The 57,671-nt window shown below is 53.9% G+C and carries 53 protein-coding genes and 1 pseudogene (1 of these 54 running past the window's edge); 15 read left to right on the forward strand and 39 right to left on the reverse strand.

Annotation, left to right across the window (positions count from 1 at the left end):
- The first annotated feature begins 48 nt into the window (after positions 1-48).
- The 5 genes and pseudogenes from JXO50_06780 (at position 49) to JXO50_06800 (ending at position 7,211) form a co-directional block, all read left to right on the forward strand.
- Positions 49-1,032, forward strand: a pseudogene (locus tag JXO50_06780) (LTA synthase family protein).
- 252 nt (positions 1,033-1,284) lie between these two features.
- Positions 1,285-2,604, forward strand: coding sequence for an HDOD domain-containing protein (locus JXO50_06785; GenBank protein ID MBN2332793.1), 1,320 nt, complete (start codon positions 1,285-1,287; stop codon positions 2,602-2,604).
- Between the two features lie 140 nt (positions 2,605-2,744).
- The gene (locus JXO50_06790; GenBank protein ID MBN2332794.1) at positions 2,745-4,478 is read left to right on the forward strand and encodes a SpoIIE family protein phosphatase; all 1,734 of its coding nucleotides are present in this window, start codon (positions 2,745-2,747) and stop codon (positions 4,476-4,478) included.
- 271 nt (positions 4,479-4,749) lie between these two features.
- Positions 4,750-6,306 (forward strand): ABC transporter substrate-binding protein, encoded by a 1,557-nt coding sequence (locus tag JXO50_06795; GenBank protein ID MBN2332795.1) that lies wholly within the window; start codon positions 4,750-4,752, stop codon positions 6,304-6,306.
- Positions 6,291-7,211, forward strand: a complete 921-nt coding sequence (locus JXO50_06800; protein ID MBN2332796.1) for an ABC transporter permease — start codon at positions 6,291-6,293, stop codon at positions 7,209-7,211. The genes JXO50_06795 and JXO50_06800 overlap by 16 nt, the downstream gene beginning before the upstream one ends.
- Positions 7,212-7,349: 138 nt before the next feature.
- Here JXO50_06800 and JXO50_06805 read toward each other — a convergent pair whose 3' ends face one another.
- Both JXO50_06805 and JXO50_06810 read right to left on the reverse strand, forming a co-directional pair.
- Positions 7,350-8,048, reverse strand: a complete 699-nt coding sequence (locus JXO50_06805) for an aldo/keto reductase (GenBank protein MBN2332797.1) — start codon at positions 8,046-8,048, stop codon at positions 7,350-7,352.
- A complete protein-coding gene (locus tag JXO50_06810) occupies positions 7,966-8,310 on the reverse strand; it encodes a hypothetical protein (GenBank protein MBN2332798.1) in 345 nt (114 codons plus the stop codon). The genes JXO50_06805 and JXO50_06810 overlap by 83 nt, the downstream gene beginning before the upstream one ends.
- Positions 8,311-8,528: 218 nt before the next feature.
- Here JXO50_06810 and JXO50_06815 point away from each other — a divergent pair, with 218 nt between their 5' ends.
- From JXO50_06815 to JXO50_06835, 5 genes are all read left to right on the forward strand, one after another.
- A complete protein-coding gene (locus tag JXO50_06815; GenBank protein MBN2332799.1) occupies positions 8,529-9,557 on the forward strand; it encodes a lipid A deacylase LpxR family protein in 1,029 nt (342 codons plus the stop codon).
- A gap of 46 nt (positions 9,558-9,603) precedes the next feature.
- On the forward strand, positions 9,604-11,661 hold the full coding sequence (locus JXO50_06820) for a response regulator (GenBank protein MBN2332800.1): 2,058 nt from the start codon (positions 9,604-9,606) through the stop codon (positions 11,659-11,661).
- Between the two features lie 53 nt (positions 11,662-11,714).
- Positions 11,715-12,350 (forward strand): arginine N-succinyltransferase, encoded by a 636-nt coding sequence (locus tag JXO50_06825; protein MBN2332801.1) that lies wholly within the window; start codon positions 11,715-11,717, stop codon positions 12,348-12,350.
- A 41-nt stretch (positions 12,351-12,391) separates the two neighbouring features.
- Positions 12,392-12,553 carry a YqaE/Pmp3 family membrane protein gene (locus tag JXO50_06830; GenBank protein MBN2332802.1) on the forward strand — a complete coding sequence of 54 codons (162 nt, stop codon included), beginning with the start codon at positions 12,392-12,394 and terminating at the stop codon, positions 12,551-12,553.
- A 181-nt stretch (positions 12,554-12,734) separates the two neighbouring features.
- Positions 12,735-13,112 carry an HNH nuclease family protein gene (locus JXO50_06835; protein MBN2332803.1) on the forward strand — a complete coding sequence of 126 codons (378 nt, stop codon included), beginning with the start codon at positions 12,735-12,737 and terminating at the stop codon, positions 13,110-13,112.
- Positions 13,113-13,189: 77 nt separating this feature from the next.
- Here JXO50_06835 and amrA read toward each other — a convergent pair whose 3' ends face one another.
- Positions 13,190-13,762, reverse strand: coding sequence for an AmmeMemoRadiSam system protein A (gene amrA / locus JXO50_06840; GenBank protein ID MBN2332804.1), 573 nt, complete (start codon positions 13,760-13,762; stop codon positions 13,190-13,192).
- Positions 13,763-13,795: 33 nt separating this feature from the next.
- Positions 13,796-14,632, reverse strand: coding sequence for an AmmeMemoRadiSam system protein B (amrB, locus tag JXO50_06845; GenBank protein MBN2332805.1), 837 nt, complete (start codon positions 14,630-14,632; stop codon positions 13,796-13,798).
- Between the two features lie 143 nt (positions 14,633-14,775).
- On the opposite strand from amrB, the gene JXO50_06850 reads away from it, so the two are divergent.
- The gene (locus tag JXO50_06850; GenBank protein MBN2332806.1) at positions 14,776-15,075 is read left to right on the forward strand and encodes a hypothetical protein; all 300 of its coding nucleotides are present in this window, start codon (positions 14,776-14,778) and stop codon (positions 15,073-15,075) included.
- Between the two features lie 77 nt (positions 15,076-15,152).
- Here JXO50_06850 and JXO50_06855 read toward each other — a convergent pair whose 3' ends face one another.
- From JXO50_06855 to JXO50_06940, 18 genes are all read right to left on the reverse strand, one after another.
- Entirely contained in the window at positions 15,153-15,320 is a 168-nt protein-coding gene (locus JXO50_06855) for a 4Fe-4S binding protein (GenBank protein ID MBN2332807.1), read from the reverse strand.
- Between the two features lie 112 nt (positions 15,321-15,432).
- Complete coding sequence (gene frr, locus JXO50_06860) at positions 15,433-16,002, reverse strand: ribosome recycling factor (GenBank protein MBN2332808.1); 570 nt, start codon at positions 16,000-16,002, stop codon at positions 15,433-15,435.
- 2 nt (positions 16,003-16,004) lie between these two features.
- Positions 16,005-16,730, reverse strand: coding sequence for a UMP kinase (locus JXO50_06865; protein ID MBN2332809.1), 726 nt, complete (start codon positions 16,728-16,730; stop codon positions 16,005-16,007).
- Between the two features lie 61 nt (positions 16,731-16,791).
- Positions 16,792-17,442, reverse strand: coding sequence for a translation elongation factor Ts (tsf, locus tag JXO50_06870; protein MBN2332810.1), 651 nt, complete (start codon positions 17,440-17,442; stop codon positions 16,792-16,794).
- Between the two features lie 83 nt (positions 17,443-17,525).
- Entirely contained in the window at positions 17,526-18,359 is an 834-nt protein-coding gene (rpsB, locus tag JXO50_06875) for a 30S ribosomal protein S2 (protein MBN2332811.1), read from the reverse strand.
- A 120-nt stretch (positions 18,360-18,479) separates the two neighbouring features.
- Entirely contained in the window at positions 18,480-19,424 is a 945-nt protein-coding gene (locus JXO50_06880) for a bifunctional riboflavin kinase/FAD synthetase (GenBank protein MBN2332812.1), read from the reverse strand.
- Between the two features lie 272 nt (positions 19,425-19,696).
- The gene (locus JXO50_06885) at positions 19,697-20,629 is read right to left on the reverse strand and encodes a hypothetical protein (protein ID MBN2332813.1); all 933 of its coding nucleotides are present in this window, start codon (positions 20,627-20,629) and stop codon (positions 19,697-19,699) included.
- Entirely contained in the window at positions 20,610-20,849 is a 240-nt protein-coding gene (locus tag JXO50_06890; protein MBN2332814.1) for a hypothetical protein, read from the reverse strand. The genes JXO50_06885 and JXO50_06890 overlap by 20 nt, the downstream gene beginning before the upstream one ends.
- A 267-nt stretch (positions 20,850-21,116) precedes the next feature.
- The gene (locus JXO50_06895) at positions 21,117-23,198 is read right to left on the reverse strand and encodes a molybdopterin-dependent oxidoreductase (GenBank protein MBN2332815.1); all 2,082 of its coding nucleotides are present in this window, start codon (positions 23,196-23,198) and stop codon (positions 21,117-21,119) included.
- Between the two features lie 118 nt (positions 23,199-23,316).
- Positions 23,317-24,171, reverse strand: a complete 855-nt coding sequence (gene hflC / locus JXO50_06900; GenBank protein ID MBN2332816.1) for a protease modulator HflC — start codon at positions 24,169-24,171, stop codon at positions 23,317-23,319.
- Between the two features lie 59 nt (positions 24,172-24,230).
- Positions 24,231-25,292: an FtsH protease activity modulator HflK gene (gene hflK / locus JXO50_06905; protein ID MBN2332817.1), complete on the reverse strand. Its 1,062-nt coding sequence runs from the start codon at positions 25,290-25,292 to the stop codon at positions 24,231-24,233.
- Between the two features lie 292 nt (positions 25,293-25,584).
- Positions 25,585-26,199 carry an SGNH/GDSL hydrolase family protein gene (locus JXO50_06910; GenBank protein MBN2332818.1) on the reverse strand — a complete coding sequence of 205 codons (615 nt, stop codon included), beginning with the start codon at positions 26,197-26,199 and terminating at the stop codon, positions 25,585-25,587.
- A gap of 34 nt (positions 26,200-26,233) precedes the next feature.
- Entirely contained in the window at positions 26,234-27,085 is an 852-nt protein-coding gene (locus JXO50_06915; protein MBN2332819.1) for a zinc dependent phospholipase C family protein, read from the reverse strand.
- Between the two features lie 33 nt (positions 27,086-27,118).
- Positions 27,119-27,805, reverse strand: coding sequence for an outer membrane lipoprotein carrier protein LolA (locus JXO50_06920; GenBank protein ID MBN2332820.1), 687 nt, complete (start codon positions 27,803-27,805; stop codon positions 27,119-27,121).
- A gap of 92 nt (positions 27,806-27,897) precedes the next feature.
- The gene (gene cls / locus JXO50_06925; protein MBN2332821.1) at positions 27,898-29,322 is read right to left on the reverse strand and encodes a cardiolipin synthase; all 1,425 of its coding nucleotides are present in this window, start codon (positions 29,320-29,322) and stop codon (positions 27,898-27,900) included.
- Between the two features lie 83 nt (positions 29,323-29,405).
- Entirely contained in the window at positions 29,406-30,152 is a 747-nt protein-coding gene (locus JXO50_06930) for a hypothetical protein (protein ID MBN2332822.1), read from the reverse strand.
- 53 nt (positions 30,153-30,205) lie between these two features.
- Positions 30,206-32,104, reverse strand: coding sequence for an ATP-dependent zinc metalloprotease FtsH (gene ftsH / locus JXO50_06935; GenBank protein MBN2332823.1), 1,899 nt, complete (start codon positions 32,102-32,104; stop codon positions 30,206-30,208).
- A 61-nt stretch (positions 32,105-32,165) separates the two neighbouring features.
- Complete coding sequence (locus JXO50_06940) at positions 32,166-34,838, reverse strand: HAD-IC family P-type ATPase (protein ID MBN2332824.1); 2,673 nt, start codon at positions 34,836-34,838, stop codon at positions 32,166-32,168.
- Between the two features lie 358 nt (positions 34,839-35,196).
- Here JXO50_06940 and JXO50_06945 point away from each other — a divergent pair, with 358 nt between their 5' ends.
- Positions 35,197-36,369 (forward strand): OmpA family protein, encoded by a 1,173-nt coding sequence (locus tag JXO50_06945; GenBank protein ID MBN2332825.1) that lies wholly within the window; start codon positions 35,197-35,199, stop codon positions 36,367-36,369.
- A gap of 109 nt (positions 36,370-36,478) precedes the next feature.
- Here the strand turns inward: JXO50_06945 and selB are convergent, their stop codons facing one another.
- The 3 genes from selB to JXO50_06960 are packed head-to-tail and all read right to left on the reverse strand — an operon-like array spanning position 36,479 to position 40,047.
- A complete protein-coding gene (gene selB, locus JXO50_06950; protein MBN2332826.1) occupies positions 36,479-38,389 on the reverse strand; it encodes a selenocysteine-specific translation elongation factor in 1,911 nt (636 codons plus the stop codon).
- 33 nt (positions 38,390-38,422) lie between these two features.
- Positions 38,423-39,166 (reverse strand): ABC transporter permease, encoded by a 744-nt coding sequence (locus JXO50_06955; protein ID MBN2332827.1) that lies wholly within the window; start codon positions 39,164-39,166, stop codon positions 38,423-38,425.
- Between the two features lie 26 nt (positions 39,167-39,192).
- Positions 39,193-40,047, reverse strand: a complete 855-nt coding sequence (locus JXO50_06960; GenBank protein ID MBN2332828.1) for an ABC transporter ATP-binding protein — start codon at positions 40,045-40,047, stop codon at positions 39,193-39,195.
- 254 nt (positions 40,048-40,301) lie between these two features.
- Here JXO50_06960 and JXO50_06965 point away from each other — a divergent pair, with 254 nt between their 5' ends.
- The 3 genes from JXO50_06965 to JXO50_06975 are packed head-to-tail and all read left to right on the forward strand — an operon-like array spanning position 40,302 to position 43,614.
- Complete coding sequence (locus JXO50_06965; protein ID MBN2332829.1) at positions 40,302-41,801, forward strand: TrkH family potassium uptake protein; 1,500 nt, start codon at positions 40,302-40,304, stop codon at positions 41,799-41,801.
- Between the two features lie 12 nt (positions 41,802-41,813).
- On the forward strand, positions 41,814-42,506 hold the full coding sequence (locus tag JXO50_06970; GenBank protein MBN2332830.1) for a TrkA family potassium uptake protein: 693 nt from the start codon (positions 41,814-41,816) through the stop codon (positions 42,504-42,506).
- Positions 42,499-43,614, forward strand: a complete 1,116-nt coding sequence (locus tag JXO50_06975) for an NADH:flavin oxidoreductase (GenBank protein MBN2332831.1) — start codon at positions 42,499-42,501, stop codon at positions 43,612-43,614. Before JXO50_06970 ends, JXO50_06975 begins: the two co-directional genes overlap by 8 nt.
- 5 nt (positions 43,615-43,619) lie before the next feature.
- On the opposite strand, the gene JXO50_06980 is transcribed toward JXO50_06975, so the two are convergent.
- The 14 genes from JXO50_06980 to rplM form a co-directional block, all read right to left on the reverse strand.
- On the reverse strand, positions 43,620-45,104 hold the full coding sequence (locus tag JXO50_06980) for a 1-acyl-sn-glycerol-3-phosphate acyltransferase (protein MBN2332832.1): 1,485 nt from the start codon (positions 45,102-45,104) through the stop codon (positions 43,620-43,622).
- Between the two features lie 291 nt (positions 45,105-45,395).
- Positions 45,396-46,418: an aspartate-semialdehyde dehydrogenase gene (locus JXO50_06985; GenBank protein ID MBN2332833.1), complete on the reverse strand. Its 1,023-nt coding sequence runs from the start codon at positions 46,416-46,418 to the stop codon at positions 45,396-45,398.
- Positions 46,419-46,528: 110 nt separating this feature from the next.
- On the reverse strand, positions 46,529-47,026 hold the full coding sequence (locus tag JXO50_06990) for a 3-isopropylmalate dehydratase small subunit (protein MBN2332834.1): 498 nt from the start codon (positions 47,024-47,026) through the stop codon (positions 46,529-46,531).
- Between the two features lie 13 nt (positions 47,027-47,039).
- On the reverse strand, positions 47,040-48,317 hold the full coding sequence (leuC, locus tag JXO50_06995; GenBank protein ID MBN2332835.1) for a 3-isopropylmalate dehydratase large subunit: 1,278 nt from the start codon (positions 48,315-48,317) through the stop codon (positions 47,040-47,042).
- Positions 48,318-48,332: 15 nt separating this feature from the next.
- The gene (locus JXO50_07000) at positions 48,333-49,862 is read right to left on the reverse strand and encodes a 2-isopropylmalate synthase (protein MBN2332836.1); all 1,530 of its coding nucleotides are present in this window, start codon (positions 49,860-49,862) and stop codon (positions 48,333-48,335) included.
- Between the two features lie 109 nt (positions 49,863-49,971).
- Positions 49,972-50,712, reverse strand: coding sequence for a CDP-diacylglycerol--serine O-phosphatidyltransferase (pssA, locus tag JXO50_07005; protein ID MBN2332837.1), 741 nt, complete (start codon positions 50,710-50,712; stop codon positions 49,972-49,974).
- Between the two features lie 65 nt (positions 50,713-50,777).
- Positions 50,778-51,440, reverse strand: a complete 663-nt coding sequence (locus JXO50_07010; protein MBN2332838.1) for a phosphatidylserine decarboxylase family protein — start codon at positions 51,438-51,440, stop codon at positions 50,778-50,780.
- A 118-nt stretch (positions 51,441-51,558) separates the two neighbouring features.
- On the reverse strand, positions 51,559-52,575 hold the full coding sequence (gene ilvC, locus JXO50_07015) for a ketol-acid reductoisomerase (protein ID MBN2332839.1): 1,017 nt from the start codon (positions 52,573-52,575) through the stop codon (positions 51,559-51,561).
- A 47-nt stretch (positions 52,576-52,622) separates the two neighbouring features.
- A complete protein-coding gene (gene ilvN, locus JXO50_07020) occupies positions 52,623-53,132 on the reverse strand; it encodes an acetolactate synthase small subunit (protein ID MBN2332840.1) in 510 nt (169 codons plus the stop codon).
- Between the two features lie 41 nt (positions 53,133-53,173).
- The gene (ilvB, locus tag JXO50_07025) at positions 53,174-54,868 is read right to left on the reverse strand and encodes a biosynthetic-type acetolactate synthase large subunit (GenBank protein MBN2332841.1); all 1,695 of its coding nucleotides are present in this window, start codon (positions 54,866-54,868) and stop codon (positions 53,174-53,176) included.
- Positions 54,869-54,908: 40 nt separating this feature from the next.
- Positions 54,909-55,136, reverse strand: a complete 228-nt coding sequence (locus JXO50_07030; GenBank protein ID MBN2332842.1) for a DUF465 domain-containing protein — start codon at positions 55,134-55,136, stop codon at positions 54,909-54,911.
- Between the two features lie 321 nt (positions 55,137-55,457).
- Positions 55,458-56,498, reverse strand: coding sequence for an N-acetyl-gamma-glutamyl-phosphate reductase (locus JXO50_07035; protein MBN2332843.1), 1,041 nt, complete (start codon positions 56,496-56,498; stop codon positions 55,458-55,460).
- Between the two features lie 277 nt (positions 56,499-56,775).
- On the reverse strand, positions 56,776-57,168 hold the full coding sequence (gene rpsI, locus JXO50_07040) for a 30S ribosomal protein S9 (GenBank protein MBN2332844.1): 393 nt from the start codon (positions 57,166-57,168) through the stop codon (positions 56,776-56,778).
- A gap of 77 nt (positions 57,169-57,245) precedes the next feature.
- Positions 57,246-57,671, reverse strand: the 3' portion of a protein-coding gene (rplM, locus tag JXO50_07045; GenBank protein ID MBN2332845.1) for a 50S ribosomal protein L13. 3 nt of this gene lie beyond the right edge of the window; 426 of the gene's 429 nt are visible here — the last part of the coding sequence; the start codon falls outside the window, past its right edge; it ends in the stop codon at positions 57,246-57,248.

Here is a 57,671-nt window from a genome sequence, read left to right on the forward strand (position 1 = left end):
AATTGCCATCTTTTTCATTTAACCAGTCGGAGCCAATCCGTAGTGTAATTGCTCTCTGATTTGAGTCATTGTTTAAGAAGCGCGCCGGAAAAAGCAGAAATCACCCCATTTCTCGACCAATGGCTGACGCAAGGCCAGCTCTTTACCAACTTCTACGCTACCGGTACCAGAACCACCCGGGGGCTGGAGGCCATTACCCTTTCAGTGCCACCGACACCAGGCCGTTCACTGGTTAAACGGCCGGAGAAAACCCGCTTGATATCTTTGGGTGAGGTTTTGGCCAACAACCGCTACGATGTGGCATTTCTCTATGGCGGTCGTGGTTTCTTTGACAATATGAACGCCTTTTTCACCCACCGACCATGGCTACCGCTGTCTTGATCAGACAGATTTCGGCAAGGAGGAAATCACCTTCAAAAACGCCTGGGGAGTCGCCGGCGAGGACCTTTACCGCAAGGCCATCAAGGAAGCCGATAGGGACCACCAGCAATCATCGGCCCTACACCTATCCCGACGACAGGGTTGACGTTCCTTCCGGCACGGACCGCGAGGGAGCGGTAAAATACACGGATTACGCCCTGAAGCAGTGCATCTTCCTGGCCAGGGAGCGGCCGTGGTTCGCCCATACTATTTTTATCGTCGTCGCCGACCACTGCGCCAAAAGCGCCGGCAAAGCCGATCTGACGGTGACCAAATACCACATCCCCTGTTCATCTATTCCTCCGCCTGGTGATCCCGGGGGAAAACAACAAGCTGTCAAGCCAGATTGATATCGCCCCCACACTTCTCGGCCTGCTCAACCTCTCCTGCCAGAGCTGTTTTTTCGGCCAGGACTTCCAGCCGCGGGCCCTGCTTGCCAACTATCTCAAGCTCAGCCTGCTCAAGGATGACTCATTGATCGTCCTGGCCCTACAACGAGAACATGGCCATCAATCCCGACAACCGGCTGGTACTCGATTGCCAGTCCTACTATCAGGGCGCCAACCATTTCATCACCGCCAAAACCATCAAGTAGACCATTTGAACCGGTAATGGCCCTGGACGACGCCTACGGTCCCGACCAACCACAAAAAAACTGCCCGCATTGTGATATTTTTTTACACTTCCTCGCCCGTCAGACACATCGTACCGCATGCATGCACCCACCCCTTCCCAAATAAAGGTTTTTTCTCTCAGAACCCTTAAGTTTTCCCTTCCCTGTGCCGATTATCAAGGTACCCCTATGACCTGGGCACCACCAGGTCCAAACACATTGCTAACCGCCTGACCGTAGAGGAACGCCGGATGACCGTTTTCATCATCGACCACCATGCTGAATCGGCAGACTACATAGCCCAGATTGTCAGCTCCCTAGGGCTTACTCCCAAACCGATCAAATCAATCGCCGAACTGGTCACCACACTGCAGCAGGGACTCCCGCGGCTGATAATCACCGAAGCGCTGCTGCCCGGCTATGACGATTTTCTCATCCTGCAGCATGTGAAAGAGCAGGAGAACCTCAAGGACATTCCGGTTATCGTCACCACCAGCCGATCAAAACGGGAAGATATCATCAAAGCCCGCCAATTGGGGGCCAAAGGGTTTCTCATCAAACCTTTTGATAAAAAAGCACTTATTCAACAGATCAAACTGGCGCTTAACATCCGGGACTTGACCGGCAGCAGCACACAGCCGACCCAGGTCCGCCGCCCGCCGGCCACCGGCCGCCATCAATCCCACAAAATATCCCTCTCGACCATCAACAACGAACGACTGAAAAGCCAGATTTTACAGAAAATTGAGTCAATTCCCTCACTGCCGGCCATTGTCTATAAAGTCATGCAGCTGATCCAGGATGAAAAATCATGCGCTGCGGACTTCCAGGATCTGATTGCCAAAGACCAGGCGATGACCGCCAGGATGCTAAGGATGGTCAACTCCTCTTTTTTCAGCCTGTCACGGAAAATCAATTCCATCTCTGACGCCGTGGTTTATTTAGGCCATAACACCATCAGGAGCCTGGTTCTTGGAGCTTCAACCTCAAATATTTTCAAGAAAAGTCTCACCATCTACGGCTACCCGAAAGAGGGGCTCTGGCTGCACTCCAACATTGTTGCAGCCATCGCCCGCCACCTGGCCAAAGAGGCCCGGCTTACTCCGGCAGAAATTGAAAACTGCTATATTTCCGGGCTGCTGCATGACATCGGCAAGTTAATTCTTGGCCCCTTTGTGGAACAGTTCGCCGACCGTTTCACCCCAATTCTCGCTGCCGGCAAACCTATTTCTGGTGCAGAAAAAGATATTCTCGGCTTTGACCACGGTGAGATCGGCGGCATTCTGCTCACCAACTGGAAGCTGCCAAAAAACCTGGTTGAAACGGTCTCCAGCCATCATAGTCCTGACAATGCCACCGTCAACCCGAGGGAGGCCATTGTTGTCTCCCTGGCTGACAATCTGTGCAACCGCCAGGGATTTGCCCTGGCGCAGCCGCTTGAACGGCTGACGGAGGAAGAACGGCACCGAGGATATAAAGCCCTCAACCTGCCACCGGACTGGGAGGAACAACACCAGGAGCAGATTACTGATCTGGCCGGCCAAGTGGAGGAGATGATCAGTAAACTCTAATTTTTTCAGTAAGTCAGCGCGTCTGGCTCCAGACATCGACCGTCCCCTGACCACCGGCAGCACATGAAGCGCCGCAAACAGTCATGCTTACAGCACCGGCGGCCAGCTGTTCAAATAATCATCACTAAGGAATACCTATAATGAACTCCCTTTCCCAGCAAGCAATCATGGAGATCCATGCCTCCCTGGATTCAGCCGAACTCTACTTCACCTTGAATCGGCACCTTGGAGAGCTTTTCGGCATCCACCGCTATTCAATCTTCCTTTTCAACAACGACAGTCAGCAATACAACCTGGATTTTTCCACGGTGATCGACAGCAGCTACTGGGATGAGATCTTTTTTGACCAGAATGATGTCTTTTTTGAGTTCTTTGCCGGCGATGAGCCGTCACCTATTCCCTCCCAGCTCACCTGGTTCGGCAATGAATATGACCTCTACTGGATCAACATCCTCTACCATGGCGATGAAATCGCCCTGGCTTTCATCGCCCATGAACCACTTGACGATTTTACCACCATTGCAGCACCGTTACAGCTCTATTTCGACCATCTCTGCCTCTCCCTGATCAAAGCCAAGCTGTATGAAGAGATGCGTGATATCAAGGAGGAAAACGCCGCCAAACTTGACGCCATCAACGAAATGGGAGAACTGCTGGGCAACCTTGAGCTGGAACGAATCATGGTCAAACTGATGGAGTTGTCATTGAAGATCCTCACGGCGGAAGTAGGTTCTATCATGCTTTACAACGATGAGCATGAACTGGAGACTACGATCGAGTGGGGCCTCAAAGATGAATTTATCAAATCAATCACCCTGAGCGAGGAAAAACTGCTTGTCGACCAAGTTGCCGCCAACAGGGAGGTTTGTCACATAGAGGACCTCCCCCATGACCCCAACGTTTCCGTCGGCAACAGTCTCTATTCGGTTAATTCCATTATCTCTTTCCCTCTGTTTACCCAAAACAAAACATACGGCGTCATCAACATCATCAACCAAGAAGGAAGTACCCATTTCGACAGCCGGGAGATAGAAACCCTGAAAACCGTTGCCCAGCTGGCTTCCATTGCCATTGAAAATGCCGTCTATCATCAGCAGGCACTGGAACAGGAAAAACTGATGGAGCAGCTAAGGATTGCCGGCGAAATCCAGCGGAGTCTGTTGCCCCAGAAGAATCCGGCTATCAAGGGACTTGACATCAGCGGCATCAGCATCCCGGCAGTCAATGTGGGGGGAGATTTTTTCGACTACATCGAAACACCGGAGCATAAGCTATGCGTGGTTATCGGCGATGTTGCCGGCAAAGGCATTCCGGCAGCCCTGCTGATGGCCATGACCAAAAGCATGATCAGATCAAATATCCAGGAACCCTGCAGCAACCGGACAAACCTACCCCAGGGAATGCGCTCGGTAAACAATTTCCTGGCCCGGGAAAACCTGGAGGGCAAATTTGTCACCGCTTTAGTGTATATTCTTGATCTGGTGGCAATGAAAGTCCACCTGCTCAGTGCCGGTCATACACCGCTACATATTTTCCGGCCCCGGGAAAACGAAGTAAAGACTTGGAATGATGGCGGCCTGCCGTTCGGCGTCCTGGAAAACGAAAGCTATCGACACCTGGCAGTTGACATCAAACCCGGTGACATCCTGCTTATCTACACCGATGGAATCACTGAAGCCCATAATCGGAACAGTGAGCTCTTCGGCACCCGACGGCTGGAACAGTTGATCATGAAAAATGCTGATCAGAACGCTGAAACAATCCGTGATGTGGTCGTCAAGGAAGTGGCCCGGTTTGCCCATGGCGAACCCCAGTTTGACGACCTGACCCTGGTGGTGGCTAAAATAAGCGAAGACATCGGCCGACCAGAATAAACAAACACCTCTGAACCGGCAGCATCTGCGTGTAGTCCGCAAACAGAGGTAAGAAAACCGGCAGGAATGGGGAAGCAGTCGCCTCCGAAAACCAGCCGGCCCGAGAACCGCTCAATCAAAGGGAGTTGCTCGCTGCCATCAGCCTCAAGGATGTTTACAAACATCCGGACCCCCTCTTTACCCCTATCCATACCCCCTTGCGCCACCGTGCAGAAGCTGGTACAGTTGGGTACTTTTGGTTTCAACTTTCCCCCTGGCTGCGTGGCTCATCATGGTCCGGATTTTCCCTCGTCACTTTTGCCGCACGCTACCCGTCATCCTGCTGGCGGTTATCTTCTCATTGGGGGCCTGTACACGCGACCAGCTCACCACTGCCCCCGGCAACAGCATAACGGTCGGTCTTGAAGGGTCACCGACAACGCTGGATCCCTGCTATACCAGTGACGCCTATGGCTCCAGGATTCTGCCGCTGATCTACAACAGCCTGGTAACCACCGATCACCACGGAATCATTATTGGCGACCTGGCCGAAACATGGCAGATTATTGACAGCTGCACCTATCTCTTCCGGCTCAAGCCGACTATCCGGTTCAGCGATGGCAGTCCCTGCCGGGCAGCAGATGTCAAGGCAACCATCGATTTTCTCAGAAACCCTGATCATGGGTGCCCGGCATTCGGCAGCCTTTCCCTGATCGAAAACATTGACATCCCCGACCAGCGGACGATCATCTTTCATCTCAGTCGGCCTTTTGCCAGTTTTCTCTATGCCCTTACCGCCTATATCATTCCAGCACCTTACTGCACCATCGACAACAACAATGATCGTATCATTCCCGGCAGCGGTCCTTTCCAACTGAGTGAATTTTCCCGTGGTCGGCGCATTACCCTGACTCGCAATCAAAACAGTCAAGTGGCGCCAACGATCGACACCATCCATTTCCAGATTATTGCTGATGATACCACCAGAATTCTGGCGCTCAAAAAGGGAACGCTTGATCTGGTGCAAAATGCCATCCCTCCCTACGCATTGAAATTTCTCCAGCGCGATCCCCAGCTGCAGATTATCAGTCAGCACGGCTCCAGTTATAAATACCTGGGCTATAATCTTGAGGACCCACTGACCGGCAATCTCACGGTTCGTCAAGCTATTTCCCTGGCCATTGACCGCCAGCAGATCATCCGCCATATTCTAAAAAACCATGCCCGCCCGGCCACCGGCCTGCTGCCGCCGGAACACTGGGCAAAAGCATCGTCGCTGCCGTCAGATCGCTACGACCCGGAAGCAGCTGCGGCGCTGCTTGACAACGCCGGCTTTCCACCCCTTGGAAAACAAGGTATCCGTTTCAGCCTGACGTATAAAACATCCACTAACCAGGAAAGTTACGAGATCGCCCAGATCATCAAAAAACAGCTGGCTGCAATCGGTATTGCGGTAACCATCCTGCGCTTCGAGTGGGGCACCTTTTTTGCGGATATCAGGAAAGGAAATTTTCAGCTCTACTCGCTGAAATGGATCGGCATTGAAGACCCGGATATTTTTTACTACATCTTTCATTCCTCCAGCACCCCGCCCAAGGGCGCCAACCGTGGCAGGTTCGTCAACAAAGAGGCAGACCGACTGCTGGAGCAGAGCCGGCTGTCCCTTGACCCGGAAGAACGCCGCCGGATTTTTGTCCGCCTGCAGGAGATTCTTGCACAGCAAGTTGTCTACACCAATCTCTGGCACCGGGATGACGTGGTGATCATGAAGCGGAATCTGGCGGGGTTTGAAATCTATCCGGGGGGCGTGTACACTTCCCTCAGGCAGGTCACATGGCTCGATACCTGATCAAACGGCTGCTGACCATGATTCCTACCATCATCGGGGTGGTTACCATGGTCTTTTTTCTGGTCCACCTGATTCCCGGCGACCCGGTGACGGTCATGCTGGGGGAACATGCCCGGGCGGTGGAAAAGGCCGCCCTGCGCCAGCAGCTGGGCCTTGACCTGCCGCTTTGGCAGCAATACTGGAGTTTTCTCAAGGGGATTGCCACCGGCAACCTGGGGGTATCTTTTTTCTATCGCCAGCCGGTGGCTGCCATCATCGCTGCACGGCTGCCGGCAACCATCCTGCTGGCCGGCGCGGCAATGGGCGTGGCCCTGCTTATCGCCCTACCCCTGGGAGTACTGGCCGCCAGCCGCCAGTACAGCGGCATTGACAACCTGGGAATGTTTTTTTCGCTGTTGGGGATCTCAATGCCCAACTTCTGGCTCGGACCGCTGCTGATCATTCTCTTTTCCCTGAAGCTCAACTGGCTGCCGGTTTCAGGCATGGATGGCCTTGCCAGTCTCATTCTGCCGGCCATCACCCTGGGCACGGCCCTGGCAGCCATCCTTTCGCGGATGACCCGCTCCAGCCTGCTGGAGGAGATGGCCAAAGAGTATCTGACGGCCGCCCGGGCCCGAGGTCTGCCAGCCGCCCGGGTAATTCTCAAACATGCCTTGAAAAACGCCCTCCTGCCGGTGGTCACCATTGTCGGCCTGCAGTTCGGTTCCCTGCTTTCGGGGGCCATCGTCACCGAAAAGGTTTTTTCCTGGCCGGGGATCGGCAGCCTGCTGATTCAGGCAGTTTTCAGCCGGGATTACCCTATGGTCCAAGGATGCATCCTGGTGATCTCCTTTTGCTACATCATCGCCAACGTGGCCACCGAACTGTTTTACGCCCTTGTTGACCCAAGAATCCGGTATGACTAAGGTTCACTTTGAATCATGGTCTTATTCATTACAAGGATATAAGCCAGGACAACCTGAAACTCCCATACATGCCCCGCAACCCCCGAACAGGCGACCTGAGTCCGAAAGGTCAGCGTGGATCGGTGGCCAGCAAGCTACTTACACCATACGGATGGCAAACTCGGGGCAGAAACCAACGCAGTAGCCACAGCGCAGGCAGAGATCAGCATTGATCCTGGGTTTTTCCTCTCCAGGGTCCTTGGTGATCGCTCCGTTGGGACAATTTTCCATACAGGTACCGCAATCCTTGCAGAGCCAGTCGATGATTTGGAACTCCTTGACCTCAGTCAAGAGCGGCGGCAGTGAAGCAAGGTCAACTGGTTGAGTCTTGAAATAGGCCAGGTTATACTCCACTTCCGCTTCGCTGACCATCCCCAGCGCAAGAGACAACCGACCAATTTCCCTGGCAAAGCCGACTGCCTGATGAAAGTCACTCACTAGACTGCCACCCCCAAGAACTTTCATCAGATAAACGCCCTTTTCCTGTTTGAGACACTGGCCGATGGCTCCTTTCATTTCAGTCACCGATCCATGGAGGATGCCGATCCCCGCCTGGTTGATAATCGGAAACACCACGTCCACCTCATCCACCTCGGCCGCTCTGCTAGCGGCGGCCACCGAATGGGTGCTGATCCCCACCGCCTTGATGATTCCTTTGGCTTTACAATCCAGCAGACACTGCCAGGCCCCCCGACGCTGCTCAAAGACCGTTTCATCAGCCCGGGCGGCGTGGAGGTGGAAGATATCGATATAGTCCACTTCCAGAGCCTGCAGAGCCTCTAGAACAGCCTGTTCCATTTCCCCATAGCCTGGCAGCCGTGGATTTACTGGCCAGCACCGGCCGGCGGGGAACCTGCTTCAAAGCCAGTCGGATCGGTTCATAGGTTTTGTACATCTGGGCGGTATCGATGAAATCAATCCCGCCGCGCAGGGCCCGGACAATGATATTCCGGCAAACATCAACCGGCAGATTCTTCTGCAGCGGCCCCATGGGCAGAGCGCCAAAACATACTTCACTGACTTCCAATCCGGTCCTGCCGAGGAGCATTCTCCGCATCATGTTCTCCTTTTTCGCTGCTGCTGCCTACACACCCATCTCTTGGCACTTTACCAACAGCTTTTTTCTCCCCTTAGTGCAATAAAAACCGGCCGCTGTCAAATCTTTGCTTATTTTTTCTATCAGTACTCCCGTAAATCATGATACATTCTTATGGCAGTTCAACGAACTGGGAAGCCACCTGCCCGCCAAACAACAAGACGATGAACCACGCAACAAGAATGACACAACGATTAGTTCTCTCCCTGCTTTTTTTCGCCTTGCTGATTCCCGCCGACTCCCGAGCGGCGGAGCTGAATCCCTGGATCCACAGCTGCTATTTTGAAAACGACCTGTTCACCGGCACCGACAGCAACTACACCAACGGCGTGAAATATGCCATCATCTCCCCCGACCTGTCACCGACCGTCCAGGACAAAGGCAGGATTCCCAAAAAAGTGCTTGATCTGATTCACACCCTGCCCTTCATCCGCAATGCGCCGCCCGAAACAGCGCACAAGGTGGAGTTTTCCTTCGGCCAGAACATCTACACCCCTGCGGATATCGCCCGCAGCGACCTGATCGACGATGACCGTCCCTATGCCGGCTGGACCTACCTGGGCACCGCCTACCACCGGAAAAGCGTCCTGCAGCAAGGCATCGCCACCATGGACACGGTGGAAATCCAGCTGGGTCTGGTGGGTCCGGAATCATACGCCGAAAACTCCCAGAAGCTTGTCCATGAACTCCGTGACCTCCAGACTCCCAACGGCTGGGATCATCAGCTGCACAATGAACCAGGCATTGTCCTTGCGTTCGAAAGGAAGTGGCTCTTTCACCCCCATAAGGATGGGCTGGGCTGGGCGACCATCGGCCATACGGGCGGCACCCTGGGTAATGTGGCAACCTACCTCAATGGCGGCCTGGAGGTGCGGCTGGGCTGGAATATTCCCGAAAACTTCGGTGTTTCGCTCATCAGGCCGGCTGGCAGCACCCGAATGGGGGTAACCTGCAGACCAAGCTTTTATCTCCTCGGGGCCCTTGACAGCCGGCTGGTTTTCAGGGATATTTTCTTAGACGGCAATACGTTTACTGACAGTCACAGCGTTGACAAGGAACCCCTGGTCGCTGATCTTGCTGCCGGAGTCGCCTGCAGCTATGGCAGGTTCATGCTTACCTTTACCCAGGTACTGCGTACCAAAGAGTTCAAAAAGCAGACCGACAGCCATAGCTTTGGTGCCATCTCCCTCTCCTGTTTTTTCAACTTTTGAACGGCCGGGGAATTGCCGACGCAATAACCACGGAAGGATCATGACCATGTTCCATCTTCCCCCAACAGGATGGACAACCTATCGATTTTTCCGCCCACATCACCTTTTTGGCATCGTTCTGGCAGCCATGTTGCTGGCCTTGCCGCCGGCGGATTGGGCAAAAGCAGAACAAGCTGCTGACCAGGCCGGAATGCAGCGGCATATCATTCTGCAACTGCCATGGCGTCACCAGTTCCAGTTTGCCAGCTACTATGCCGCCGTTGAACAGGGCTATTATCAGAAGGCCGGATTCGACGTAACCATCCAGAACGACAATCCGGGCAGCAGTCCAGTTGCCGAGGTTCCTGCCGGTTTCCTCTACAATCCTGAGCCCGAACTGGACTACGCAATACTCTATCGGCTGGCGGTTATTGCCATCACCCTGCTGTTTGCCACCGCCATCGGCCTGCTGATCTTCTTCACCTATCGCATGCGCCAGGTCCTCAAGGAAAAAACGGCATCACTGGTGGCTGCCGAAGACGACCTGCTTGCCAGCGACGCCCTCTATCGAACCCTGTTCAACAACGTTCCGGTCGGCATCGGCCTGATCGGCCTCGATGGCAGCATTTTTGCGGTCAACAATAAGGTGCTGGAGATTACCGGCTATACCAGGCGGGAAGCCCTCCGGGAAAATGTCAGTTCCCTCTATTTCAACCCTGCTGATCGGCAAAAAACTCTCCAACAGATACGCGAGAACGGCTTTGTCCAGGGGATGGAGTTCAAACTGAAGCGAAAGGACGGCACCCCTTTTGACGGTCGTTTCACCAGCGTCCTGGTGTCGGTCGGCGGCGAACAGAAGATGCTCTCGATGGTCGAAGATCTCAGCCAGCAAAAGCAGCTGGAGGAGGAGCAGCTCAAGGTAGCGGAAAAGCTTGAGCGGCTGGAAAAGATGGAGGCCATCGGGTTGATGGCCGGCGGCGTCGCCCATGATCTGAACAATATTCTTTCCGGCATCGTCAGCTATCCGGAACTGCTGCTAATGAAGCTCCCCAAGGACAGTGACCTGAGAAAACCGATCCAGACCATCCAGCAGGCTGGCAGCCGGGCGGCGGCCGTGGTGGCTGATCTCCTGACTGTTGCCCGTGGCGCTGCCAGCATCAGGGAAACGGCAAATCTGAACAGGATCATCGAGGAATATTTCACCTCGCCAGAGGGGATGGAAGTCAAGGAGCTGCATCGAGAAGTTTCCTGCATCACCAATCTGCTCCCAGAACTGGCCAATATTTTCTGTTCACCGGTGCATATCAGGAAATGCCTGATGAACCTGATCCTTAACGCCGCGGAAGCCATTGAAGACGAGGGAACCATTGTCATTACAACCCGCAACCAGTATCTGGCCGGGCCGCTTTTCAAGGGACACAAGATCAACCAAGGACAGTATGCCGTTCTCAGCGTCAGTGATACCGGTTCGGGCATTGAAAAAAAAGATATTGAACACATTTTTGAGCCATTTTATACAAAAAAAGTCATGGGTAGGAGCGGCACCGGTCTGGGACTTACCGTGGTCTGGAATACGGTTCAGGATCATGGCGGCATCATCACGGTGGACAGCAGCAGAAAAAGGACTGTCTTCGAACTCTATTTCCCGGCAACCACCGAGGAGCCGGCGGCCGGCAAACCCCATGTTGAGATGGAATCCCTGAAAGGCAGCGGTGAAACCGTCCTGGTTGTCGATGATGAACCTCAGCAGCGGGAGATTGCCAGCCAAATTCTCCTACTCCTTGGCTACCGGGTTGCAACGGTGGCTTCAGGGGAACAGGCTGTTCACTATCTGCGCTCCAAAACAGCAGATCTGCTTCTTCTCGATATGCTCATGGCCCCGGGAATCAATGGACGGGAAACCTATGAACAGATCATCAGCATCCATCCCGAGCAAAAGGCGTTGATCGCCAGCGGCTTTTCCCACAGCGACGACATTAATCAGACGCTTTGCATGGGTGCCGGCGGTTTTGTCAAGAAACCATACACCGTTGAGCAGCTGGGCAAAGCAATCCAGAAGGTGCTGGGCACAAAACACACCGTCAACACAACATCTCGGCCACTTTTGGGGAGGATGCGAACGTGAGAGACAGCAGCTCGAACCAACAACAGCCAGCCACGACACCCAATGTAGGCTGGCTGAAAATACTGGCCATCGTGGTGCTCGCCACCAGCATCGCAACGATCGTCGCCGTGATTGCGGTCACCGGCATCTTTTCACGGGAATTCAGGCCAGTGACCTTGAGCGCCGGTGAACAGCAAATCCTGGAAAACAAACTGGCCAGGCTTGACCCCGGCAATCACCCGGAGGCTGACCACCAGCAGAAGGCTCCGCCAGTCGGCCAAACGTTACAGCCAGAACCCTACAGCGAGAAAGATGCCAGGCGGGAGATTGTTTTGAGTGAAAAGGAACTCAACGCCCTGCTGGCCAGGAATACTGACTTGGCCAGGAAACTTGCCATCGACCTTGCCGATGACCTGGTCAGCGCCAAACTGCTGCTGCCCGTCGAAGAGGACTTTCCCCTCTTGGGGGGCAAGACCATCAAGGCAACTGCCGGTCTGGAACTGGCAACAAAAAACGGGCAGTTGACCATCGCCCTGAAGGGGATCAGCATCTGGGGCGTACCGGTTCCCAACGCCTGGCTGGGCAATCTGAAGAATGTGAACCTGATAAAAGAGTTCGGCAATGATGAAGGGTTCTGGAAGACACTGGCCGCTGGCATCGAAACAATCATCATAAAAGAGGACAAACTGCTGGTCAAGCTCAAGGAGTGAGGGGCATCGGCTACGCTTAGCTGAACAAACGGGGCTTATCCATGGAAATCATCAAAATTATCTGCGCAATTATGCTGCCGCCGTTGGGAGTTTTCCTTCAGGTGGGGATCGGCAAGCACTTCTGGCTCAACCTGCTGCTGACGCTGCTGGGCTATATCCCCGGCATCGTTCATGCGGTCTGGGTGATTGCCAAAAACAAATAAATGATGGCTTCGTAACAACTCCATCTTGTTCGTTAAGCTGCAACCTTCGTCATTGTGGCGTACTGTATAGTACAACCCATTCCTCAGCCTTTGCTTGCCTCGAATCTGGTGCCGTTACTGTGCCATCCGGTTTCTAAAACATTTTGCCGGTTATTACGAGTTCATCAATAAAGAGGAGGGCATGACCTTGTCAAAGGAAAAAGACTATACCGAGACCATGGCTGAGCTTCGGCGCCACCAGGAACTGCGGGCGCAAAGCTACCGTGAGCGGGCTCTTAAACTGTTTCCATGGGTCTGCGCCCGCTGCGGCCGTGAATTCGCCGGCAAAAAACTGCAGCAACTCACCGTCCACCACAAAGACCACAACCATGACAACAATCCCGCTGACGGCAGCAACTGGGAGCTTTTGTGCGTCTACTGCCACGACCACGAACACACAAAACAGGTCAATGCATCATTCTACGGCAGCCCGCCACCGACCGACGCAGAAAAACCAGCCACCACCTATTCGCCCTTTGCCGATCTTGACCAGCTGCTGAAGAAGAAGCAGTCACATTGAGCAACTACCTTTAAGGCGGTTCTGGGCCAGGGTCATTTGTTGCCCGGAAATTACGCAATGAATTCATGAACCGGGCACTAGAAAATATCGGCGGAAAACAAGTATATCCTGGTTTCTGACTGCCGCCAGCAGGAAGCCGACAGCCCGGCTTTCATGCAGGTGTGCGCAAGGAACTCCTCCCGGCTCCAGCCGTACTCGGTGGCCACCTGGGGCAGCAAAAGTCCGGCATGGCCCTGGCATTCAAGATACAAGCCATGCACCCCCACCTCAATCTCCTCAAAATCATTCACCAGCTGCAGAGGTGTCAGGACGGATATCTCCAGTTTCAGGGAGGTCAGTTCCTCGGCAGTGACCGCTGGGAAGCGAGGATCATGGAAGGCTGCGGCAATGGCCATCTCCCGAACCGTTTCCTCCAGCGGCCGGGTTGCTCGGATATGGCCGATGCAGCCGCGCAAGCTGCCATCTTTATAGAGGGTTACAAAAGCCCCGCGCAATTCCCGCAGATGTTCACCAGCTGCCGGATCATGATGGTGCGCCGGGACAGGTGCATTCAGATGGCCGGCAATCTCCGTTAACACCACCTGGCGGAGAAACTGCTTCTCCGCCGCCGTCAACCCCAAGTCCACCCCAACCTTTTTTTTCATGAGCATTCCCCTGTCTGGATATAAACCATGGACGGCATATCACTCCTCTTGACGGAACAAGGCAGCCGCCATGTAGCCCACCACATGACCGCGATCACCGGAGACATCGCCGGAATTTTGATACTGAAGCACCCGGGCTGCAGTTGCTCCCAGGCGGGCGGCAAGCATCATGACCGCAATCATCGGGCCGGCACCGCAGGCTTCGGCAGAACCGCTTTTCACCGTCTGCCACAACGCCCGGGGATCATTGTCATTGACGGCCGCAATAATATGGCCATCCAGGACCGTTGCTTCATCATAGGTGTGGTAGTGGGATAGATCTGAACTGGCCACCAGGAGCACCCGGCGGCCGGCCAGCACTTTGGCAAAGGTTTCGGCAATCATCATCGCGGTTTCCCAATCCTGGGACCCCATGATCGCCGGAATCAGAGTAAATGCAGGCAGCATAACCTGCAGGAAGGGCAGTTGCACCTCCAAAGCATGTTCCTGCCGGTGAGCCTGGGGCATAAAATGACAGCTGCGGTTCTCCGCCTGCAGCTGCGCCACCACGTCATCAGCCACCGGCACCACCCCCAGCGGCGTCAGGTAGTCACCGTCACCATAGAGTGAAATCCCCTGGAAATACACATGATGACTGGGGGCAATCACCACCACATGATCATACACCGCCCCAGCCAGCTGCCGGTAAGCCGCAGCGGCAACGCCGCCGGAATAGATGTAGCCGGCGTGGGGACTGATAAGGCCGACCACCTGCCCGGGAACCTGCTCTCCAGGTGCATCTCTGAGATAGCGGGAGATGTCAGCCCGCAGGACCCGTTGATCATCGGAATAGAAAGCGCCAGCCACTGCCGGTCTTCTCACGCTCCGTTGCTGCATTCCCTCCCCCCTCCAGGGCCGATATCTGGCCGGCCCTTTGCACTTGATTATAATCGCCAGATCACGTATGAAACCTCACAGTGATTCTCCCTCGTAATAATCTATCATGCTTTGACGGCATGTCAAGCAAGCTGACAACAACGATGGACAAAAATAGCATCCTTACCCACCTGGAAAATTTACTGGCCCAGTTCAACATCAGGGTCGTTTATGAAAACCTTGTCGCCCAGGCAATCAAAAGAAAACGCGGCCTGTGTCGCCACGAAAACGAATACCTGTTCATTATCAATAAAAAGGAGAACCTTGACTTCAAGATCGGTGCGCTTTGTGAGATTATCTCAAAATTCGATCTCGAATCAATCTACCTGCCGCCCCAGGTACGGGCGCTTATTGAGCGGCAGCAGAAACCTTCCAGCCGCCGGCAGACTTCAGGAAAGCAATGACAGCAGCGTGAGGTTGATAAAAAAAAGGGGATTACCCAACGGGTAATCCCCTTTTTTCATACTCATGAGGCCGGCACTTACTTTTCGATAATCGCGTCAGTCGGGCACACTTCTACGCAGGAACCACATTCAACACATTTGTCCTGATCAATTTCATACTTGTCATCAGCTTCGAAGATGGCATCTTCAGGACATTCTTCTGCACAGGTACCACAGGAAACACATTCATCGGTAATCACATACATGGTCAAACCTCCTTCAGTTATGGTTCACTTCGGGACACTGTCTTGCGTCACCTCTCAGTAAACACATTACATTATGGCCGGCAGCCAACCACGGCCGCCAACCTAACAACCATTAAATTTCCATCACTTCCTGCTCTTTAGCAACAATGATCTCATCAATTCTTTTGACAAAGCTGTCGGTCAACTTCTGCACTTCATCCTGACCTTTACTGTTTTCATCTTCGGTGATATCCTTATCTTTTTCCAGCGATTTAAGCATATCAATGCAGTCACGCCGGCAGGCCCGGATACCGACCTTGGAGGTTTCCCCCATCTTTTTCACCACCTTGACCAACTCTTTCCGCCGCTCTTCGGTTGGTCGGGGCATCACCAGGCGAATCTGCTTGCCGTCATTCGTAGGATTGACCCCAAGATCGGACTTATTGATCGCCTTTTCAATATCACCAATCATGTTACTGTCCCATGGCTGAATGACAATCATCCTGCTTTCGGGAACAGAAAGCGATGCCATCTGGTTCAGCGGTGTCAAGGTGCCATAATAATCGATCTTAATCCCATCAAGCAGGGCAAGGGATGCCCGGCCGGTACGCACCCGCCCCAAATCACGCTTCAGAGCCTCAACAACCTTCTGCATACTTTCCTGGCCGTCTTCAAGAACCGCAGCAATATCTTCCTGTGCCATAGTTACCTCTTTCCGACATAGGTGCCGATTGGTTCACCGCTCACCGCTTTTTTGATATTTCCCCGTTTTGTCAGGTTGAAAACCAGAATCGGCAGTTTGTTGTCCATGCAAAGAGAGATTGCGGTGGCATCCATCACTTTCAGCCCTTTTTGCAAGACATCAAGATAGGTAAGTTGATCATATTTCAACGCCCCGGGGTGCTTCAAAGGATCACGGTCATAGACGCCGTCAACCTTGGTGGCCTTGATGATAATATCGGCCTGAATCTCCATGGCCCGCAGGGAGGCGGCGGTATCGGTGGTAAAGTAGGGATTGCCGGTACCGGCCACAAAGATAATCGTCCGCCCTTTTTCCAGATGACGTACAGCCCGGCGCTTGATGTAGGGTTCGGCAACCTCCTGCATGGCAATGGCGCTCATCACCCGGGTAAAAACACCCAGCTGTTCCAACGCATCCTGCAGAGCCAGACCATTGATTACCGTGGCCAGCATCCCCATATAGTCCGCAGTCGCCCGGTCCATACCCGCCTCGGCAGCATGAACACCACGAAAAATATTGCCACCGCCAATAACGATGGCCACCTCCACCCCCAATTCACGGAGGTCCCGGATCTCTTCGGCAAAAGAGCGGATCGTCTTGCTGTCGATACCATACTCTTTATCCCCCATCAGGGCTTCACCGCTTAATTTCAGCAAAACCCGACGGTAAGGGAGTACCTGCGCCACCATCTGCGTCCGTTTCTTGGCAGTTCCCACCCGGCAGCTACACCTTTACCGGGAAAACAACCAGCTACTTAAGTTGATCGGCAACTTCCTGTGCCAAGTCGGAACTTCTCTTTTCCAGGCCTTCACCCATAACAAAACGGGTAAATCGCCTGATACTGATATTTTCCCCGGTCTTGGCAATCATATCTTTCACCAGGGCCTCGACGGTCAGATCAGTATCTTTGACGAAAGGCTGCTCCATCAGGCAGTTTTCCTGGTAAAATTTTTCCAGTTTACCGGTAACAATCTTATCAACAATGTTTTCCGGTTTGCCACTGTCCAATGCTTGAGTCTTGAAAATCTGCTTTTCCCGTTCCACGATCTCCGCCGGAATATCTTCCCGCAGGACGCCTGCCGGATTGGCTGCCGCAATCTGCATGCAGATATCTTTGACAAAAGCCTGGAACTCATCGGTACGGGCAACAAAGTCAGTTTCACAATTGACTTCCACCAGGACGCCGATTTTCCCGCCGGCATGGATATAGGATCCAACCAGACCTTCGGAGGTGATACGGCCGCTCTTTTTAGAAGCTGCCGCCAGGCCCTTTTCACGCAGAAAATCAAGAGCTTCTTCCAGATTGCCCTCTTTTTCCTTGAGAGCTCTTTTACAATCCATAATCCCGGCCCCGGTTTTTTCCCGGAGCTCTTTTACCATTGCAGCAGTAATCTCTGCCATGCGCTCATCCTCCACTATGGTCATCTGCGGTCCCGCGGACAGGTTCAATCCAGCCGTCAAAAACCCAGATAGATGTTCAATAATTATTCTGCGGACGGGGCTGCAGACTCTTCAACAGCCTCGGCTGCCTTCTCTTCCCCTACCCGCTCGACAATGGGACCCTCACCTGATTCCTCGACAAGAAAATCAGCTTCATCGACCCCTTCAGCCGCAACCTGGGCTCTTTCGGCCCGCAGCATTTTCCCCTCCAGACAGGCGTCAGCAATTTTGCCGCAAAACAGCTTGATGGCCCGGATGGCATCATCGTTGCCCGGGATGGGAAAATCGATGGGATCAGGATCACAGTTGGTATCAATGACGGCAACCACCGGGATGCCCAGCTTGTTGGCCTCGGCCACCGCAATCGATTCCCGTTTGCAATCGATGATAAAGACGCAAGCCGGCTGCCGGGTCATATTCTTGACCCCGCCAAGGTTCTTCTCCAGCTTTTCCCGCTGCCGTTCCAGGGAAACCACTTCCTTCTTGGGCAGCAGTTCATAGGTACCATCGCCCTTCATGGTTTCCAGCTTCTTGAGCCGGGCGATGCTCTGCTTGATGGTCTGAAAATTGGTCATCATACCACCCAACCAACGCTGGCTGACCCAGTACATGCCGCAACGCCGAGCTTCCTCCTCAATGCTTTCCTGCGCCTGGCGCTTCGTCCCGACAAAAAGGACATCGCCACCATTAGCCACTGTTTCAACCACTTCCTTGTACGCCCTGCGAAATAGGGGAAGCGATTTCTGCAGGTCGATAATATAGATGCCGTTGCGGTCTCCAAAGATGTATTTCTTCATCTTCGGATTCCATCGTTTTGTCTGGTGACCGAAATGAACCCCAGCCTCCAGCAACTGTCTGATTGTTGTTACTGTTGCCATGTTTTTCTCCCGTTTCTTGTTTTTCCGCCGCTTCCCGTCCACCCCCACCAACCCTTGCTGGCACAATGGTGTAGACGATATAAACTATCCGGAAGCGTGAGTTTTATGAACGTGGCCTAGTTACCATAAACACCGGTCTTTTGCAAGGCCAAAAATCTTCCTGGCATCACTGATATCACGGGCAATCTGGGCCTGCAAAGCAGGGATGTCGTGAAACGCAATGACCGCTCTGAGCCGGTCAAGAAAAGTGATTTTGATTGTTTCTCCATAGAGATAACGCGCAAAATCAAGGATATGAACTTCGACGGTCAACCCGGTATCACCAAACGTAGGATTATAGCCGATACTGACGACACCCTGCCATTGGCGATCATGGTAGTCAACCAGAACCGCATATACACCTTCCCGGGGATAAAGCTCTGCTTCAGAACGGATGTTGGCCGTCGGGAAACCCAACTCAGCACCCCGGCTTTTCCCCGGCCGCACCTCGCCCATCACCGAATAGTAACGACCGAGCAGACGGGCAGCTGGCAGAACCTCACCGGCCATGATATGTTCACGAACCCGGGTACTGCTCACCACTTGGCCGTCGACCAACAGCGGCGGGGCAATAAGCGTGGAAAATCCCAGTTCGTCACCCAGTTTGTGCAGGAGTTTGACATCTCCTTCACGATCACGACCAAAGGTATAATTATCGCCAACAATAACGGTCCTGGCCCCCAACTGTTCGACGATGACCCGGCGGCCAAACTCGGCCGCCGACAAATCGGCAAATTCCCGGGTAAAGGGGGCACAGACTACTGCTTCAAGACCACATTCGGCCATCAGCCTGATTTTTTTCTCCAGCGGGGTAATCAAAAAAAGCCGCCGCTCGGGAAAAATCAGCTTTAAAGGGTGGGGATTGAAAGTCAGCGCGACCGGAACAACGCCATCACGGGCAGCCACTTCACCAGCCAGGGCAAAAAGGGAGCGGTGCCCCAGATGAACACCGTCAAAATTACCAATGGTCAGTACCGTACTGCGCGGCGGAAACCGCTGATCCCAAAGATTAAGGTAGGTCTTCACAGTTTCATCCAGAAAAAAAGAGGGATGTCCTGACTCTTTCGCCTGCCGGCCAAAAGCGCCACAACAATCCCGAAGCTACCAAGATATCCTATTTCAGCCGCATAGGACTGTACGGTTAGGTTAGCGACAGCCCCGGCACAAGAGCGATCACTATACACATTTCAGCCACGAAGAAAAAGAAAAATTTCCAAGAGATCGTACACTCTCAGCGACGCAAAATCCGTGGAGCCCCCCCATGCACTCATCCGGCCATCTCAGCACAACGGATAACCTCAACAGTCGACGGCTACCCGTTGACGGGCCTCTTGAACAATGGAAACATAGTCCTGCTGATCAAAACCCAGCCTGGTGAGGGTTTCATCAAGGGGGATGCTGTGCTCGTCAAACCCTTTCTCCCGGTAGACCACATCCGTCAGGATCTCATACTGCTCCCGGCGATGCGTTTGCAGCAGGTGCAGTAACTCCGCGTCAGTTCTCGATTCAACCTCAACACCGGCATTACGAAGGCAGGCTTTATAATAATCCCGGCGATCGACAAACTCGTCCAGGAAAACCGGTGCCATGGCCCTGAGAGGAATGCGGTCATGCTCCCGGGTACCGACTCCCTGGCGCAGGTTAATGAGTTTATGCAACAGATAGCAGCGCTCGGACTCGGTCAACAGATCATCAAGCGTTTTTTTGGTTCCCAGGGTCGCATTAACGAGTTCAAGATAGCAGTCAACCGTGGGGAGATTTTTGGCCGGGTCATCGGTTGCCGCCGCATCCGGATGGCGGACGTCAATCCATGGAAGCTTGCAAAGGCCGACAATGTTAAACCAGGTGCGAAACAGGGGAAACCACCTCAGGGCAGCGGCTTTCTGTTCAAAGGTCGGCATCTCGTTTTTGACCTGATCAAGGGCAATCAGCCAGGCCTCATCATGTTGGGGACCTTTCAAGGCAAAACCATAGCCACCCTGCTGAGCGAGCGATTCCTTGGTGATATACATGGAAAACTCCAGTCCTTTGGTCTCCATGGCAAAAAGGTCAAGATCATCAAGGACAACCCGTCGATTGCCGCCATTGCGGGCCGCCGCCCGTTCAGCTATCCAGCCCTTCATATGGCGAATTCCCCGTCCCACTTCCCTGGTGAAGCCATGGGTTCCAGCAGCCATCATGTGCAGCAGGCCAAACAGGACATCCTTATCATTAAAAAGGACCGCCGGCAAAGGCAAGCACGTTTTCAGGGCTATCATATCTGGTTGCCGCATGCGTACCGTCATAGACCAGTTTCAAACAATAGCCGCGGCCGCCGACAAACATCTCTTTTGTCTGAGGGGAAAACTCCTTGATGGAAATAGTTCCAGTGGTCAGATCTATGGCCAGCAAACGGTCCGTGTACCCTTGTTTGACTGACACTTTTTCATACTCAGTTGATACAATCACCATGATCTACTCCTGCACATTTCGGTCTTGCAATCCGACACCATTATCCATAGTGAATTTTCTTAGCTTAGCCTGATACCACAGGCTCCCATTCATGTCCATGTTCGCCCGGCATCTGATCCAATCGGAGGCGGGCAAGTCAATAATTCTCTCAGTAGCGGCAACATATAAACAAACGCGACGGTTGACGCCGTCGCGTTGAGTACCAATATCCACGCAGCTGACTGCAAAAAACCTCGCAGTCGGCTTTTGGCAACCGGCAGACCCTCCCTAAAGCTGCCTGCGTATGCGGCAGCTGATTCCCTTAAGGTTCGGAGTACCGTATTCCTTACCGATTCTTTCGGTTGAAGTAAGCATATTGAGATTGGCCCTTTTCCAATCAAACTGGTTTTGGGCATCTCCTTCGGGAAACCACCAGCCATGGGCCGCATTAATGACCCGGGGATCGATGCTATCAACCAAGTGGACATACTGGACGATGCTGCCTTTCCGAGTCTCAATGACCACCTGATCGCCCTCGCCGACCCCATGGAGCGCCGCCGTTTCGGGATGGATTTCCACCTTTGGTTGGGGCCGCAGTTTCCGCAGTTTTTCAATCCACCGGTAAGATGAATGGAGAAAATAACGGCTTTTGCTGCTGGTCAGCAGCAGTGGATAGTCGGCATCCACCTCCTCCGGCAGACCGTTGAATTCAGGCAGTGGTTTCAGTTTGAATTTTTCCGCGATGCTGAGCCGCAGTTCCACTTTGCCGGTGGGGGTGCGAAACCCTTTTTGTTCATACCGTTTGAAACGCTCGGGGCCCTTCAGATAACCTCGCTCGACAAACTGCCCATAGGTAAGTCCGGCCGGTCTGACAACATCTTCGAGAAATTCTTCATGATCAGCATGCCATAATTCCGGCGGACTGATCAGCTTGCCCAATTCGTTCATGATCTTGATATCGGACCAGCACTCCGGCGGCGGCTCAATGATTTTCGGCCTGGCCAGGATAAAACCATGACCGATGCCGTAGTGGCCGATGTCGTTGATTTCATAGTGGCTGGCAACCGGCAACACCACGTCGGCCATGGACGCCGTCGGGGTCATGAAAAGGTCGGCAATGGCGATGAAATCAAGCTTCATCAGGGCTTCGTAGGTCTGCCGGCTGTCGGCATAGGAAAGCATGCCGTTGGAACACATGGCATAGAACCCTTTGATGGGGTAGGGAACTTCATCAAGGATCGCTTTTTTGAAAAAGGTCGGGGGAATGGTCATCAGGCGGGGAATCACCCGATGATAGGCACTGACCATCTCCTTTCGCTTTTCGGGAATGAGATCGGCACGGACAAACTCTCCCAGACTCATAATCGGCGGATCATGGGCGGCCACATTGCCCCCCGCCACATCAAGGTTGCCGGTGATCGCCATCAGACAGATGAGCGCCCGCATCACATCAAAGGTGTTGACCGTATGCTCGAGGGGATTTCCCCATTGAATAACCGCCGGTTTTGTCGTCGCATACAACCTGGCGGTTGCCCGGATGTCGGCGGCCGGAATCCAGGTTATCTCAGCCATCTTTTCCGGGGTATACTGCTGCACATGCTGGGCCAGATCCTCAAAACCATGGGTCCAGTTATCAACAAATTGCCGGTCATACAACGACTCTTCAATGATCACCTGAAGCATGGCCAGGGCCAGGGCATGGTCGGTTCCGGGACGGATCCGCAGCCATTGCTTTGCCTGGCCAGCAAGGTCTATCCGGCGCGGGTCGATGACAACCAGCTCCGTATCCCCTTTCAGCTGGTCCAGCAGCAGCTTGCAGATCTCCCCCTCCTCATTGGTGGAGGTAATGTTGCTGCCCCACAGCATCACCAGCTTACTGGGATGGTGGAAATCGGCCACCGGGTAAAAGCCGCAGGTATGAATGCCGGTGATCTCACGGGGGGCATGGCAGACATCCTGGGAGGCAATGACATTGGGAGAACCGAACAGGTTGGCCAGCCGGATGAGGACAAAATGCTCCAGCCCCTTCGGCATGCCGACCCCAAAGGCAACCCCTTTCGGACCGTATTGCTCTTTGATGCGGTTGAACTGTTCGGCGGTGTACTGGAGCGCCTCCTCCCAGGAAATCCGCTCCCACTTGCCGGCGCCCCGCTCACCAACCCTTTTCAAAGGATGGGTAAGACGGTGGGGATGGCTGAGACGGTCAGCGGACGCCAGCCCTTTGGGGCAGATATAGCCCCGGTTGAGATAGCCCTCGGGATCGCCCTTTACCTGCTCAATGCGGCCGTTTCTGACGCCGACCAGCAGGGAACAGCCGCCATGGTCCATGCGGGCACAGTGAGTTTTTAACCAACGAAGTTCTTCAGCCATGTAATTCCGCCTCCAGCTGCCGGCTTCATTGCTGAAAGAGAATTATCCGGAAACGCTGCACCCGGACGAACCCTTCCATCAACACCGGCAACACCGGCAGCTCCGGCTAACAGTTATCCTACTTTGAGTGGTTGACATAGCGGAGAAAATCGCTGCCGCTGTCCAACACCATGGTCGTTTTGTCGGTCAAAGCGTTTTTATACGCTTCAAGGCTCCGGTAGAACTGATAGAACTCCTCATCCTGCTGAAAAGCCTCGGCATAGATGGCAATCGCCTGCAGCTCACCTTCACCGCGGGCTTCCTGGGCGGTACGGTACGCCTCCGCCAGCAGGATGGTCCTCTCCTTGTCAGCCCGGGACCGGATCTTCAAGGCTTCCTCCTCCCCTTCAGAACGATATTTCTTCGCTTGGCGCTGACGTTCCGCCTGCATGCGGGAAAAGACATGCTTTTCATTTTCGGTCGGCAGATCAGCCCGCTTAATCCGCACATCGATCACCTCAATACCATAATCAACCGCTGCCTTGTTGCTTTTCATGGTTACCGTCTCCATGATTTCAGTCCGCACCTTGGCAACAATATCATTGAGGGTTTCCTTCCCCAGCTCAACCCGCAGTTCCGAGTAGATGATATCATCCAGCCGTGATTGAGCCCCCACCACGTTTTTCACCGTCTGGTAAAATTTCAACGGATCGACAATCCGCCATTTGGAATAGTTGTCAATCACCAGATTTTTTTTGTCACTGGTGACAATTTCCGCCGGCGAGGCATCATAGACCAGCAGCCGGTGGTCAAAGGTTATGACCTGCTGCAGCAGGGGGATTTTGAAATTCAGTCCGGGCTCGGTAATCACCCGCATCGGTTTGCCCAACTGCAGGACGAGGGCCTGCTGGGTCTGGTCAACCTTGAACATGGTTGACATGCCGACCAGCGCCAGAACAACCACAACAACAACGATTACCTTGATATTATTCATTTTCCAACCTCAGCTCTGCATAAAAACATCTCCGGGAAAACCCCCGATCACCACCCTGACTATTCCGCTGATTGCCCTTTGAAGCGCAAAGGATCGATGGGCAGCAGAGGGAGCATGCCCTTGCCCATCTTCTCATCCAGAATAATCTTGTCAACCCCGGCCAGCACCTCTTCCATGGTTTCCAGATACATCCGCTTACGGGTTACCGAAGGCGCCTGCTGATACCCCTTGAGGTTTGACAGAAAACGAGCCGCATCACCCTTGGCATAGTTGATCATCTCTTCCCTTGCCGCCTGGGCTTCGTTGATCATCTGGGATGCCTTGCCTTTTGCCTTGGGGAGGATATCATTGCGATAGCCTTCCGATTCATTGATGACCTTGATCTTATTTTCCTTGGCGCTGGCAACATCCTTGAAGGCCTCGATGACCGCTTTCGGCGGATGGACATCCTGGAGCTGCACGGCAACGATATCGACTCCAGCTTGATAACGGTCGAGGATGCTCTGCAACAGGACCATGGCCTCCTGCTGGATACGAAATTTACCGACGGTCAGTACTTCATCAATCAGGGTTTTGCCGACAATCTCCCGCATGGCCGCTTCGGTAGCGTCACGGACCGTTTCCGTCTGGTTGGCGATATTGAAAAGGTAAGCAACCGGATCCTTGATCCGATACTGGACAATAAACTGGGCATTGACAATATTTTCGTCGCCGGTGAGCATCATTGATTCACTGGTAATCTCCTGATAGCGGGCCGGGGGGCCGGGAGAGATGGTCCGAAAACCGATCTCCAGCCGTTTCACCTGGGTCACCCGCGGTTTCAGTACCTCTTCGATGGGAACCGGCAGATGCCAGTGGGGCCCCGGTTTGGTGGTATAGGTCACCTTGCCAAACCGCTTCACCACCCCCACCTCATCAGGACCGATGATATAAAAGCCGGTGGCCAGCCAGCCGATAATGATAAACAACAGCACCAGCCCGGCCCCACCCGGCAGTTTGCCGGCAATCTTAACGCCGCCGAAGCGAGCCTTTATTTTCCTGAGCACTTCATCCAGATCAGGGGGCTGCGGCCCATAACCACCCCCACCCTGATCTTCGTTACCATTGTATTCCCACGGCATACCAAACACCCCTCTTATGTTATCGATTAACGATGCAGCTTCAAACCACTGAAGCAAGCACTATACTCAACTCTTCCCTTGGCGTCAACCTCGCAAATAGTCAAACTGCTGTTGGCAACGGACTCAAAGCCATCAGCTCTCTTCCATCCATACTTGCCAGCCAACCCTGATTGCCCACCGCTCATCAACCAGATTGTCATTTGATGGGAAAGCCTGCCTCAAGCGGCCAAACTGTTTGAGACAAAGCCCTGATAATAGACTATCAACCCGTGGATATCGATTGAGGAGAGAATTATTCTGCCGCACCACCGGTAAATTTTTGGATCACCGGAGCAAGAACATCAGCCGCCAGCATTCCCATAAACGCATGGCCGGTTTCGTTGGGATGAACGCCGTCGACCAGGAAATAGCCCATGGGATCCTCCAGAACGGGCCAGGAACGCCAGATATCGAGCAGCAACACCCCCTGGCGGTCAGCTGTTTGCCGGATAATAGCATTGTAGGTTTCCGGCGAGCCGCCGCCGAGAAACATGGCCGGGGCTGCAGGCTGAATGGTGGTCAGCAGTACCGGCAGGCTTTCAATTGCCAGCAGCGCCTCGACCACCGCCAGCAGGTTATGGCGAAACTCGGCCGGCGGCGCTCCCAGGTAGAGATCATTGAGGCCGAAAGCCACCGTAACCAGCTGTGGCCGATAGCGGAGAACATCCCGCCGCAGCCGCTTTCGGCCGCCGAGCAAGGTATCACCATCCACCCCGGCATTGATCAAGCGCAGATCAAGGGCAGGAAACTGCTTCTGCAGCTGTTGCCGGGCAATCTGGCACCAGGCGTGCCGGACACCGAAACCATGGGTTATGGAATCTCCGAGACAGGCAAGGGAGAACATCTTTCGTGCTGTATGATTGTTCATGGTTGAGCCACAGACATCCTGACCAATGGGAATTCTAGAGAAAAGACTGGAGATATTCCTCCAACTGGCCCGGCGTCAGCAAAGTTTTTTGCCGCCGCAGCCGGCGGGCGGTTTTTTTAGCTTTGAGCAACTGCTGTTCCCCCCGGGGATCTTCAGCACATAAAGGTGAAGCCTGAAAGTTCTGCAGAATTTCCCTCATATTAGCAAGGCACCGCTGTTTGTAATCGGCCACGTCCTCGGCAGAGAGCTGGCAGCGGGGTGAATGATCAAGACGGGCAAGCATTTTCTGCCAGCGCCTGGTCCGATTCAACAGCAGGATGGTATTAAATATCCGCCGATTGACCGGAAATGAGAAAAGGGTCGGCGTAAGATTCTCGGCCAGCAGGGGATCATGATCCCACCGGCAGCGGCGGCTGATCAGGTGGGCATACTGCCATAACTGGTGGCGGACCGAGACCTCAAAACGCATCTCCCAGTAGAGGTGCAGCACTCGCCTGCGATAGTAGTGCTGAACGATTTTCGTCGGCACAAAAACGTTGTGGGCAACAAGGTCGGCAGCCAGGTGGGTAAGATAGCCGTAGACAAAAGCCTGCTGCGCCGGAATAACCGCCTTCTCCAGCAGTTGGAAGGCTACCGGCCAGATATGACAATGGCGCAAAGGATCAACAAACTTCTTGCCGACCACCATATCGGCAGCAATATTTCCATAGAGGAAATCATAGGGATACCGGGCCAGCAACGTAGCAACCGGTAACGGCAGCCTATCTTTGTCAGCAAGCAGTTCCCGGCCCAGCTCCAGGTGGGTTGCCGGCCCCCAAGCCCGGGCTGGAGAGGCACTGCCGAAAACCACCAGCAGAACCATCAACAGCAACATAAAAGCAAACACAACCATCAACCAGAAGCGCTCACGGAACTAGGGTTATTGGGACAAGGGAATGACATCAGTCCCCGGTGGCGGTGAAAAGTGGAAAAAGGTTGCTGGCAGATCCTGTTCAGCCGCCAGATTCCATGCATAAGTGATAATAATCTCATTGGCAAAAAGATCGATCATCCGACTTTCCACCAACTGCAATGTCAGCCGGTCGAAATAGAGTTGCAGACGGGTAAACGGCTTGCCTTCAGCATCGGACGTTTGCGGCTCAAGGGCAACCAGAATTCTGGGATCGTTCTCCTCAGGTGCCCCACCGACAACCACCCGGTAGTCCTGCTGCAGGCGCTCCAGGTTGGTCAACAGATTAACCATCAATCTGGCTTCCATCATCCGGGCAACCTGGCCAACCATGACCTGACGCAGTGCCTCATCATAAAACCAGAGAGTTTGACCATCTGAAATCAGCAGCTGCCGTTCAGGCGTCATAAATTCCCAGCGCATCTGGTCGGGAAGCTGGAAATAAACCTTCCCCCGAGAAACCACCGGTTCCCCGACATCGGGCAGACGGGCCTCCTGCGTAAAATCGCTGACCCAGACCCGGCGCTGCTGGAATGCCGCGTTGATTTTTGCCAGCAGGTCATGCTGATCAGCCAAAGGCTCGGCGCCGGCGGCCAACGTCAGGAAAAAGGGCACCATGATGGCTATCCACCGTATCATTCTGAACGCACTCTTCACTCTCTTCTCCTTAATCTGCAATCTGCGAGATACCCAAGGTGAACAACGGTAATGCCCTTTCACTGGCAAGATTGATTGCTGCCCATGTTCACCTAGAGTACCGGTGAGAACACCCGGCAGATATCCTCGGCAAATTCCCGCACCCTGCCCCGCTGCTGGATTTCTTCAAGGCTGACCAGACGGGATGCGGCCATGATCCGCTCCACAGCGGCAACCACCTGGCAGACATCGCCCTGGGAGTAAAGAAACATTGCCAGCTCGAAATTGAGCTGAAAGCTGCGGATGTCCATATTGACGGTACCCACCACCGCCAGTTGACCATCGATGACAATCATTTTAGCATGGGTCATGCCTGCTTGATAACGATAGAGTTGAACTCCCGCAGCCAGCAGATCGGGGAGAAAAGAGTTCCCGGCCAGATCCACCAGCGGATGATTCGACCGTTCGGGAATAATCAGACGGACCTCGCGCCCCATACGGGCCGCCAGTTCCAGGGCCGCTGAGAGAGGTTCGTCAGGAACAAAGTAGGGGCTGACAACCCAGATACTCTTTTCCGCCTGATGCAGCGCCGCCAGAATGCCGGAGTAAAGCGGCCGGCGCGCCGGAAAAACCGGCCCGTCGGCAACCACCTGGACAATGCTGCCAACCATGTGACTTCCCCCAAGCCCGTGCGCCGGCAGGTTCAGGTCATACGATTCGCCGGTGGCATACAGCCAGTCATGCCAAAACACCTGTCTGAGATCGTCAACTCCGCGCCCTTCCATAAAAAACGCCACATCTTTCCAGCGTTTGCGATCCCTGGTCGGCCCGAGGTAAGCCTTGGCCAGATTCATGCCTCCCGTAATCGCCCGTTTGCCGTCAACGATGACCATTTTCCGATGATTGCGCAAATTGGCCGACCAGCGGGTCCGAATCTGCAGCAGCGGCAGAAAAACCCCCACCTGACCGCCGGCATCCCTCAGCGGTTGGACGAACCGCCCCTTGGTGAAAAAACAACCAAGCGCATCAAGCAGTAAGCGAACCTTTACCCCCTGCCTGGCTTTAGCCGCCAGCATGGCAACCAGCTTTCGCCCGACATCATCATGTCCGAGGATAAAGGTTGCGATTTCAATTGATGATTCCGCGTTCCTGATCAGGACGGCCAGCGACTCATACGCCTCGACACCATCATCGACGAGCTGACAACGATTGCCGCCCACCGGCGAAAATGCCCCGGTCTGCTCCAGTAAACCGGCAACTCGCGAAAGTGGTGGGCTCAAGCTGCCGGCGGGCAGGGAAAAATGCTGCGGGGGGACAGCAAGCCTTTCGATTTCACTGATAATTTTTTTTATCCGCTTACCGCCGATAAGGAAGTAGACTGGCACCCCCAGATAGGGTATCAAGCCGATAGCCAGAATCCAGGCCAGCGTTGCCCCGGGATGTCGCCGTTCAAGGAGAATCCTGGGGATGAGGATAATGGCCAGCAGATACCCGAGGATCTCAAAAAAATGGACAAATGTCCAGTTGGTGACAGTCATCAGCTACCGCAGAGGTATGATCCTTTTCCAGCCCATAGTGAACAGCTGCCATCCCATGAAGCTGCCAGAATCCGATGGGATCTTCAGTTTGCTGGCAGAGAAAAATTCCGGGTGTAAAGAATGCCGCTACTCTTATCAAGAATTTTCAGCACCAGGGATGCGGGAGTTCCCGCTTCAGCCGGAAAAAAGAGAAAACCATGGGATATTTTGCCGGGCTGGATATCCCGGTTGTCGAGGGATCGGCGGTCAATATCTTCAACAATCCGGTAGTGACTATCATCCCGGGCTTCCGAGGTCATGGTACTGCCACCCCCGATAACCGCACCCGCCGCGCCGCCGACCGCCGCGCCTTTGCCAACGGCGGTGCCGACATTTTCGCCGCTCACTACCCCGATTGCCGCGCCAATGATGGCCCCGGTCACCGCGCCAAGGCTGGCACCTTTGGCCGCCGGCCAGCCAAGCCGGGCCAAGCCGCCCTTTTTTTCAATCCGCTGATATGCCGTTGCCCCCGGCAGAACATTGAAGGCCCGACCCTCCTGATTCAGCAGCAGGGTCTGTTCGGCATCAATCCAGAAAGCTTTCGTAGTCTGATTGTCGATAACCACCTGAACCGGCAGCAAGCCGGCCCCGATAACATCGAAACCAAACGCTTCTTTGGCCCGGCTCCGGTCGGCATAACTCACAACCCCGATTTCAGCACCATTGACAACCGCCCGGTTGGCCAGTTGGCCAGGCAGCAGGAAACCCACTTCCCTGGTCGGTTGAGAGGCGCAGCCAATCACAAACAATATACTGATCAAGGTAACGAGTACAAGACGATATGCTTTCATCTTTCATAACCTCCGTTGTTATGCCGGCTGTGCCGGCAGGCAATCTTAAACAATCAGCTCTCTGATCCAGATGCCTTCTGATCGGCAATAATGGCTGCCACATCATCGCCGGTCAAAACCTCCTTCTCCTCCAGAACGGCGGTCAAATGATCCAGCACCGAACGCTTGCTGGTCAGGAGTTCACTGACCAGCCGGTGGGCATCAGCAATGAGCTTGCTGACCTCGGCATCAATCCGCTCAGCGGTTTCATCGCTATAATTGCGCTCCTCGCTGATAAGACTCCCTAAGAATGGCGAGATACTTTTTTTACCGAAAGTCCGCGGCCCCAAATCGCTGCTCATCCCATACTCACAGACCATTTTATGGGCAATCTCGCTGGCCCGCTCCAAGTCATTCTGGGCACCGGTGGAAACATCACTGAAAGCCAGCTCTTCAGCAACCCGCCCGCCCAGGAGGACAGCAATCTGGTCAAGCAACTCATTCCTGGTGGCAAGAAATTTCTCCTTGACCGGCAGCTGAAGAGTATACCCTAAAGCCCCAATTCCCCGGGGAATGATAGATACTTTATGGACCGGCTCGCCGCTGGACACCGACATGGCCACCAGAGCATGGCCGGCCTCATGATAGGCAACCCGGTGCTTTTCCTCTTTCCCGAGAGAATTGCGTTTTTTCTCGGGACCGGCCAAAATCCGCTCAATGGCATCCTCGAAATCCTTGGTGGTCACCGCGGGCTGATTTCGCCGGGCAGCCAGAATAGCCGCTTCATTGGCAATATTGGCCAGATCAGCACCCACCAGCCCCGGTGTTCGCCGGGCAATCAGATGCAAATCGACATTGTCCGCCAACGCAAGGCCGCGGGTATGAATGCTCAGGATATCTTCACGCCCCTGCAAATCAGGCTTGTCAACCACAATTTGCCGGTCAAAGCGCCCGGACCGCAGCAGGGCTTTATCAAGAATTTCCGGCCGATTGGTCGCCGCCAGCACTACGACTCCCTTACTGGTGTCGAAGCCGTCAATTTCCACCAGCAGCTGGTTCAGGGTCTGCTCCCGTTCATCGTGGCCGCCCATGGCCATCTGGCCACCCCGCTGGCGGCCGATGGCATCCAATTCATCGATAAAAATAATGCAGGGAGCCTTCTGGCGGGCCTGGTCAAAAAGATCACGAACCCTGGCCGCCCCGACACCGACAAACATTTCGATAAATTCTGAGCCACTGATGCTGAAAAAGGGTACTCCCGCCTCACCGGCTACCGCTTTGGCCAGCAAGGTTTTGCCGGTTCCCGGCGGGCCCACCAGCATAACCCCTTTCGGCATATGGCCGCCGAGACGCTGAAAATGCTGGGGGTTGCGCAGAAACTCGATAACCTCCTGCAGCTCCAGCTCCGCCTCTTCAACCCCGGCAACATCGTCAAAATTTACCTCTGCATGCTCATTGGCATGGATTTTTGCCTTATGTTTGCCAATGTTGAGAAAATTCCCCCCCATGGATCCCAGCCGCCGGGAGAGAAAGCCCCAGACGGCAAAAATAAAAATCATTGGCAGTATCCAGCCCACCAGAAAATCCCGCAGCCAGTTGTCACTATAGCGGACCGAGTATTTGACCCCATGCTGGTGCAGCTGGTCAACCAATTCACTATCGGCAAGCAGCACGGTGGCAAACGCCTTGGGACGGCCCCGCTCATCCTGGATTTTCAGGGTGCCGACAATCCGTTTTTCACTGACGACGCACTCGGCAACCTGGTTGGTCCGCAAATATTCCTGAAACTGGCTGTAGGGAATTTCCTGCCGCTGGGGAGTGAGGGAAGACTGAAAAAAATAGAAGAAGAGAAAGACCACCAGGAAATAAAGCAGGCTGAAATTCCAGGGGCTTTGCCAGCGCGACTGCTCCCGGGGCTTATTGATCTCGATGTCCGGTTCCGGCGTTTTCAAACGAAATGCTTTCTTTGGCATCGTACAATCCTTTGCGGCGGTTTACTGATCGCTGAAAGATACTATAACAACATCAGGCTGCCTAAACAAGATTTTTCCGCCGGTTCAGCCGCCACTTGTCCATTTCAACTCCGACAATAATCGATGTCGCTGCCAGAATAATCAGACCCATGTCACCCACCGTCAACGGCACAGTCCTGAAAATCCACTGGAACATGGGCACATAGAGTACCACCAACTGGGCGAAAAATGCGGCAATAAGACTGTAAAAAAGAAAGGGGTTACCAAACGGATTCAGCTGAAAAACGGACTTCTCTTCAGAGCGGCAGTTGGCAGCCTGGTAAAACTGAAAAAAGACCATGGTCGTCAGGGCAACCGTCCTGGCCTTTTCCAACGCCATTCCCAGTCGGAGATAGGTGAAGAACATGAGGACGGTGCCGGCAGCCATAATCAAACCCATGATGACAATCCGCCGGATCATCAGGGGAGAGATAATTCCCTCGGTGGGCCGGCGCGGTTGGCGCAGCAAGACTCCCGGCTCTCCCGGCTCAAAGGCAAGGGCAACATCCTGAAGCCCGTTGGTCACCAGATTGAGCCAGAGAATCTGAGCCGGGTTGTAGGGAATCGGCAGACCCAGGAGGGAGGTGGCCAAAATGGCCACCAGCTCGCCAAAGCCACAGGATACCAGAAAAAGGGTCACTTTCCTGATATTATCGTAGACTACCCGACCTTCTTCCACCGCCGCAAAAATGCTGGCGAAGTTGTCATCCACCAGCACCATATCGGCGGCTTCCTTGGCTACATCCGTCCCGGTCCGCCCCATGGCGATACCGATATGGGCCGCTTTTAAGGCCGGAGCATCGTTGACCCCATCGCCGGTAACCGCCACCACCTCACCATGGCGCAACAACTGATGGGTAATCCGCAGCTTATGCTGGGGGGTAACCCGGGCAAAAACCGACACCGATTCCAAGCGGTTGAAGAGTTCATCATCATCCATCTTTTCCAGCTGCTTGCCGGTCAACACCTGGGGATCGGGACCACCAATCCCCAGTTTGCCGGCAACCGCCACCGCGGTAACCGCATGGTCACCAGTAATCATGATGGTTTTGATGCCAGCCCGACGGCAGCCGGCAACCGCCTCCTGGACTTCCATGCGCGGGGGATCGATCATCCCCTGCAGACCGGCAAAAAGAAATCCCCCATCGACCATGGCGTGGGTCGGCTCTTCAAGATCGGGAGCAACTTCCTTGGCCGCCATTGCCAGCACCCTCAGCCCCAGACCGGCAAATCGCTCGGCAGTCTGCAGAACGGCCTGACGGTCAAAAATATCTCCCACACTATCCGCCCCGCATCTGGCAAGAACAATCTCGGGAGCGCCTTTCAAAAAGAGCAGTTTTTTCTCCCCCTGCCGATGCAGGGTAGCCATGTAACCATATTCAGATTCAAAAGGCAGCATGGCCACCAGGGGATAGCGCTGCTGTTCCGCTTCAACAGCCAAACCAGCTTTCATGGCGGCAACGATCAGCGCCCCTTCCGTGGGGTCGCCATCAACTTTATACTGCTCTGCCTCCCGATACAATTGGGATTCGTTACACAACAACCCAATGCGCAGAAGGGTTCGCAACGGCTCATGTTCAGCCAGCAGCGGATCAACCGGCAACGCATCACACAGGAGTTCACCCGAAGGTTCATAGCCGCTGCCGGTCATTTCATACACATGGCCCCCGGCAAAAAGACGATTAACGGTCATTTCATTCCTGGTCAAGGTGCCGGTTTTATCGGAACCGATGACCGTCGTGCTGCCCAGAGTTTCCACTGCCGGCAGTTTCCGGACAATGGCTTGGCGCTTGGCCATCCGGGCAACACCGATGGCCAAGGCAATGGTCACCGCCACCGGCAGTCCTTCAGGAATGGCGGAAACAGCGGTGGCCACCGCCACAATAAACATCTCGGCAAGGCTTATTCCATGGAACAGGCCGATAAGAAAAACCAGCAGCGACATGCCTACAATTACCACGGCCAACCGCCGGGCAAAACGCTCCAAATGCATCTGCAGAGGAACCTTTACATAGGCAGCCTCCCGGACCTCCTCCGCTATCCGGCCAAGGGCCGTCTGGAGTCCGGTGGCCACCACAATCCCCCGGGCCCGGCCGCTGACCACCGTGGTCCCCGTGAAGGCCATATTCAGCTGATCGCCGGGTGACAGGTTGTCGTAACTGATGGCAGCATTCAGCTTATCCACCGGCACCGATTCACCGGTCAACATTGATTCATCAATACGCAGCTGCAGGGTTTTCATCAGCCGCAAATCGGCAGGCACCTTGTTGCCGGAGGTTAGAAGCACCAGGTCACCAGGAACCAGGCTGCTGCTGTCGACCTCCTGTTCCAGGCCATCACGCACTACCCGGGCCCGGGGCACCAGCATTTTTTTCAGTGCCCTGACGCTCTCCTCAGCTTTAAATTCCTGCAGGTAACCGATGATCCCGTTGAGGATCACCACTGCCATGATCACCCCGGTATCAACATATTCAGCCAGTAATGCGGTCACCAGGGCCGCAATGAGAAGGATGTAGATGAGCGGGCTTTTAAACTGATGCACGGCAATGACAAAACGTTTCACCTGCTCCTCAGCCTGGAGCTGATTGGGACCATAGTGCTGCAGACGGCGGCCGATCTCTTCACCCGAAAGACCATTGGCTGTCGTCTGCAGAGCGGCAAGCACTCCCTCAACTTCCTGCTGGTACCATTCCATCGTTTTGCACCCTCTCCCCTTTTGATGGCTGCACAACAATTTCACCTTCTTCGTTGAGCCACAACCTTCGTCACTGGGTTGTCCTTTTATATGCGCCTCATTTTCAGATTTTGCTTGCCTCGACTCTGGAGCCGTCAACGGTGCCATCCAGTTTTTGAAGCGTTTTATCAGCTGTTACGAGTTCATAACGTTTCATAGTGGCAATGTTATAATTTCCAGCTTAACAGATCAGCCTGAAATGGCAAGATCAGATACTTGTTGGCAAATGATGGCAACCGTTGTTGTATAAATAATTTGACTTTTGCAAACCTCAGGGTATGATTACTTACATGGTGAAATTCTAGAACTAAGGAGGGAAATGATGAAACGATTCGTATGGTGTTTAGGATTGCTGGGAATAGTGCTGCTCACCGGCTGTTTTCAGGGCGCTACCAAAAAACCGGCCCCCGTGACCATGACACCTTTGTCAATGACCGGCTATCAACTGAAAGTCAACGCGTTCCATGTGCTGACCGATGTTTCCAACTCAATGGCAGACCCTTATCAGGGCTACGTTAAGCAGGATCTTGCCAAAGCTATTCTGACCTCCCTGAACCAGGGAATCCCTGAAGCCAGGCTGGATGGCGGTCTGCGCTCGTTCGGCAAACCAGGAGATGCAACCACCTCCCTGCTAACCCCAATCAGCACCTATGACCGGACGGCATATCAGCAGCTGATTGATTCTTTGACAGCCACAAGCGGCAACACCCCCATGGAAGCCGGCATCAACGCTACTCATGATGATTTTGCCAATGTTGCCGGCCAGACAGCCCTGATCATTGTCAGCGATGCCCTGCCCTACCCGAAAGAGGACAACGACCCGGCGGCCGCCGTCAGGAAGCTGAAGGCCACCTATGGCTCCCGGCTCTGCATCTATCCCATCCTGGTCGGCAACGACCCCGGCGGCCGCGCCCTACTGGAAGCCATGATCAAGGAAAGCGGCTGCGGCTTCGTTACCAATGGCGGCGACCTGATGGATCAGGGAAAGATGAAGCAGTTTATCATTGATGTCTTTTTACGGAAGGCGCCGCCGGCTCCGAAGCCAATGCCGTCTCCGAAACCCGCACCGCCGCTGGACAGCGATGGTGATGGCGTTCTCGACCGCGACGATGCCTGCCCCAACACTCCTAGGGGCGCACCGGTGAACGCCCGCGGATGCTGGTACATCAAAGGCCTGAATTTTGACACTGACAAAGCAGTCATCAAATCCCAGTACGAACCGGCCCTGAACGAAGCAGTGGTCATTTTACGGGCCAATCCACAAATCACTATTGAAATCAAGGGTTATACCGACAGCCAGGGCAGCGAAAAGTATAATCAGGGTTTGTCGGAAAGACGGGCACTGGCAGTGGAAACCTATTTCAAAAATGCCGGCATCGCCGCCAGCCGGATGATCTCAAACGGCTATGGCGAGAGCAATCCGCTGGCCGACAATACCACCAGCAGCGGCCGGGCCGCCAACCGCAGAGTGGTCATCGACGTCAAAGAATAACACTGTCTAGCAACAACAGCGCAACAGGGCTGCCGGCACTCACCGGCAGCCCTGTTGTTTCATGAGGGCTTCTCAATCTGGCAGCCAGGACATGCCGGCTAAGGCAGGCCTATTTCCACAACACCCGGACATCACCCTCCCGCCGGGTCACTTTAGAAACATCAAGGCATTCAATCAGGGGGATAATATATTTGCGGGTCAGACCGACCATCTCCTTAAACTGGAGGGTGGTTAACTCCCGCTCTTGTTCAAAGTAGCGGACAACGGTAGACTTCAACTGTTCAAAGTGATTGCGGGAGATATAGCACCCTTCCCGCACCCGAATCAGCTCACCCTCTTTTTCCAGCATCCTGACCATGGTTTTCATCTCAGCCTCCGAGGCTCCGAACTGGGCACACAGCTCACGGAAATCAGGAAACTGCAGCCCGGCCTGCTGGAAGGCCTGGCGGAGCTGCTCTTTCAGCCGCTGTTCATCGGCCGCCAACCGTACCTGATGGTCAGGCATCCTGATAATCTCCTGTTCCAGAACCAGCCGTTGTTCCTTGATACTCCGCTGCATGATGCTGGTAAAGAGGGATTGGCCGAGCTGCATGCGGGATTTGAGCTCTTCCTTAAGGATGCCGGGCTTTACCGGATGCTGCTGATGGTAAGCAGCAACCAGATTTTCAAGTTTCTCCTTCAACTGAACAAACCAACGCCCACTAATGTAGGCCTGACGGTCCACATCGTATCTGACCACCTCGCCGGTTGAACTCATCTCATCCAGAAGTGTCTTAAGCTGTTTGTGGGAAAGGTTTACCCGGCCGGCCAGTTCAACCATGGCAAGGCCCTTGATACCTGCATCATCGATCAAGATGGCAATCACTTGGGGCATCTGCCCCTGGCGCAGCTGCTCAAGAGTCGGCGACAGCTGTTCATACTCTTTCAGGCGATGTTTTTGCGGCCGGGGATTGAGCACCCTCCCCCCACCCATGGTTTCCTGCCAAGCAAAGCTGCGCAGCACCAGGCGATCCCCATAGAGCACCACGGTGGGAAAATCCAGCCGCACCTGGACGAACCCCGATTCACCGGGATTAATCACCTTACCCGAAAGGACAACCACCGTTGCCATAATGGCTGCCGTACCACAATGGACCATCATCTTGCTGCGCGGCTTCAAAGGCACTGAAGCACCTGGCAAATGATGGTAATAGATATCAATCATCGATGTGGGCTGCAGCGTATGAGGATGTGCCAGGACCTCACCGCGGACAATCAGCGATTTTTCCAAACCCTGGAGATTGATCGCCGTCCGCTCACCGGCAGCAGCTGTTTCCCGGCTGCTGCCATAGGTCTGCACCCCCCTGACCTTGCTGGTCAGTCCGCCGGGCAGCAGAACCACCTGATCGCCGACGGTTACCGTCCCGGAAAGAGTGGTTCCGGTAACCACGGTCCCAAAACCCTTCATAACAAAGGCACGGTCAACCGGCAGCCGAAAAGGCCCGCCTACCGGCCGGTCAACGGTTTCAGCTGCCAGCTTCATCAACTCACGGAGCAATGCTTCAATGCCTGCACCGGTGGTCGCCGACACCGGCAGGATGGGTGCCTCAGCAAGAAAGGTCCCGGCAACCACCTTCCTGACATCATCGATAACCAGCTCTCGCCATTCATCATCCACCAGATCAGTCTTACTGAGGACTACCAGCCCCTTTTCAACCCCCAGCAGCCGGCAGATATCAAGGTGTTCCCGGGTCTGGGGCATCACCCCTTCATCAGCAGCAATCAACAGGGCCACCAGATCAATGCCGCCAACCCCGGCAACCATATTTTTAATGAATCGCTCATGGCCGGGAACATCAACAATACCCAAAGACTGGCCATCGGGAAGATCCAGATGGGCAAATCCCAATTCAATGGTGATTCCCCGCTTCTTTTCCTCCAGCAGCCGGTCAGTGTCGGTCCCGGTCAGCACTTTGACCAGGGTGGTCTTGCCATGATCAACATGACCCGCGGTTCCCAGAATAACCCGTTTATGATGCATCTATCTCCTCACTGTTAACTGCTGCAGCAAAAATTAATCCCTGGCCTGGCAGACTGAACGATGTGCCAGGAGAAAAAAAAGTACCCCGATGGCCATCAGCAGAGCCAATGGCCACCAGGGAGATGTCTGGCCGTAGGCACCACTGCGGATCAGCCGGGAAGCATGGGTCAACGGCAGAATCTGCAGCAGACATTGCACCCAAACCGGCATCTTTGAAATCGGGAAGAATGTTCCCCCTAAAAAAGCCATCGGGGTAATAATGAAGTTAAACAGCATCGCCTGATCAGCATGGGATTTTACCAGCATCGCCGCCATGACCGCCAGGGATGCAAAAACAAAGGCGTTCAGCAAAACACCAAGCCAGAAAAGCGGATTGAAAAAAGCCAGATGAACGCCAAAAAGCAATGACAACAGCAGGATGATGGCTACCGACATGAGCGCCTTCGCCACCCCAGCCAGGACTTCACCAATAACGTAAGCCAGATCCGAGAGCGGCGACGCCTGGAATTCCTCAAAAATTTTCCAGTAAAACCGGGCAATATTGATTTCTCCGGCGATCCCGAAAGACTGATTCATGCTGCCCATGGCCACCAGGCCGGGAATGAGAAATTCAATATACGAATGGCCGCCGATCTGCATATCCCGACCAACGCCAAGGCCGAAGGCCACCAGATACAACAGCGGCGAAACCGCCATGGAAAAGAGGACCTTTTTCCCCCGGCTATGGAGAATCATCATCTCACGCAAAAAGATCGCCCAGCTGCCACCCGCAAGCATGGCTATCCAGTTACCGCCTGCCGTCTTCATGACTCGGCAACTTTCCGCCCGGTCAAGTCAAGAAAAACATCTTCAAGATTCACCCGCCTGATGGTCACCCCGCCGGACACCGCCGCCGCCGCTGCCTGGGCAGCCTCATGATCCAAAAAAAATTGCGACTGCAATTCATTGTCAACCAATCGGTCCACAACCCAACGGCCCTTTTGCTGCACCAGACTGGCCGGCCGGTCAACGGCAACCACCTCACCCCGGTCAACAAACGCCACCCTGGCAGCCAGATACTCAGCCTCTTCAATGTAGTGCGTCGTCAGCAGAATAGTGGTCCCTTCGTTCTGGATCCGGCGAATAATCGACCATATCCGCCGTCTGATAGCCGCATCCAGCCCCACCGTCGGTTCATCCATAAACAGGATGGTGGGGTTATGCATCATCGCCCGGATGATCAGCAACCGGCGTTTCATCCCACCGGACAAATTTTTGACCGGCGTCTGCAGCCGGTCACCAAGCTCCACATAGGCCAGCAACTCTTCTATCCGTTGCCGGCGCTGCCTTCGCCCCATAGCAAAAAACCGACCATGGAGATCAAGATTCTGGTAAACGGTCAGCTCGCTGTCCAGGTTGGTCATCTGCGGTACAAGCCCCACCTGCCGCTTAGCCGCGATCGGCTGCTCACCGGCATTAATGCCATTGATGAAAACCCTGCCGGCATCCGCCCTTGTTAAGCCGGTCATAATCCTCACCATGGTTGTTTTGCCGGCACCGTTGGGACCCAGCAAGGCAAACAGTTCTCCCTGTTCCACCTGCAGATCAACACCGGCAAGAGCCTTGATGCTGCCATAGGTTTTACTCAACTGCTGGATGACAATTGCGGGCTTTACCATCAGGTCACGAAAACAGGTAGATAGAGTTCATGGCAATCCATCGTAAGTACTAAATCCCAACTGATTCTCAATCCGGGAAGCAATCAATGCAGACATGACAAGCAAACCGGTGGAAACATTCAGTATGGTAAAGTTAGCATAAACCCATGCCGGCTGTAAAATAAAATCCCGGTTGCAAAACCAGAGGATATATGCTCAAGTATGGCGGTTTGGCATCCCTTTTAAGGTTCACTGAAGAGGCATCTGAAGGACTGATGATCAAGCACGTCAAACAATACCTGTTCATCCTCAACTATCTGGGAGCCCTGCTGACCATCTTCGGGCTGCTGCTCTTCCTGCCGCTTTTCGTCCAGGCCTGCTACCAGGAAAAGATGATCGGCACCCACCTGTTTGCCGCATTTGCCCTTCCCGGCATCGGCCTCATCCTAGGCGGCATCCTGATGCAGAAAAAGATTCCCATCCGCATACCCACCGTCAAAGAAGGAATGATGATTACCGCCCTTGCCTGGGTCTCTGCCGCCGGGGTCAGCTCCATACCTTTCATTATCGGCATGAAAACACCGGCAATCAATGCCCTCTTTGAAGCAACCAGTGGCATTACTGCCTCCGGCCTGACCGTTTTTACCGGCTTGGACAGCATGCCTAAATGCATGCTCTTCTGGCGTTCACTCCTGCAATGGGTTGGCGGAGTTGGCATTCTGACCTTTTTTCTCGCAGTCAGCTTTCGGGGCGGCAGCGCTTCCGCGACCCTTTTCAGCGCCGAAGGGCATAAGATTGCCGGCAAAAGGCCGGTACCGGGGATATTTAATACGGTTAAAATCATCTGGATGATTTATGGTTCACTCACCTTGAGCTGTTTCGTTCTCCTGTGGCTGGAAGGAATTCCCCTTTTCGATGCCATCAATCACACCCTGACCGTGGTTTCCACCGGCGGGTTTTCCACCCATGACGCCAGCATTTCATTCTTTTCAGCCGGCCGCAACGGTCCTTTGATCGAATACACCTTAATTTTTTTCATGCTCATGGGCGGCATCAATTTCCTCATCCATTATAAAGTCTGCACCGGCGAATGGCGCGCCCTGTACCGTGACTACGAGATCCGCTGGTTCTGGAGCATCCTGCTGGGCGGCACCATGCTGATCACCATCGATCATCTGACCCACGTCCCGGGTGCTGGAACATGGTCGCCTTACCACCTTCATGAGGTTGTGCGAAAGAGCCTTTTCCAGGTGTCATCGGTGCTTACCAGTACCGGATACGCGACGGAACACATCAACAACCCCTTCTTTCCCGCCCTGGCCAAACAGCTGTTCCTGCTGATGATGTTCTCCGGCGCCTGCGCCGGCTCCACCGCCGGCGGCTACAAACTGCTGCGCCTGGGAATCCTCTGGGAAACCCTGAAAAGCGAACTGATCCGCAGCGTTTCATCTCCCAAGCGGGTGGTACCGGTTGTCATCCACGGCCAGGTGATTGCCAACCAGGAGATCAGACGGATTACCGCCGTCCTCTTCGCCTGGCTGATGATCATTTTTATGGGGGCGGGGGTCAGCGTCTTCTTTTCCGATCTCAACGGCTGGGAAGCATTTTCCGGCATGTTGTCGGCAGTCAGCAACATGGGCCCCCACTATTTTTCCGTCGAACGGCTGGCGGCCACCCACCCACTGGTCAAAAGCGTCTATGTGATCGGCATGCTGGTTGGCAGACTGGAAATCCTGCCTTTTCTCGTGCTGTTTTCCCGAACATCGTGGAGATAGGAGACCCGAAATATGTATATTATTATCGCAGGAGGCGGAATCAGTGCCACCTCGCTGGCCAATGTGCTGGCACACCGGAAAGATGATGTGGTCATTATTGAAAAGGATCGTGAACGGTGTGAGCAGATGTATGCTGAAACCGGCATGGTAACCATCAATGGCAGCGCCACCGATATCGGCACCCTGAAAGAAGCCGGCATTGAAAAAGCGGCGGTAGCCATCGGTGCCCTTTACCGGGACAGCGACAACCTGACGTTTGCCATCCTGGCCCGCAGCTTCCAGGTGCCGCGGATCATGGTCAAAATGCGTGATCCGGCCTATGTTGCCGCCTTTGAGCAAGCAGGGGTAACCACCATCTGCAACATGAATGAACTGTTCCAGAATAAAATCATGATGGAGCTGGAAAATCCCGACGTCCGGATTGTCACCCATCTGGGTGGTGTTTCAACCCAGCTGATCATGATCCGCTATCCGGAATATGCCGATCCTGCCGGTATTACCATTCAAGACCTTTCCACCCAGGGAGTCTTTGCTAAGGATTGCGTCTTTGCCGGTATTTTGAATGAGAAGACCGAAAAAATTGTCATGCCCCGGGGGCATGACAAGGTTTTTCCCGGCGACCGGCTTTTTCTCGTCGTCGACCAGGAACTGATTCCAGAGGTATCCGGTTTCCTGGCTGCCAAAAGCAAGCGGAAACATGGCTAACAATGAACCAGTCGGTCGACTGGCAACAGCATTTTCTCCCTTTGCCATCGGCAGCAGAACGCTGAAAAATCGTTTTATCCGTTCCGCGACCTGGGACGGCATGGCTGGCAGCCAAGGGGAGATATGTCCGGCACACCATAGGCTGTATACAGACCTGGCGGCCGGGGGGTGCGCTCTGCTGACGTCAGGCTACACCTATGTCAGTCTTGAAGGCCGGCAGCACCCGGGGCAGGCCGGCCTTGATCATGAACAGCTGATCGAGCCGCTTGCCCACCTGGCAGCGACGGTTCACCAGCACCGGGCACTGCTCTTCATCCAGCTGGTCCATTGCGGCGGTTTGGCGGATCCCAAGCTTTCCGGCCAGCCGGCCATCGCCCCCAGTGCCATTGGCCATCCCCTCTTCCCCTGCCGACCGACAGCCTTGACGCCAGCCGACATCAAAAGGCTGATCAGCAGCTTTGCCAGTGCCGCCCGCCGGGCCAAGGAAGCCGGTTGCGACGGCATCCAACTTCATGCCGCCCATGGCTACCTGATCAGCCAGTTTCTTTCGCCGGCACTCAACTGCCGACGTGATGATTTCGGCGGCTCCATCAGGAACCGCTTTCGCTTTTTGGAGGAATGCTATCTGCAAGTACGGCAGGAGGTGGGCCGCGATTTCCCCGTGACCATCAAGATAAACGGCCAGGATTATCTCGACGGCGGTCTTACCCTTGAGGAAAGCATGGAGATCGGCCAACGGCTGGTGGAGCTGGGACTGGATGCCATCGAAGTAAGCGGCGGCACAAAAATAAGTTCCCGCAAACAACCGGTGATTAGAAACATCGATGAACCGGGAAAAGAAGCCTATTTTCTGGCAGAAGCGGCGGCCATTCAGCAGGCAGTAGACATCCCGGTGATCACGGTTGGCGGCATCCGCTCACCACAAACTATTACCGCCATCGGTGACCGAAAAATCCCTTTCATTGCCCTGTGCCGCCCACTGATCCGCGAACCAGCCCTCATCAACCGTTGGCAGGACGGCGACCTGTCACCTGCCCGCTGCATCTCTTGCAACGGCTGTTTCAAGCCTGCCTACCAGGGAAAAGGCATCCGCTGCAGCCGGAGCTGACCAGCTCAGTGGAGATGGCCAATCCGACGGGCATACTGCTCGATAAGGGGCGGATTGGCAACCTGATAGCCTTCACCTACCTCCCCTTGGACAACAAATCCCTTTTGGAGAAAAATAGTCAACGCCATCATCAGCTGGTGCGCAACATCCTGATCACGACATTCGGGCACGGCGGAAAAATACTCCAAAAAAAAGTCGTGAATCTCCTCCAAGGTAAAGGTTATCTCTTTTTTCCCTTCCCCCACCCCAATGATTGCTGTGGCCAGCATGGAGGTGTAGGTCCGGATCATCCCCTGGCTGATGGCATGCATCAACTGAGAAACCACCGGCTGCACCTTCGGCTGATCAGGTCCGAACATTATCGGCCGGGAAAAGCGAACATGAATGGCTGAATCTGGCAAAGATTTATAGTGTCTATCCAATCTGGCCAGCTGGGAAACAAGATCTTTCTCGGAAATATTTTTTCCGCTCCGACTGGCTTCAATCTCAACATCTTCGGGAACAACCGTATAGGAGATGGAAACTGGCACCAGATAGGCATGGCGACCCGTTTTTTTTATATAGGCGGCAATATCTTCCATGATGCCCCATTTTGGCTCACCGATGCTGCCGTCCCGGGAACGGGTTCCCTCAATATAAAACATCATCGGTTCATTCCGATCCCAGAGATGGTGCAGATATTCTGTATGTACCCGGCGATAGATGGGATTATGGAACCATTTGAGCTGATAAAACCATGTGGAGTCGGCACCGATCTGCTCCCGCCTGATCTTGTAGGCATTAACTTTCGGCATAATGTCTGCCGACACCCCCCTGAACAGGTTGGCACCAGCTGCAATGACCGGCTGCAGGCCACCGAAACCATTGATTGCAAAGCAGATGGGAATGTGATCAGCATTGGAGACATGATTGGGCAGAATGAAAACCGGAGACTTGCCCATCAACTCGCGGATCTGGGCTACAACACCCGGTTCACTTTCGGACAGCCTGATACTGTTGACAAAGTTGGGGAAAATGCGCCGGGCAATACTGCGGAAAACAACAAAAAATGCCGGATCAAAATTGGCCGCCATATCCTCGATATAGTAGCCGGCCAGATAGTCTATGATTGCGGCAGGGTGATCAAGGTCATTGAGCTCCTGCGAACGGGTCCGATAGAAGGAAACCAGTTTCTCATATCTCTCGGCACTCTGGCTCCCCTTCAAACCCGATGGTACCGCAGACAATCTACGCTGCAGGGCACGGATCTGCTGGCGAAAATGGACTTTCTGGTATACTCGGGCCTGTCTGGCATCAAGGGCCGCTTCCAGCTTGTGTTCCCGGTAGTGATTGAGGACCACATCAGTGACCACCTCAACAACGTCAGCCTTTGGCATTCTAACTTGATTGAGGCAGCAGCGATCAGCAAACCAACGAACCGGCCGCAATCGGCATAAGAAAAACAGCAGGGCAATGATTCTGCCCTGCAAGGTGGGGGGACTTTTTTCCATGCGATGTCAACCTGCATTAAACGGGGCTCGAACGTGCAAACTCTAAAATTCGGGGTCCCGTTCATTTTCGCTGGTTTTATTGCTTGCCCGTGCATACCGCACGGAGCCGGCCCCAACGCCGGATGGTTCACCGAAAATTGTCCGGAAAATACACCAGATAGCTGAACCTTGACGTGGCAGTTCCAGACTACGACTATCGCCAAGTGGCACACTAAAAACCCTGACTGCTTCCGGCATGTACGAAGCCAGAAAAAACAGTCAGGGTTCTGTCAAAGAAAAGATCAATCGAGGTTACAGGTATTCCCGGATCAGAATCTCGGCAATCTGCACCGCATTGAGAGCCGCCCCTTTACGGATGTTATCGGCAACCACCCACATATTGATGCCATTGGCAATTGATTCATCCTGACGGATACGGCCCACCAGCGTGTCATCCTGGCCAGCAGCGTCAATCGCCAGTGGATAACGGTTTTCAGCCGGCTCGTCAACCACTCGGACCCCTGGTGCCTGAGAAAGAAGTTCCTTCACCTCATCCGCGGAAATAAACCTGTCCGTCTCCACATTAATCGATTCAGAATGACTGAAAAAAACCGGCACCCGGACGGTGGTAGCCGTTACCTGGATACGGTCATTCTCCATTATTTTTTTCGTTTCATCAATCATCTTCATCTCTTCCTTGGTATAGTCATTATCAAGGAAAACATCGATGTGCGGCAGACAGTTGAAAGCAATCTGATGGGGGTATACCTCACAGGGCAGTTCCCGCTGCTGAAAAAGTGCCAACACCTGCTGCTCAAGCTCATTAATGGCCTTTTTCCCGGTCCCCGACACCGCTTGGTAGGTCGACACCACCACCCGTTTGATTCCTGCCTGATCATAGATCGGTTTCAGGGCGACAACCATCTGGATAGTGGAACAGTTCGGGTTGGCAATAATTCCCCGGTTGCGATAATCAGCAATGGCGTGGGCATTGACTTCGGGAACCACCAGCGGAATAGTAGGCTCCATGCGAAAAGCACTGGTATTATCGATCACCACCGCACCGTTCGCCGCCGCCACTGGCGCAAACCGGAGACTGACCGACCCGCCAGCGGAAAAAAGAGCGATATCAATATCAGCAAATGAATCGTCTGTCAGCTCTTCAACCACCAGCTCATCATCACCATACATCACCTTGGTACCCGCGGAGCGGGACGATGCCAGAGGTTTAAGGGTTGCCACCGGAAACTTCCGTTCCGCCAGAATCTTCAACATCTCCTCACCAACGGCTCCGGTCGCACCGACTACCGCCACATTATACCCTGCCTTTTTCATCATCAGTCATCCATCGTCCAATTGTTGTCAAGAAAGGAGAACACTGCCTGGAGAAGTTGCCCCTGGGGGGACCATCAGCATCCAGCAGTTCCCCTTTTACCTTTTATCCTTCAGCCTTGTAGCTGTTTTTTTCTGACATGGGCCATCAACCCCCCATCATCGATCAATTCCTGCATGAAGGACGGAATGGGTTTGGCCTGAAAGATCTTGCCGGTTGTCAGATTTTCAATGCTGCCATCCGCCGAATTGATCTGCAGCTGATCCCCGGATTTCACTCCCGCAGCCACTTCATCGGATTCAAGAATCGGCAGGCCGGTATTAAAGGCATTACGGTAAAAAATGCGGGCAAAACTGCCGGCGATCACACAGGAAATTCCGGCCGCTTTGATGGCGATGGCAGCATGCTCCCTGGAGGAGCCGCAGCCGAAATTCTTATGGGCAACAATAATATCGCCCGACTGCATCTTGTCCATAAATTCCGGATCGGCGTCTTCCATGCAGTGACGCGCCAATTCCTTGGGATCGGACGTATTGAGGTAACGGGCCGGGATGATCGCATCCGTATCAATATCATCACCGAATTTCCATGCCCTGCCTTGATAGATCATCAAAAACTCCTTATCAGTTACCGGTCACCACTTCCTCCGGGCTGGCTATCCTCCCCATGACCGCCGTCGCCGCCGCTACTGCCGGATTGCTCAAATAAACCTCGCTGTCGGGATGCCCCATGCGGCCGACAAAATTGCGGTTGGTGGTCGCCACTGCCCGTTCACCAGCCGCCAGAATCCCCATATGACCGCCCAGGCAGGGACCGCAGGTGGGGGTGCTAAACACCGCCCCGGCTTCGACAAAAAGCTCCGCCAACCCCTCCCGGACCGCCTGCAGATAGACCTCCTGGGTTCCCGGGATAACGATGAGGCGCAAGTATGGAGCAACCTTGTTGCCTTTCAGAACCCTGGCGGCCAGCCGCAGATCCTCAATCCGGCCGTTGGTGCAGGAACCGATGACCACCTGATCAATGACAATCTGCTGTTCCACCGCCTCAGCCACATCACGACTGTTTTCCGGCAGCGAGGGGAACGCCACCTGGGGCCTTATCTGTGCCACGTCAATTTCCATCACATAGGCATAATCAGCCTGTGGGTCACTGGTATAAAGATGATAATCCCGCTGTGAACGCCCCCGGACATAATCAAGCGTTGCATCATCAGGAATGATGATGCCGTTCTTAGCCCCGGCTTCAATGGCCATGTTGGCCATGGAAAAGCGCCCGTACATGGGCAGTCCGGCAATTGCGTCGCCCGCCATTTCCATCGCCTGGTACAGGGCACCGTCAACCCCGATCCGGCCGATGGTGTAGAGGATAAAGTCTTTACCCTCCACCCAGGGTCCCGGAGTCCCGTAGTAGATAAATTTTATCGATTCAGGAACCTTGAACCATGCCTTGCCGGTGGCCATCGCTGCCGCGATGTCCGTACTTCCCATACCGGTGGCAAAGGCCCCGAGGGCTCCGTAGGTACAGGTATGGGAATCAGCGCCGATCACCAGATCACCGGGAAGGACAATGCCCTGTTCCGGCAGCAGGACATGTTCGATGCCCATCCGGCCAAGCTCAAAGTAATTGGTCAACCCCTGACGCCGGGAAAAATCACGGACGATCTTAGCCTGTTCAGCCGACTTGATATCCTTATTGGGAGTAAAGTGATCCGGTACCAGAACCACCCGCTGGGGATCAAAAACCTTCTCAATCCCCAGTTTTTCAAATTCAGCAATGGCAATGGGGGCGGTCACATCATTGGCCAGGGCGATATCGACCCGGGCTTCAATCAACTGGCCGGGAGACACTTCATCATAGCCGGCATGGGAGGCAAGAATTTTTTCGGTAATGGTCATCGCCATGGTCAATTCCCTCCTCTATACAGTCGCTTGCGGCCGGTTATGCTTCTTATATTCCAGTTTGTTCAAGGCATTGATATAGGCCTTGGCACTAGCGACGATGACATCGGTATGGGCTCCCTGGCCCATCACCGTCAGGCCCCCTTCGTCAATCCTGACAGTTACCTCGCCAAGGGCGTCCGTCCCCCCTGTAATGGATTTAATTTCATAAGTCAAGAGCTTTGGGTTCGTTCCTGTCAGCCGCTTGATCGCCTTGAACGTGGCATCAACCGGACCATCACCAAACTCAGCCCCCTCCAGGGTTTCACCCCCCACCTCCAGTTGAATGGTGGCATTGGGAACCGAAACACTGCCGCTGTTGACATTGATATAAACCAGTTTGCAGTAGTGGGGAATGCGGATGATCTCATCGGCAATCAGGGCGTCAATATCCTCGTCGAAGACATCCTTTTTTTTATCCGACAGCTTTTTAAAAGCCTTAAATGCCACTTCCACCTGTTCATCGCTCAATTCATAGCCCAATCCCATAATCCTGTCGCGAAAAGCATGGCGACCGGAATGTTTGCCCATGACCATGCGGTTCTGGGGCAGGCCGATGGATTCAGGCGTCATGATCTCGTAGGTTGATTTCTCTTTCAGGACCCCGTCCTGGTGGATCCCCGCCTCATGGGCAAAGGCATTGGCACCAATAATCGCCTTATTGGGCTGCACCTTGATGCCGGTTACCTGACTCACCAGCCGGCTGGTGGGATAGATCTGGGTAGTATCGATGTTGGTTTCGTAGTGCAACAGATCATGGCGAGTGCGAAAAGTCATCACCAGTTCCTCCAGTGAGGCATTCCCGGCCCGTTCCCCGATCCCATTGACGGTACATTCCACCTGCCGGGCGCCATGGACCACCGCCGCCAGCGAATTAGCCGTTGCCAGGCCAAGATCATTGTGGCAATGGACCGAAATAACCGCCCGGTCACTGTTGGGAACCTGGGCAGCAATGGTCCGGATCAACGCCCCGTACTCTTCCGGAGTTGCATAACCAACCGTATCAGGAATGTTAATGGTGGTCGCTCCCGCCTCAATAACAGCGGTGAAAATCCGGCACAGAAAAGCAATATCACTGCGGGTCGCATCCTCGGCTGAAAACTCAACATTGTCGGTCAGCGTTTTGGCATAGGTGACTGCGGCCACCGCGTCGGCCAGCACCTCATCGGCCTTCTTCTGCAGTTTGAATTTCATGTGAATGGGAGAGGTGGCAATAAATGTATGGATTCGGGGTGCCGCCGCATAGTGCAGGGCCTCCCAGGCCCGAGCGATATCCGACCGGTTGGCCCGCGCCAGGCCGGCCACTTCACACCCCCGGATTTCCTGGCTGATCATTTTAACCGCCTGGAAATCACCATCTGAAGCAATGGGAAAGCCGGCCTCGATAATATCAACCCCCAGACGCTCCAGCTGCCGGGCAACCATCAGTTTTTCCTCGATATTCATACTGGCCCCCGGTGATTGTTCCCCGTCACGCAAGGTGGTATCAAAAATTTTTACCTGGCTCATTGCTTTTCTCCTTTCGGCAATAACAAGCGGTTGCAAAAAATAAAAAACCCCCCGTGAAGCACTTTCCCGGGGGGTTACAATCATGAGATGGCGAACAAATCAGATAGGGCTACATGACTTCTTCACTCTCCTCATCCCGGGAGACGGGCTTCAGTAGACCCAGCAGAACGAGCAAGCGCTCAGCCGGCCCGGAAAACGCATACAGACTGCAGAGTACAAAAAGGGTAATTTGCGGCTCCGAGGCGATAACAATAATAAAGATGGCCGCCAGCACCAACGCCATGAAGGGGGCCCGGTCCCGGTTAAGCGAATCTTTGAAACTGCGATACTTGATGGTGCTGACCATAAGAAAAGCCAGCGCGTAGGCCTGCAGGAGAACCATGACATTCCTGGCCGTACCGCTGCCGCCAAGATGATAAAAAATCATCACCGTGGTGGCGATCATGCTGGCCGCCGCCGGAATGGGCAGGCCGTTGAAAAAACCCTTGTCAGCCGTGTCGGCCTGGACGTTGTAGCGGGCCAGCCGCAAAGCCCCGCAAGCGAGGAAAAGAAAGGCTGCCAGCCAGCCAAAACGACCATACTCAAGCAGCCCCCATGAAAAAACCAGCAGCGCCGGGGCCACCCCGAAGGAAACCAGATCGGCCAGGGAATCAAACTCCATGCCGAAACGGCTGGTGGCCTTCATCAAGCGGGCAATTTTGCCATCAAGGATATCAAAGACATTGGCCAGGATGATTGCGGTCGCCGCCAGTTGGAAATCACCCTTAATCACGGAAATAATCGCGAAAAACCCGCAGAACAGGTTTCCCATGGTAAACAGATTGGGCAGAATATACACACCACGGATCATCGTGAAGTCCTTTCAAGCAGTACGCCGGCCGACGCTTTGCCGCTCATCACCGGCAGTCGGAAAGATCAATCGTAGTGCAGATAGCCAAGAACCGTCTCGCCGGCCCGCACCCGCTGGCCGGGGTGGACGTTGATAATCGTTTCAACCGGCAGGTAGACATCCAGCCGGGAACCAAACCGGATCAGGCCAAACCGCTCACTCTTAACAACTTTATCTTCAGGTGCCAGGTTGCAAACGATGCGCCGGGCAACCAAGCCGGCTATCTGGACAAAAGCGATTCTGCTCTTCCAGAAGGTTTCCAGAATAACTTCCTGACGCTCATTTTCCGCCGAGGCTTTATCAAGATTGGCGGAGAAGAACTTTCCCGGATGATAGCGCGTTTCAACGATGGTCCCGTTGATGGGTATCCGGTTCACATGAACGTCAAACAGAGACATGAAAATACTGATTTTTATGCACTTCTGCCGACCATATACCTCAGATCCATCCAACTGGTCAACTAAAAGTACCTTGCCGTCCGCCGGCGAGGCGACGGCGTTCTCCAACATCGGGGCAAACCGCTCCGGGTCACGAAAGAAAAAGGCGGTGAACAGTGCCAGGAAAAAAAACAGTTTACCCAACATGCTCCAGCCGAACAGGAGGCACAAGAAGGAAACCCCCAGGAAAATAGCAATAAAACGATAGCCTTCAGGATTGATAGACTTCACCAGTGGCAGATCTTTCAGCATGATATTCACATCCTGTCATGTAATGAACGGTGGACGGCATCCGGTTGATGGTGGACAGGGACAATTTGTAATCCTCTACCGTACACCTTGTACCGTAAACCTTTTACCCTTTTTTTATTCAGTTCTTTTTACGGTCAACCAGCTTATCCTGGTTCAACCAGCTCATCATCCGGCGCAGCTTGCCGCCGACCACCTCAATCTGGTGCTCTTCGCCGATCCTGGTCAAGGCGTTGAACATCGGCCGATTGGCCATATTCTCCAGAATCCACTCCCGGGCAAAAGAACCATTCTGAATCTCCTCCAGAATGTCAACCATTGCCGCCCTACTCTCCTCATTGATGACCCGGGGACCACGGGTCAGATCACCAAACTGGGCCGTATTGCTGATCGAATAACGCATATTGGCAATGCCACCCTCATAAATCAAGTCGACAATCAGCTTCATTTCATGAACACACTCAAAGTAGGCCATTTCCGGAGCATAACCCGCATCCACCAGGGTTTCAAATCCAGCCCGCATCAACTCGGTAACCCCTCCACAGAGCACTGCCTGTTCACCAAACAGATCGGTTTCCGTCTCTTCCTTGAACGTCGTTTCAATGATGCCGGCCCGGCCGCCGCCTATACCACAAGCATAGGCCAGTGCCACGTCGCGAGTGTCACCGCTGTCATCCTGGTGGATCGCAATCAGGGTGGGCACCCCCATACCCTTACGGTATTCATGGCGCACCAAGTGACCCGGTCCCTTCGGTGCCGCCATGAATACATTAACCCCTGGCGGCGGGGCAATCTGGCCATAATGAATATTGAAGCCGTGGGCAAACGCCAAGTACTTACCCGCCACGAGATGAGGGGCAATATCCTGACTATAGAGAACAGCCTGATGCTCATCAGGCACTAAAATCATAATGATATCAGCCTGCTGAACCGCAGCTGGAATTTCCATGAGTTTCAGCCCGCTGTTGGCTGCTTTTTCCCATGAACTGCCTCCACGACGCAGACCAACCACAACGTCAAAACCGCTTTCGTGGAGATTGTGGGCATGCGCATGCCCCTGACTGCCATAACCAAGAACGGTAATGTTCTTCCCCTTGAGGATGGTCAAATCAGCATCTTTCTCATAATACATAGTCATCTGTTATTGCTCCCGAAAAGGTTTGCTGCAACAGCTCCATATAGTGGTCACGCAGCTTTGATTTTTGACCGTGTGCGGCTCTTTGCCTCACGGTTCATTGCCACCACCCCAGTCCTGTTGACCTCTTTGATACCATAAGGAACCAAAACGTCAAGGAATGCCTGCAATTTGTCTTCACTACCGGTGATTTCAACAATTGCCGATTTGGCCGCCATATCTATGATTCGAGCCCGAAAAACATCGACAATCTGCAGAACCTCCAACCGCCGGCCACCTTCAACCGCCACCTTCACCAGCATCAGTCCCCGGGTAACATGATCGGTATCCGTATAATCCACCACCTTAATGACATTAATGAGCTTATTGAGCTGTTTGGTTATCTGCTCAATGATCTGCTCTTCACCGCAAGTTACAATGGTCATCTGGGACAGGCCGGAGTCCTCGGTTTCCGCCACGGTCAGACTTTCGATATTGAAGCCACGGCCACTGAAAAGAGCCGAGATGCGTGACAAGACACCAAACTCGTTCTCAACCAGCACGCCAATAATATGTTTCATGGATCGATCGCTCCTGCGGCAAGGCTGCCGGCATGGTGTTTCTATACCAGCAGCATTTTGGAGATGGGTTGGCCGGCCGGCACCATGGGATACACATTCTCCTCCTTGGCCACCACCACATCCACCAGCACCGGCTTATCGACTGCAAACGCTTGCTCCAGTACCGGCACTACTTCCGCGGGCCTGGTGGCTCGCAAGCCAACGGCACCATAGGCCTCAGCCAGCTTGACAAAATCAGGCACCGAAACCATTTCAGTGGCAGAGTAATGCTTGGCAAAAAATAGCTCCTGCCATTGACGGACCATCCCCAAATAACCGTTATTAAGAATGATCACCTTTACCGGCAGTTGATACTGGACCACGGTAGCCAACTCCTGGATATTCATCTGGATACTGCCATCACCGGCAATATCAATCACCAGGCGGTCGGGAAAAGCAACCTGCGCACCCAGGGCCGCCGGCAAACCATAGCCCATGGTACCCAGGCCGCCGGAGGTCAGCCAGGTCCGCGGCCTGGTAAACTGATAGAACTGGGCCGCCCACATCTGGTTCTGCCCCACCTCGGTACTGATAATCGGCTGCCGGTCCCGGGTCAAGGCGTAGATTTGTTCTACCACATACTGGGGTTTGATCACTTCATCCTGGATATAGGCCAGCTTGTGCAGCTCTTTCCACTTGGCAACTCTACTCAACCAGTCATCATGGCCACCGGCAAAGGCAGCCGCTTCCCCGCTCAGTTCATCGACCACCACCTGCATCTTGGTCATCACGTCCAGCACATCGCCGACAATGGGGATATCAACCTTGATATTTTTGCTGATCGAGGTGGGATCGATATCAATATGAATTATTCTCGCTCCCGGAGCAAACTCGTCGATCCGGCCGGTGACCCGATCATCAAAGCGGGCCCCGATGGCAACCAGGACATCACTTTCCGTTACCGCCATATTGGCCCGGTAGGTACCATGCATGCCGAGCATACCCAAGGAAAGATCGTGATCCTCGGGAAAGGCACCCAGCCCCATGAGTGTGGTAGTCACTGGAATCTGGAGCCTGATTGCCAGCCTGGTAATAACCTCGGCGGCATCAGCCAGAATTGCTCCGCCGCCGACATAAAAAAGCGGCCGTTTGGCTTTCAGCAGTGTCCGCAAGGCTTTGCGCAACTGGCCTGGGTGACCTTCATAGGTGGGATTATAGCCCCGCAAAACAACCTTTTCAGGATACTCATAGACGGCACTGCTGACCAGTATATCTTTGGGCAGGTCAATCAGCACCGGCCCCGGCCGGCCGGAACGGGCGATGTGAAATGCCTCCTTGATGATCCGGGGCAACTCTTTGACATCTTTGACCAAGTAGTTGTGCTTGGTGCAGGGGCGGGTGATCCCGACAATATCTGCTTCCTGGAACGCGTCATTGCCAATCAGGGCGGTGGGCACCTGACCGGTAAAAACAACCAGAGGAATGGAATCCATATAGGCAGTGGCAAGTCCAGTTACGGTATTGGTTGCCCCCGGTCCCGAGGTCACCAGGGCAACACCCACCTCTCCCGTTGCCCGGGCGTAACCATCAGCAGCATGCACCGCCGCCTGTTCGTGGCGAACGAGGTAGTGACGAAAGCTGAAATTGGGCATTTCATCATAAAGGTTGATCACCGCTCCCCCGGGGTAGCCAAAGACCGCCTTTACCCCCTCGATCTGCAGTGACTGCAAGACCATCTGCGCCCCGGTTTTCTTCACCCGTTCGCTCCTTCCGATGGTTGGTCCCAACGTTGTTTATTCACGCCCGCTGAGCATACTCAGCCATCAGGCGAAACAGCTTGTCTTTTGCCTTCAGCTTGAGCTTTTTCAACTGGGCCTCCTCCAGCTCCTCTTCCGGAGTCAAGTACGGCTTATTGACAAAAACCTGCAACTGTTGGTCGTACTTTCGATGCTCTTGGAATGTCTGGTTAAAGTCCTCACTTTGCCGGCATAACGTCTCAACCAGCTGTTCGTCGGAAAGCGACATACACATACCCCTTTGCAAACCGAGACAGTTCATCAAGAAACCAGCTATTTCCGACCGGGAAATCAGCTCTCAGGCATCAGGACAACAACTCCCTATGCTTGATGAAACTCCTGCAACCTGAAAAACTTGCGGGAAAAACACTCGTTTCCGGATAAACTTGAGTTAGCAGAGAACGTCATGCCACCTGCGCCACACCCGAGCTGCAACTGGCACCCCCATAACAGTTCCTCTCTTTTCCCAAGTAATAATTAATCTGGGCACTTTTGTCAAGAAATGCAGGAAAGAGCCACAGGGACAGCAAAACACCCCCATATGCCGAGATCAGGGAGCAAGCGGAACGGCTTCAAGGCCAGCCTGTTCATTAAAACCAAGCATGATATTCATATTCTGCACTGCCTGGCCGGCCGCCCCTTTTACCAGATTGTCAATGGCCGTTAACACGACCAGCAGACCCTCTTCAGGCTTCAAGACCATCCCCATATCGCAATAATTTGAACCTCTGACGGCAGCAACGGTCGGCAGGCTTCCTGCCGGCAGCAAACGGACAAAAAATTCACCGCCGTAGGCATCCTCGTACAAAGCTTTGATATCTTCAGAAGAGTAGCTGTTCTTCAACGGAACATAGATTGTTGACAATATCCCCCGGTTGATGGGCACCAGATGGGGAACGAACAGAATGCGGCTGTGACCACCAAAGGAGCGATCAACCTGCTCCTGGATTTCCGGCTGGTGGCGATGCATGCCAACTTTATAAGCCTTAAATGATTCATTCACCTCGCAATAGAGACTACCGGTCGCCAACCCCCGGCCGGCACCGCTGGTGCCGGATTTGGCATCAATAATAACCGGCTGATCAGCAGCCGCCATCCCCTGGCGAAAGAGGGGGGTCAGGGCCAGGATGGCACCGGTGGGATAACAGCCGGGATTACCGACAATATCGGCTTTGCTGATCGCCTCGCGATGCAATTCCGGCAATCCGTATACCGCTGCAGCAAGCAAGTCTTTACGACTGTGCTCTTGATACCATGATTCATAAAGGCTCACATCGGTAAACCGGTAATCTGCACTGAGATCGATAACCTTTTTACCCGCCTCATAAAAATCAGCCACCACCTCCATGGCCGTTTTGTGCGGCAGAGCGGTAAAAACCACATCAACCTGATCTTTAATGGCAGCATAGTCATTAGGGCAAAAGACAAGAGAACAAATTCCCCGCAGGGATGGGAAAACAACAGCAACCTCTTCGCCGGCATACTGACGCGAGGTAACCACCGCCAGTTCCACCTGAGGATGACGAGACAGTATCCTGATTAATTCTACACCTGTATAACCGCTTGCGCCAACAACGGCAACCCGAACCATGGGGGACACCTCTCAATCATTCATGGGTTTGATGTTAGGCCGACAGGCCCCTCCATACAGGATGATTCCTGCGTCTGGAGGCTGTCAAGAAAAAGGTTTTCACCAAAACCGCCGGCAACCTTACCCCAAGACAACTTCCATCAGGTTGCCTCAGCCAAAGTTAGTCGCATAAAAAAAGGAGGTCATAAAAAGACCTCCTGAAACTTGCTCACCAACGTCACGGAATCGCCCATCAGCAGTCGAACAGAGTAGTAATCGCCAACCGGACGTGCAGGGATTAACGCTTGGAAAACTGAAAACGCGCCCGAGCGCCGCGCTGACCATATTTTTTCCGCTCTTTCATTCGCGCGTCACGGGTCAGGAAGCCGGCCTTTTTCAATACCGGTCGGAACTCGGCATTATATTCCAGCAGGGCTTTAGAGATACCATGTTTAACCGCCCCTGCCTGCCCGGTAACGCCACCACCCCGAACCGTAACCATGACATCAAGGCTGCTGTCCGTTGCCGTTGCCTGCAATGGCTGATACACCAGCTTTTGGGCTGCACCAACCGAAAAATACTCTGCCATCGGCTTATTATTAACCACCATCGCCCCGGCACCCTCACTCAACCAGACGCGGGCTACAGCTGATTTTCTTCTTCCCGTTGCGTAAAAACGTTTCGTACCCATGCTCTCATCATCCATTCTGTCAGCAAAAAATTAACCGGTCCCGCTTCAACCGGAACCGCATCTCGTATGTGATGTCGTTACACCTCGCGGGCAGCCGGCTGCTGCGCCTGATGGGGATGCTCTTTGCCGGCATACACCTTGAGTTTTTTGAACATCTTACGCCCCAGCCGGTTTTTCGGCATCATGCCCTTAACCGCCAGGCGAATCAACTCCTCAGGTTTTTTATCCAGTAGCTTTTCAGCTGAAATTGATCGTATCCCCCCCGGGTAACCGGTGTGATGATGATACATTTTATCAGCCATTTTATTGCCGGTCAACCTGATATCCTGAGCATTAACCACCACCACAAAATCACCGGTATCAACATGAGGGGTATAGATCGGCTTATTTTTACCCCGCAGGATATCTGCTATCTCAGTTGCCAACCGGCCAAGCACTTTCCCCTTGGCATCAATAACATGCCAGGCGTGCTCGACGTTTTCATTCTTAGCCATAAAGGTCTT

Origin of the sequence: Candidatus Anaeroferrophillus wilburensis (assembly GCA_016934315.1) — a bacterium.
GTDB lineage: Bacteria > Desulfobacterota > Anaeroferrophillalia > Anaeroferrophillales > Anaeroferrophillaceae > Anaeroferrophillus > Anaeroferrophillus wilburensis.

Coding starts and splice junctions, on each gene's coding strand:
- JXO50_06980 (MBN2332832.1), bottom strand. CDS start 45,104: ATGGAAAAAAGTCCCCCCACCTTGCAGGGCAGAATCATTGCCCTGCTG.
- cls (MBN2332821.1), bottom strand. CDS start 29,322: ATGACTGTCACCAACTGGACATTTGTCCATTTTTTTGAGATCCTCGGG.
- JXO50_06960 (MBN2332828.1), bottom strand. CDS start 40,047: ATGGTAAAGCCCGCAATTGTCATCCAGCAGTTGAGTAAAACCTATGGC.
- JXO50_06865 (MBN2332809.1), bottom strand. CDS start 16,730: ATGGTGGCGCAGGTACTCCCTTACCGTCGGGTTTTGCTGAAATTAAGC.
- JXO50_06850 (MBN2332806.1), top strand. CDS start 14,776: ATGGACAAAAATAGCATCCTTACCCACCTGGAAAATTTACTGGCCCAG.
- pssA (MBN2332837.1), bottom strand. CDS start 50,712: ATGATCCGTGGTGTGTATATTCTGCCCAATCTGTTTACCATGGGAAAC.
- selB (MBN2332826.1), bottom strand. CDS start 38,389: ATGCATCATAAACGGGTTATTCTGGGAACCGCGGGTCATGTTGATCAT.
- JXO50_06815 (MBN2332799.1), top strand. CDS start 8,529: ATGACACAACGATTAGTTCTCTCCCTGCTTTTTTTCGCCTTGCTGATT.
- rpsI (MBN2332844.1), bottom strand. CDS start 57,168: ATGGGTACGAAACGTTTTTACGCAACGGGAAGAAGAAAATCAGCTGTA.
- JXO50_06805 (MBN2332797.1), bottom strand. CDS start 8,048: ATGGAACAGGCTGTTCTAGAGGCTCTGCAGGCTCTGGAAGTGGACTAT.
- amrA (MBN2332804.1), bottom strand. CDS start 13,762: ATGCTCATGAAAAAAAAGGTTGGGGTGGACTTGGGGTTGACGGCGGCG.
- hflC (MBN2332816.1), bottom strand. CDS start 24,171: ATGAATAATATCAAGGTAATCGTTGTTGTTGTGGTTGTTCTGGCGCTG.
- ftsH (MBN2332823.1), bottom strand. CDS start 32,104: ATGCCAAAGAAAGCATTTCGTTTGAAAACGCCGGAACCGGACATCGAG.
- JXO50_06895 (MBN2332815.1), bottom strand. CDS start 23,198: ATGGCTGAAGAACTTCGTTGGTTAAAAACTCACTGTGCCCGCATGGAC.
- JXO50_07010 (MBN2332838.1), bottom strand. CDS start 51,440: ATGCTGAAAGATCTGCCACTGGTGAAGTCTATCAATCCTGAAGGCTAT.
- hflK (MBN2332817.1), bottom strand. CDS start 25,292: ATGCCGTGGGAATACAATGGTAACGAAGATCAGGGTGGGGGTGGTTAT.
- JXO50_06955 (MBN2332827.1), bottom strand. CDS start 39,166: ATGCTTGCGGGTGGCAGCTGGGCGATCTTTTTGCGTGAGATGATGATT.
- JXO50_07035 (MBN2332843.1), bottom strand. CDS start 56,498: ATGGTTCGGGTTGCCGTTGTTGGCGCAAGCGGTTATACAGGTGTAGAA.
- amrB (MBN2332805.1), bottom strand. CDS start 14,632: ATGCAGCAACGGAGCGTGAGAAGACCGGCAGTGGCTGGCGCTTTCTAT.
- JXO50_06795 (MBN2332795.1), top strand. CDS start 4,750: ATGGTCCGGATTTTCCCTCGTCACTTTTGCCGCACGCTACCCGTCATC.
- JXO50_06975 (MBN2332831.1), top strand. CDS start 42,499: ATGGCTAACAATGAACCAGTCGGTCGACTGGCAACAGCATTTTCTCCC.
- JXO50_06820 (MBN2332800.1), top strand. CDS start 9,604: ATGTTCCATCTTCCCCCAACAGGATGGACAACCTATCGATTTTTCCGC.
- JXO50_06785 (MBN2332793.1), top strand. CDS start 1,285: ATGACCGTTTTCATCATCGACCACCATGCTGAATCGGCAGACTACATA.
- JXO50_06990 (MBN2332834.1), bottom strand. CDS start 47,026: ATGATCTATCAAGGCAGGGCATGGAAATTCGGTGATGATATTGATACG.
- tsf (MBN2332810.1), bottom strand. CDS start 17,442: ATGGCAGAGATTACTGCTGCAATGGTAAAAGAGCTCCGGGAAAAAACC.
- frr (MBN2332808.1), bottom strand. CDS start 16,002: ATGGCACAGGAAGATATTGCTGCGGTTCTTGAAGACGGCCAGGAAAGT.
- JXO50_06890 (MBN2332814.1), bottom strand. CDS start 20,849: ATGGTGATTGTATCAACTGAGTATGAAAAAGTGTCAGTCAAACAAGGG.
- JXO50_07030 (MBN2332842.1), bottom strand. CDS start 55,136: ATGTCGCTTTCCGACGAACAGCTGGTTGAGACGTTATGCCGGCAAAGT.
- JXO50_06835 (MBN2332803.1), top strand. CDS start 12,735: ATGACCTTGTCAAAGGAAAAAGACTATACCGAGACCATGGCTGAGCTT.
- JXO50_06855 (MBN2332807.1), bottom strand. CDS start 15,320: ATGTATGTGATTACCGATGAATGTGTTTCCTGTGGTACCTGTGCAGAA.
- JXO50_07000 (MBN2332836.1), bottom strand. CDS start 49,862: ATGAGCCAGGTAAAAATTTTTGATACCACCTTGCGTGACGGGGAACAA.
- JXO50_06940 (MBN2332824.1), bottom strand. CDS start 34,838: ATGGAATGGTACCAGCAGGAAGTTGAGGGAGTGCTTGCCGCTCTGCAG.
- rpsB (MBN2332811.1), bottom strand. CDS start 18,359: ATGGCAACAGTAACAACAATCAGACAGTTGCTGGAGGCTGGGGTTCAT.
- JXO50_06970 (MBN2332830.1), top strand. CDS start 41,814: ATGTATATTATTATCGCAGGAGGCGGAATCAGTGCCACCTCGCTGGCC.
- JXO50_06930 (MBN2332822.1), bottom strand. CDS start 30,152: ATGAAAGCATATCGTCTTGTACTCGTTACCTTGATCAGTATATTGTTT.
- JXO50_06800 (MBN2332796.1), top strand. CDS start 6,291: ATGGCTCGATACCTGATCAAACGGCTGCTGACCATGATTCCTACCATC.
- ilvN (MBN2332840.1), bottom strand. CDS start 53,132: ATGAAACATATTATTGGCGTGCTGGTTGAGAACGAGTTTGGTGTCTTG.
- JXO50_06790 (MBN2332794.1), top strand. CDS start 2,745: ATGAACTCCCTTTCCCAGCAAGCAATCATGGAGATCCATGCCTCCCTG.
- JXO50_06810 (MBN2332798.1), bottom strand. CDS start 8,310: ATGATGCGGAGAATGCTCCTCGGCAGGACCGGATTGGAAGTCAGTGAA.
- ilvC (MBN2332839.1), bottom strand. CDS start 52,575: ATGACTATGTATTATGAGAAAGATGCTGATTTGACCATCCTCAAGGGG.
- leuC (MBN2332835.1), bottom strand. CDS start 48,317: ATGGCGATGACCATTACCGAAAAAATTCTTGCCTCCCATGCCGGCTAT.
- JXO50_06965 (MBN2332829.1), top strand. CDS start 40,302: ATGATCAAGCACGTCAAACAATACCTGTTCATCCTCAACTATCTGGGA.
- JXO50_06910 (MBN2332818.1), bottom strand. CDS start 26,199: ATGAACAATCATACAGCACGAAAGATGTTCTCCCTTGCCTGTCTCGGA.
- JXO50_06830 (MBN2332802.1), top strand. CDS start 12,392: ATGGAAATCATCAAAATTATCTGCGCAATTATGCTGCCGCCGTTGGGA.
- JXO50_06945 (MBN2332825.1), top strand. CDS start 35,197: ATGATGAAACGATTCGTATGGTGTTTAGGATTGCTGGGAATAGTGCTG.
- JXO50_06985 (MBN2332833.1), bottom strand. CDS start 46,418: ATGAAAAAGGCAGGGTATAATGTGGCGGTAGTCGGTGCGACCGGAGCC.